This is a genomic window from Leifsonia sp. 563 (genome assembly GCF_040545055.1).
In the GTDB taxonomy this organism is placed as follows: domain Bacteria; phylum Actinomycetota; class Actinomycetes; order Actinomycetales; family Microbacteriaceae; genus Leifsonia.
This window is the reverse complement of sequence record NZ_JBEPLE010000002.1, coordinates 400,478-455,775: the sequence shown is the minus strand read 5'-3', so window position 1 is coordinate 455,775 and position 55,298 is coordinate 400,478. Positions and strand designations below refer to the sequence as shown.

Genomic DNA, 55,298 nt, shown 5'->3' with positions numbered 1-55,298 from the left:
GGGCGTTCCGATGATCGGCATCCTCGACTCCGGCGGCGCCCGCATCCAGGAGGGCGTCGTCGCCCTCGGCAAGTACGGCGAGATCTTCCGCCGCAACACCGCGGCCTCCGGCGTCATCCCGCAGATCTCCATCGTGATGGGCCCGGCAGCCGGCGGCGCCGTGTACTCCCCCGCCCTCACCGACTTCGTCATCATGGTCGACAAGTCCAGCCACATGTTCGTCACCGGCCCGGACGTCATCAAGACGGTCACCGGCGAGGACGTCGGCTTCGAGGAGCTCGGCGGCGCGCTGACCCACAACAAGGTCTCCGGCGTCGCCCACTACCTCGCCAGTGACGAGGAGGACGCGCTCGACTACGCGCGGACCCTGCTCAGCTACCTGCCGCAGAACAACCTCGCCGAGCTGCCGACCTTCCAGGCCGAGCCGGAGCTCGAGATCACCGACGCCGACCGCCGGCTGAACACGATCATCCCGGACTCCCCCAACCAGCCCTACGACGTGAAGACGATCATCGAGGGCGTGGTCGACGACGGCGAGTTCCTCGAGATCCAGCCGTTGTTCGCCCCCAACATCGTCATCGGGTTCGCCCGCGTCGAGGGCCGGTCGGTGGGCATCGTCGCGAACCAGCCGAGCGCGATGGCAGGGACGCTGAACATCGACGCCGGCGAGAAGGCCTCCCGGTTCGTCCGCTTCTGCGATGCCTTCAGCATCCCGATCCTCACCCTGGTGGATGTGCCCGGCTACCTTCCCGGCACCGACCAGGAGTGGACGGGCGTGATCCGGCGCGGGGCGAAGCTGCTGTACGCCTACGCCGAGGCGACCGTGCCGCTGGTGACCATCATCACCCGCAAGGCGTACGGCGGCGCGTACATCGTCATGGGCTCCAAGCAGCTCGGCGCCGACATGAACCTCGCGTGGCCCACCGCCGAGATCGCGGTGATGGGCGGCCAGGGTGCCGTGAACATCCTCTACCGCGGCGAGATCAAGCGCGCGGAAGAGGCCGGCGAGGATGTGGCGGCCGTCCGCACGAAGCTCGCCAACGAGTACACCTACAACGTCGCTAGCCCGTTCCTCGCGGCCGAGCGCGGCGAACTCGACGGCGTGATCGAGCCCGCGGCGACGCGCGTGTCGGTCATCAAGGCGTTGCGCGCGCTCCGCACCAAGCGGGCCACGCTGCCCCCGAAGAAGCACGGGAACATCCCGCTGTGACCGGCCAGGAGGCCCAGAGCGGTGCGCCGCTCGATCCGTCGCAGCTGCGGTTCCTCACCCGAAGCGTGACCGCGGAGGAGATCGCTGCGGTCACCGCCGTCCTGACCGCCGCTGCCGCCGAGCAGGCGGCCGCCGGTCGGGAGGCCAGGGCCGAGCAGGGTCCGGATGCCTGGGCACGCACGCAGCGGAACCTACGCGGCGAGCTCCGGCCCGGAGCGGGTGCCTGGCGGTCGTTCTCGGGCTGAGATGTACCCCGATCCGGGCGTCCCCCGAGTAAGGGACACGCGGATTCTTCGGCATGTCCCGCGAACGGGGGTCGTGAGATGTCCCCCAGGTGTCCTCCAAAATGACGACTATGTATTTTCTGGGAGCGCAGCCACTATAGATATTGCTAGGTGTCTCTCCTCGTGAGTCACACCGCCAATCACTCGCCGACTAGGGTAAGCGGGCGAGTGCTTTGGGGGCGAGTCAGGGCGATATTCGGGTTGTCGCCCTGACTCGGGGTTTGAAAAGGGGCCGACAATTCGGGTGTCGGCCCCTTTCTCCTCGTTAACGGGCCGTTCTCCGTCACGGGCAGGAACGACCGAGCTCGGGCGAGGTTCAGCCGACCGGCCGGGGGATCTCCAACCAGAGGTCGACCTCGTCGTCCTCCGACTCCGCGCCGAGGGCATTCGCCGCGCCATCGTCCGACATGCGCAGGCCCACGACGGTCACCGCGGTCTTCGACGACCGGGGTACGGTCCGGATGATCAGCTTGTCCGTCGTCGTCCCGCGGATGGCGTCGGCCAGCCGCCGGAGCACGGTCTCGAGCCCGCGCTGGTCGATGTCGTCGATGCCGCCCTCGTCCAGCAAGCTGACGACGACACCACGGCGGCGCGCATCCATCACCTCGCGCCGGACGTCGTCGTTGAGCAGACGGCGGCCGCGGATCTCATCGCGGATCGCGCCCTCGAGATACCGGCACTCACGTCGCTCCGCCTCGGTGAGGTCTCCCCCGCGGCGGACGATCTCGGCGAGCATCGGAGCGGCGACCCGGTAGGTCTGACGGAGCCGCAGCTGGCGCTCCATGACGTGCGCCTCCTGTGCAGCCTGCCACTCCGTCGCCTCGCGCTCGGCACGGGCGAACTGGAGGGCATCGCGGCCGGCTTTCGCGAGCGAGCCGGAGATCACGACGGCGACACCGACCCACACGACCGAGCCGATGACGCCGAGCCCTGCGAGCGCGCCGAGACCGGCCCAGACGACCGTCTGCACGGCCAGGAAGGCGACGCCGGCCCACGCGACGATCTGCTGCCGCCGGACCGCGCAGATGGTCATCAGCGTGCCGACGGCGGCGACGTACCAGGTGGCGTATCCGTTGTCCTTGGACGGATCCAGCTGGCTCGTGACGAGGATCGGGATGACGACGCAGACGGCGAGGTCGAAGGCGGCGAGCCAGAGCGGCATCTTGGTCGGGCTGGTGGGCCACAGGCTCATCACCGTCGCGACGCCGTACAGGACCATCGCGACGACGATCGGGCCGGCCGTGCGCGGCATCCACAGCGACGACAGCGCGAGGAAGAGGTGATAGGCGGAGAACAGAGCGCCGAGGATGAGGAAGAGGACGCGATTGAGGGTGATCACTCCGCCGCCTCCGTCTCTCGCGCCTCGCCCGGTGCGAAAGGACCCTGCTGATCGAAGCGGGCCGCCCCGGGCGCCTGGGCGCCGACGGGCTGCGGTTCGGCGGACGGCCAGAGGATCGTGACGGTCGTGCCCTCGCCCGGTTCGGAGCGGATGTCCGCGCGACCGCCGACCTTGGCGAGACGGTCGCGGATGCTGATGCGCAGGCCGAGCCGCTCCGCCGGCACTTCCGCCTCGGTGAACCCGCGTCCGTCGTCGCCGACGATGATCTCGACCGTGGCCGCCGGCCCGCCGCCGCGGATCGACAGGCCGCGGTGCACCTCCGGGCCGCCCGCGTGCTGCATGCTGTTCACCATCGCCTGGACCGCGGCCGAGTAGACCGCCTCGGCGACGTTCACAGGCAGCATGTGCACCTCGACGTCGCGCACCTCGACCTCGAACGGCGATGAGAACGCGTTGGCGGAGGTCACGAGGCGCTCCGCGAGCTGGTTGAGGCCGACCAGGGACTGGTCCTCGGGCGTGGATGCCTCGGCTGCGTGCAAGTGCCCGATCGCGTCGGCGGCCATCGCCGCCGCGAGCTCCTTCTGCTCCGGTGTCCTCGCGGACGCGGCCGAGAGCAGGGTCGTGAGCACGCTGTCGTGGACGATGGCGTCGACCTGCACGCGCTCGACCTCAGTCGCGTGCTGGCGGACCGCGGTGGCGTACCGGGCGAGCGCCTGGCTCTGGGCCGCATCCACGGCGCTCGACGCCTGGCGCATCATCGCGATGATCGCGAGGATGACGCCGCCGAGGATGATGGCGTAGATCGCGTCGAGCGCACCCAGCTCGAATCCGACGCCGCCGCCGGCCGGAAGCGCCCGGACGACGCCGTAGGCGATGGGCGCGATGAACGTGTAGGCGATCGCGAGCCAGAGCGGGTAGGCGACAGCCGCGAAGGCCGTGAAGACGGAGCACAGGAACCACACCCACGGCTTGTCGGAGCTGAACGCACTCGGGTCGCGGACGAGCAGCGGCCAGGTGACGATCGCCGCGAGGTACAGAACCGACAGGACGCCCATCGCGATCTTCACCCCGCGCTGCACGACAGCGAGGATCACGGTGAGGGCGAGGCCGCCGAAGATCCCGATCATCCAGACGGCGCCCCACGGCTCGCGGAGCGCGCTGAGCTGGCCGAGTGCCGTCGGGAGGGTCTGCAGACCGAAGACGAGCCCGAAGGCGGACACCGTGCGGTCGGCGATGCGCTCGATCCGCGCCCGGCTGAGGGGGTTGCGGGGCTTGGCCGGTTCGAGCGGCGCCCCGGGGCGAACCCCGCTAGGAGCGCTCATTGCCTGTCTCGGGGTCGAGCCCGGGAAGGATGCCGTCCTCCACGGCGCGTCGGAGGAGGTCCACCTTCGTCGGCGCCGGCCGCCCGACTTCCACGTATTTGACGCGGATGCGGTCGAGGTACTCGCGGGCGGTGGAGTTCGCGATGCCCAGCTGGGCGGCGACCGCCTTCAGAGGGAGGCCGGAGGCGTACAGGTGCAGGACGTCGCGTTCGCGTCGCCCGAGCTGCGCTTTGGCGAAGTCGCTGTCCGCGTCGATCGCCGTCGCCCATTCGAGGTTGTTGAGGACATCGCCGCGCGCGACCGTGGCTATGGCGCTGATGACCGTCGTTGTGGGTGACGACTTCGGGATGACGCCTGCGGCTCCGGCGGCGAGCGCCTCGCGGACGCTGGCGACGCGATCGGCGATGCTGTGCACCAGCACTGCGGCCCCGGTCGCCTGGGCCCGCTTGACGTTGTCGGTCACCTTGGAGCCGTCGCCGAGCGACAGGTCGAGGACGACGACGTCGCACTCCTGGGAGCCGAGCTGGGCGACGAAGTCGTCCACCGTCGGCGCGGTCAGGACCACGTCGTAGCCGGCGTCCTGGCAGGCCGCCTTCAGCCCGAGACGCACGGACTCGTGATCGTCGACGATTGCCACCCGCACCATGTTGACCATCGTAGGGGGTGAATGCATGCGGAGGGTCGTCCGGACGTCAGCGCGTTGGGGTGGGCGCGTGTCGGTCGTCGATTCGCGCCCCGCGTGTCAGCCCATCAGCGGGTGAGGGTGGCGACGGCTTCGACGTGGTGGGTGTTCGGGAAGAGGTCGAAAGCGCGCATCCCGCGCAGGTCGTAGCCGTGGCCGGCGAAGAAGGCGAGGTCGCGGGCGAGCGCGACGGGGTCGCAGGCAACGTAGACCACCTGAGCGGGCGAGAGGGAGGCGATCGCGTCGACGACCTCGCGGCCGGCACCGGAGCGGGGCGGGTCGAGGACGACCGTCGCGGCCCGCAGCCGGGCGCGCTCCGCCGCCGACGCCTCTCCGGCGAGCCGGGTGACGTAGCGCTCGACGCGGTCGGTGATCGCCGAGGCGCCGACCCAGTCGGCGAGGTTCTCGGCTGCGTCGTCGGTCGCGGCCTCGTCGCTCTCGACGGAGGTGATGCGGAGCGTCGAGCCGAAGCGGTCACCGAGGGCGGCGGCGAGGAGGCCGACGCCGCCGTACAGGTCGAGGTTCGCTGCACGGGGGTCGAAGAGCGCCTCGTCGACCGCGGACTGGACGGCCTGGGTGAGGGTCTGGGCGGCGGCGCGGTGCACCTGCCAGAAGCCGCGCGCATCCAGCCGGAACTCGCGGTCGCCGACACGCTCGCGGATGGGGACCGGACGGCGCCGCGGTCGGACGTTCCGCCGTCCGGAGCGCACGGGCCTGTCGTTGACGAGCACGTGGGAGGCGCCGAGCCCGGTGGCGACGACGTCGACCGACTCGGCTCCGGGGAACTGCTGCCCGAACGGGGTGGCCTCCTGGACGGCGTCGGTCGCGAGGGGCAGGTCGGTGACCGGGATGACGGTGTGCGAGCGCTGCACGTACGGACCGAGGCGGCCGGCGCCGTCGACCTGCAGACGGACACGGGTGCGCCATCCCGTGCCGTCGCCCGTTTCGCCCTCCACCGGCTCGACGCGGACCGGGGAGCCGTCGACCCCGGCTGCCGCGATCGCGTCGGCGGGCAGCTTGGCGGTGCGCTGCAGGGCGTCTTCGATCACGCGCCGCTTCAGCTCGCGCTGGTGGTCGAGCCGGATGTGCCCGAACTCGGCGCCACCCGCACGCTCGGTGGGCCGGCGCTCGATGGCGGCGGCTCCCCACACGTGCGGTTGCCGTTCGGGCGCGGCCTCGACGACCTCGACGACCTCTCCGCGCCAGAAGCGCTCGTGGCTGGTGTCCGCGATGCGGACGCGAACACGCTCGCCCGGCATCGTGTCGGGCACGAAGACGACCCGGCCTTCGTGGCGCGCGACGAACACCCCGCCGTGGGCCACGTTGGTAATGTCGAGCTCGACCTCGTCCTTCTGGGGCATCCTTCGAGCATCCCACAGGTGACCATGCGCCTCTACCTCGCCTCCACCTCGCCCGCCCGCCTCGCGTTGCTGCGTGCCGCCGGCGTCGAGCCGGTGGTCGTTCCTTCGCACGTCGACGAACCGGCCGCTGTCGCCGCGGCGGAGGCCGAGCACGGTCCGCTGAGCGCCGACGCGATGGTCCAGCTCCTCGCGCGGCTGAAGGCGGAAGCGGTGCGTGGCACCCTGGACGGCGAGCCGATCGACGGGCTGATCCTGGGCGGCGACTCGGCCTTCGCGATCGACGGCGCCATCCATGGCAAGCCCCACCTCCCCGAGGTCGCCCGCGAGCGCTGGATTCAGCAGCGCGGACGCACGGGCACCCTCCATTCCGGCCACTGGCTGATCGACCACCGCGACGGCCGGGAGAACGCCGCGGCCGGCGCGACCGCCGTCGCCTCCGTCACGTTCGCGGACGTCACGGATGACGAGATCGACGCCTACGTGGCGAGCGGCGAGCCGCTCGAGGTGGCGGGCTCCTTCACGATCGACAGTCTCGGCGGACCCTTCATCACCCGGGTGGACGGCGATCCGAGCACGGTGGTGGGCCTCTCCCTTTCGACGCTGCGAGAGCTCGTGCGCGAGCTCGGCGTGCCGTGGACATCGCTCTGGAACCGCGGTCGCTGACGCAAGCCGTTGTAGGCTGCCGGAGTCTTCGGTCGCCCATTTTTGTGGGGATCGCCCAAATCCACTCCGATTTCGAGCAATAGGCTAGGGAACTGTGCCACGTATCACCAAGGTTTTGATCGCCAACCGCGGCGAGATCGCCGTCCGCGTCATCCGTGCGGCGAAGGACAGCGGGATCGCCTCCGTCGCCGTGTACGCGGACCAGGACCGGGACGCCCTCCACGTCCGCCTCGCCGACGAGGCCTACGCGCTGGACGGGACCACGAGCGCCGAGACGTACCTCGTCATCGACAAGCTCCTGTCGGTCGCGCGCCGCTCGGGTGCCGACGCCGTGCATCCGGGTTACGGCTTCCTCGCCGAGAACGCGGACTTCGCCCGCGCCGTCATCGACTCCGGGCTGACCTGGATCGGCCCGTCCCCGGAGGCCATCGAGCGCCTGGGCGACAAGGTCTCGGCGCGTCACGTCGCCGAGAAGGTGGGGGCGCCGCTCGCCCCTGGAACGCTCAACCCGGTCAAGGACGCGGCCGAGGTGCTCGACTTCGTCGACGTCTACGGGCTTCCCGTCGCCATCAAGGCGGCGTTCGGGGGCGGCGGCCGCGGCCTGAAGGTCGCCCGCGCCCGCGAGGAAGTGGCGGAGCTGTTCGAGTCGGCCACGCGCGAGGCGATCGCCGCCTTCGGCCGGGGCGAGTGCTTCGTCGAGAAGTACCTCGACCAGCCGCGCCACGTCGAGACCCAGTGCCTCGCGGACGCCTACGGCAACGTCGTCGTCGTCTCCACCCGCGACTGCTCGCTGCAGCGCCGGCACCAGAAGCTCGTCGAGGAGGCGCCCGCGCCGTTCCTCACCCCCGAGCAGACCGAGAAGCTCTACTCGTCGTCCAAGGCCATCCTCAAGGAGGTCGGTTATCAGGGCGCCGGGACGTGCGAGTTCCTCATCGGCAAGGACGGCACCGTCTCGTTCCTCGAGGTGAACACGCGCCTCCAGGTCGAGCACTGCGTCTCGGAGGAGGTCACCGGCATCGACCTCGTCCGCGAGCAGTTCCGTCTCGCCGAGGGCGGCGAGCTCGACTACGACGACCCGGCTCCCCGCGGCCACTCGTTCGAGTTCCGCATCAACGGTGAGGACGCGGGACGCGGCTTCATCCCCTCCCCCGGGCCCGTCCACGTGTTCAAGGCCCCGAGCGGCCCCGGCGTCCGCGTCGACAGCGGCATCCAGGCGGGCGACGTGATCAGCGGCTCGTTCGACTCCATGCTGGCCAAGCTCATCGTGACCGGCGCCAGCCGCGAGGAGGCCCTCGAGCGCTCCCGCCGCGCGCTGGACGAGTTCGAGGTCGCGGGCCTTCCGACCGTCCTCCCCTTCCACCGTGCCATCGTGCGCGACCCCGCCTTCGCACCGCAGGACGGCGAGCCGTTCTCCGTCTACACGCGCTGGATCGAGACCGAGTGGGTCAATGAGATCGAGCCGTGGTCGGGCGAGCTCGGCGACCATCCGGCCGCGGAGCGCCGCAGCAACGTCGTCGTCGAGGTCGAGGGCAAGCGCATCGAGGTCTCCCTCCCCGCGCGCCTCCTCAGCGGTGGTGCCGGCGAGCCGTCCGGTGCCCCCGCTCCGCGTCGCCGCGGCGCCGCGCACGCGGTGGACACCGCGACCGGCGACTCCGTCACCGCTCCGATGCAGGCCACCGTGGTGAAGGTCGCCGTGGCCGATGGCGACCCGGTCGTCAAGGGCGACCTGGTGCTGGTGCTCGAGGCCATGAAGATGGAGCAGCCGCTGACCGCCCACAAGGACGGCACCGTCTCCGGCATGAACGCGAGCGTCGGCGAGACCGTCTCGTCGGGCCACCTGCTGCTCAACATCGTCTGACGCCACCGCATCGTCCGACACCACCGCATCGTCCGACACCACCGCATCGTCCGACACCACCGCATCGTCTGAGACCGGCGACCGCGTCGCGAGCCGCGCCATAACGCGCGCCCGACGCGCCACCAACCACCTTCCGAAAGGGAGGAGCACCGCCGACATTCGGGCGGAAGCTCCTCCCTTTCGCGCTTCATCCCGCCGCCGCACGACGCAACTCCTCCCTTTCCAGCGACCGGAGCAACTCCTCGATGGTCGCCACCGTCGCGTCCGGGCTCCGAAGTACCTGACGCGCCGTCAGCCGCAACCTCGGCAGACCCTGCAGTGTCATGGCGACATCGCGGTGGCGATCGCGCTCGAACGCTTCGCGATCGGCGTGGAACTCGAATCCGTCGATCTCCAGATAGAGCACCCCATCCACCCGGGCATCGACGCGCCCGACTCCAGGGACGGCGAGCTGCTGCTCGACGATGTGTCCGCGGGCGGTGAGACGCTGCCGGAGGAGGGACTCGACACCGGAGTCCGAACCGGGCCGCGCACGTTCGGCGAGACGTCTGGACCGATGCGGTTCATCCGCGAACACCCGTCGCAGCCCGTGGCGTGTCACCTGGCCGGTCGATATCGCCGTGTCGAGCACCGCAATGGCGGTCTCGTCCTCTGCGCACCGCACGGCGCTGCGCAGACAATCGGCCAGCGAAACACGCCACACCTCGCTGTGCCGCTCTGCGCGACCCCAATGACGGACCGTCCGGTCATCGGCGGCTCCTGCCCGTCCGGCGTGCGGAGGAACCAGCAGATGTGTCCGTTCGTCCTGGCCGCCCCACAATCCGTATGTGCGGGCGGCGGTGACACAGCAGAGGCGCCCGCCGGCCCGCAGGGCTGAAATGGCGGCGTCACCGATCCCGGGAAGGGCATAGCGACCGTTCCGCGGCCGCAGGAGGCGACCTTCGCGCACGGCGGCGGACAGGACGTGCCCCCGCGCCCCGGCCTCCTTCAATTGGCCGAGCGACGCTGCGCCACCGAGGCGAGTGAGTTCCGTCATCCAATCCATGTCCCCATCCTGCGGAACGGCGGCTGCCGCCAGGACGGACAGGGGCGATCTGTGGAGAGATCCGTTCGGGTGTCGATTGTGCACACCGTGTGTCCCGCGGGACGGAAAGGGAGGAGATCGCAGCCGACACGCCGCCGGAACGCCACGAACGGAGGAGCTCGGGACGGGAACCCGCAGGAACACCTCCGTTCCGCGGGCGGCCCAGCGGCAGGCGTCAGCCGGTCGCCTCCGTTGGGTCGCCCTTCAGGTCGATGCTGATCTCGTCCGCGTCGAGGTTGCTCAGCGCGCCGGCGAGGACGTCGGCGCTGAACGCGCCGTCGTCGCGCGCGTCGAGGAGGGCATCTCGCTGGGCCCGCAGCTGAGCGAGCCGCGCCCTCTTGTGCTCGGCGAACGCCTCGGGCGTGCGCTCGGTCGTCGTCGGCACCGGAACGGTCTTCGCCGCGTCGTAGAGGAGTTCCATCAGCTTGCGCCGTTCCTGCCGCTCGGCCTCCGGGTCGGCCGCCGCGGGCTTGACGGCCTTCAGCACAAGTCCGAGGGTGCCGCCCTGGAGAAGTAGCGACCCCGTCGCTACGAGGAAGGCGATGAGCACGAGCACCGAGCGGCCCGGCGTGTTGTCGGGCAGCGACTGGGCGGCCGCGACGGTGACGGCGCCGCGCATCCCCGCCCACACCACGATCGTGCCCTCACGCCACCCGAGCGGGGCTCCCGTGAAGTACTCGATGTCGGCCAGCAGTCGTCGGAGGCGCGTGCCGAAACGGGTCAGGTTCTCGACGGTCGGGATGCCGCGACGCGCGAGCAGGCGACGCCGTCGCTCGGCCTGCTTGGGCGAGAGGGGGCGTCGGCCAGCGGAGTCGCCGAAGGCAGGGTCCGGGAACGCGGGGTCCGGGAATGTCGGATCGGGCACAACGGTCGCCGCGACGGCGGAGGACGCAGCGGCGGCCGGGTCGGGCGAGGTGTCCGCCGGCACGTCGGCACCCGATCCCGCGCCGGACTCGTCTCCGACCTCCCCCGCGGCCGCCGACGAGCCGGCCGCGAGCGCCCGCTGCTCCCCCGGTTTCGCGATGCGCTCGGCGATCTCCCGCCGCACCGCCTCCGGATCGGTCAGGTGCTCCTGCAGCTGCTCCAGGCGCGGCCGAATCCGTTGCCTTCGCTTACTGCGCCGGGCCAGCAGAGCGAGCAGGGGCGCGACGAACGCGGCGCGCACCAGGATCGTGAGAAGGAGAGCGCCCGCAGCGATTCCGATGGCGGGCGCAACGCCGGAATGGTCCTCCTGCACGTCCTGCACGATGCCGAACAGCTCCAGGCCCATCGTCAGGAAGATGAGCCCCTCGAGGATGAGCTCGACCGTGCGCCAGTTCTGCGCGTCCGACAACCGGTGCTCCGGCGAGAGAACGCGCGGCGCGCGGCTGCCGGTCACGAGGCCGGCGACGACGGCCGCGACGAGACCGGAGGCGCCCAGCGCCTCGGCCGGGATCGAGGCGAGGAACGGCACGGTGAACGAGATGACGGTGTTGACCGTGGCGTCCTTCACACGAGCGCGGACGAGCAGGTTCAGCCAGCCGACCACCACGCCGAAGACGACGGCCACGAGCACCGAGTACACGAACGAGAGCGTGACCGCACCGACCGTGAACGACGCGCCGGCGGCGGCCACGGCTGCTCGCAGGAGCACGAGCGCGGTCGCGTCGTTCAGCAGGCTCTCACCCTCGAGGATGGCCACGACGCGCGGAGAGACGCCCGCCCGTTTGACGATCCCGGTGGCGACGGCGTCGGTCGGGCTGACGATGGCACCGAGGGCGATCCCCCAGCCGAGACCCAGGCCCGGGATGACCCAGGCGAAGAACAGCCCGAGCAGCACGGAGCTCACGATCACGAGCAGGACGGAGAGCCCGCCGATCGCCCCGAACTCACGCCGGAAGTTCATGGCCGGCATGGACACGGACGCCGAGTAGAGCAGCGGTGGGAGCACGCCCGCGAGGATCCACTCCGGTTCCAGGTGGACCGCCGGGACGAACGGAAGCAGGCTCACCAGGATGCCGATGACCACCAGGATCAGGGGCGACGCGACGCCGAACCGCGGCCCGAACGTCGTCGCCGCGGCGATGGTGAGCACCGCGAGCACTCCGATGACGAGCCCGACCTCCATCCCCCTGGCCTCCCGTCAGAGCACGATGTGCATCGCGCGCGCTGCGTCGGTGATCGAGCCGGAGAGGGACGGGTACACCGTGAACGCCCGGGCCACCTGATCCACCGTCAGACGCTGCTCGACGGCGAGCGCGAGCGGGAAGATCAGCTCGGATGCCCGTGGGGCCACGATGACGCCTCCGATCACCGTGCCGGACCCGGTGCGCGCGAACAGCTTCACGAAACCGTCGCGGATTCCGAGCATCTTGGCGCGCGGATTGGATTTGAGGGGCAGCTTGTAGATGTCGCCCTGGGCGATGCCCTCCTCGATCTGCTTCTGGCTCCAGCCGACCGTGGCGATCTCGGGCTGGGTGAAGATGTTGGAGCTGACGTTACGCAGCTCGATCGGGTTGACCGCGTCGCCCATCGCGTGGAAGACGGCGGTGCGGCCCTGCATCGACGCGACAGAGGCGAGCGGTAGGGAGTCGGAGCAGTCGCCGGCGGCGTAGATGTTCGGGATGGACGTGCGCGCGACCCGGTTGACCCGGATGTTCCCCGAGTTGGTCACCTGCACCCCGGCCTCCTCGAGCCCGATGCCTGCGGTGTTCGGGACGGAGCCGACCGCCATGAGACAGTGCGAGCCCTCGATCGTGCGTCCGTCGGTGAGCGTGGCGACGACGCCGTCCTCGGTGCGGACCACGGATTCGGCGCGCGACTTCGAGAGGACCTGCATGCCGTTCCGCTTGAAGACGTTCTCGATGACGCGCGCGGCGTCGACGTCCTCGCCCGGGAGCACCTGGTCACGCGACGAGATCAGCGTCACCTTCGAGCCGAGCGCCGTGTACGCCGAAGCGAACTCCGCGCCGGTGACGCCCGAGCCGACCACGATGAGGTGCGATGGCACCGTCTGCAGGTCGTACAGCTGGGTCCAGGTGAGGATGCGCTCCCCGTCGGGCACGGCGGAGGGCAGCACGCGGGGACGGGCGCCGACGGCGACCACGATCGTGTCCGCCTCCACCCGGTCGAAGTCGGTCCCCGCCTCCTTCGAGGTGGAGACGATGATCGCGCTCGACCCGTCGAGCCGACCCTCTCCGGTCACGATGCGGACGCCGGCGCGCACGAGCTCGGCCCGCATGTCCTCCGACTGCTGGCGCGCAAGGCCCATCAGCCGCTTGTTGACCGCGGCGAGGTTCACGGCGATCTCGGGGCGCACGGGCTTGCCCGTCTCTCCGCGCGAGAAGAACTGGACACCGAGGTCGGCCGCCTCGGCGAGCGCATTGGTCGCCTCCGCGGTGGCGATGAGGCTCTTCGACGGCACGACGTCGGTGATGACGGCGGACCCGCCGACGCCGGAGCGCTCGACGAGCGTGACATCGGCGCCGAGTTGCGCGCCCGCGAGCGCCGCCTCATAACCGCCGGGGCCGCCGCCGAGGACCGCGATGCGCTGTTTCCGCTCGAATTCGTACGCCATGCGCTCCATTCTTCCGTATGGGGTGCACCGATGCGCATTCGGCTCCGAGCCTGTGGAAAGCCGGCCGCTCAGTAGAGTTGGCTCATGCTGGAATCCATCACGAACCCGCTCGACGACCCCTCTGCCGACCCGTTCGAGGTCGCTCGGGAGGCCGCGGGCCAGCTCGCCGAGAAGACGGGCGTCGAGCGCCATGACATCGCGCTTACGCTGGGCAGCGGCTGGGGCCGTGCCGCCGACCTGATCGGCGAGACCGTCGCCACCGTCCCCGCCACCGAGATCGTCGGCTTCAGCAAGCCGGCTCTCGAGGGCCACGTCGGAACGCTGCGCTCCATCCGACTGCCGAACGGCAAGCACGCGCTGGTGATCGGCGCGCGCACCCACTATTACGAAGGGCACGGCGTGCGCCGGGTCGTCCACAGTGTCCGCACCGCCGCGGCCGCCGGAGCGACCACGATGGTGCTCACCAACGGTGCCGGCGGCATCAAGGAGCACTGGAAGCCGGGAACGCCCGTCCTCATCTCCGACCACATCAACCTCACGGCGGACTCCCCGCTCGAGGGCGCCACCTTCATCGACCTCACCGACCTCTACTCTCCGCGTCTCCGTGCGCTCGCCCGGACCATCGACCCCAGCCTCGACGAGGGCGTGTACACGCAGTTCCGCGGTCCGCACTACGAGACGCCGGCCGAGGTCCAGATGGCCAAGACCATCGGCGGCCACATCGTCGGGATGTCGACAGCGCTCGAGGCGATCGCCGCCCGCCAGGCCGGCATGGAGATCCTCGGGATGTCGCTCATCACCAACCTGGCGGCGGGCATCCAGAAGACGCCGCTCAGCCACCAGGAGGTCATCGACGCCGGTCGTGCCGCGGAGCCGGTGATCAGCGCCCTTCTCGCCCAGATCGTGGAGGCCCTGTGACCGACAACGCGACGTCCACGAAGAAGGACACCCCGGAGCTGCTCAGCGAGGCCCGCGCCTGGCTTGCGCAGGACCCCGACCCGGAGACCCGTGACGAGCTGGATGCGCTCATCGTCGCCGCCGAGGCCGGCTCGGCCGAGGCGATCGCCGACCTGCACTCGCGGTTCGACGAGCGGCTCGCGTTCGGAACCGCCGGTCTGCGCGGCGCCATCGCCGCGGGCCCCAACCGCATGAACCGCGTGCTCGTGGCGCAGGCGGCCGCAGGCTTCGCGCGCTGGCTGCTGGAGCACGCCGAGGGCGGAACGCCGTCGGTCGTGATCGGGTACGACGGACGCAAGAACTCTGACGTCTTCGCCCGCGACACCGCGGAACTCATGGCCGGTGCGGGCATCCGCGCCGTGCTGCTCCCCCGCCTCCTGCCGACACCGGTGCTCGCGTTCGCGGTCCGGCACCTGGATGTGAGCGCCGGCGTCATGGTGACCGCCAGCCACAACCCGCCGAACGACAACGGGTACAAGGTCTATCTCGGCGGAGACGACCACGGCTCGCAGATCGTCTCGCCGGTCGACGCCGAGATCGCCGCGCACATCCTCGAGGTCGCTCAGGGCAGTGTGGCCGACCTGCCGCGCTCCGACCGCTACGAGATCGCCCCCGACGACGTGGAGCAGGCCTACATCGACGCGACCGTCGCGGTGGCCGTCACGGACACCCCGCGTGACGCGGTGTCGTTCGTGTACACCGCGATGCACGGCGTCGGCTGGCGCACCGCACGCGAGGTGTTCGCGCGTGCCGGATTCGCCTCCCCCACCCCGGTCACGGCGCAGATCGAACCGGATCCCGCCTTCCCGACCGTCGCCTTCCCGAACCCCGAGGAGCCGGGCGCGATGGACCTGTCGTTCCAGACCGCCCGTGAGGCCGGGGCCGACCTGGTGATCGCGAACGACCCGGATGCCGACCGGCTCGCCGTCGCGGTGCCCGACCCGTCGAGTCCGGACGGCTACCGACGGCTCTCCGGCAACGAGGTCGGCGCCCTGCTCGGCTGGCGCGCCGCCGAGATCGCTGTGGAGCGAGCGGATGAGCGCGGCGCCTTCGGGACGCTGGCCTGCTCGGTCGTCTCGTCGCCGGCCCTCGCCGCGGTCGCGCGCGCGTACCGGCTCGATTTCGCCGACACCCTCACCGGGTTCAAGTGGGTGTCCCGCGCCCCCGGCCTCGTCTACGGCTACGAGGAGGCGCTGGGCTACCTGGTGAACCCGGACACCGTCCGCGACAAGGACGGCATCTCGGCCGCCGTCGCCCTGCTCGATCTGGCGAACGGGCTCGCCGTGGACGGCGTCACCATCGCCGGACGCCTGGAGGCCTTCGCCGAGCGGTTCGGTTTCTTCGCGAGCGACCAGATCTCGCTACGGGTGACGGACCTTTCGCGCATCGGCGAGATCATGGCGGCGCTGCGGTCCACCCCTCCGAGTCATCTGGGCGAGGTGCGCGTGACGCAGATCGACGACCTGCGCGACGGATTCGGCGGATTGCCTCCGAGCGATGCGCTGCGCATCCTGCTGGAAGACGGCTCCCGAGTTATGGTCCGCCCGAGCGGCACGGAGCCCAAGCTGAAGATCTACATCGACGCATCGAGCGACGAGGGCACGGTCGAGCAGCGGCGGCAGACGGCGACCGACCGGGTCGCCGCACTGGCCGAGGCAATGCGCCTGCTCGTCGCCTGATCCCGACGGTCCGGCGCGGCCCCGCCTTCGCGTGGCCGCGCCAGACCAGCGGATCTGGTTCAGACCCGCTCGGCCCGCCTCAGACGGTCACCGCGCGCGGAGTCCGCGCCAGATAACCGACGACGAACACGCCGAGCGCTCCCAGAGTGACCAGGGCTCCCGCCAGCGGCACGGCCACGGCCCCTCCCGCCGACAGGGCGAGCGCTCCGATCGGCGGCGCGATCGCGATCCCCACGTACATCGCCGTCGAGTACCACGACAGCGCGAGAGCCGAGCTCTCCGGATCGACGTGGACGAGGCGGTGCTGCACCGGGATGGCGATCGCGAACGCCGCGACGCCCCACAGCGCGAACACGACGACGGACGCGACGAAGGACGTCTCCGCGAAGGCCAGGACCACCAGCATCACGGCTTGTCCGGCGAGGGCGACGATCGCGACGATCCTGCTGCCGAAGCGGTCGGTGAGCGGACCCGCGACCGAGTTGCCCGCGACTCCGGCGACACCGTAGGCGAGCAGCAGGATGGCGAGCAGCGCCCCGGAGCCGCCGGTCGAGGCATGGGTCACCGCCGCCGAGAAGATGTAGACGATGTTGAATCCGGCGACCATCAGCAGCGTGGTTCCGAGCGGCGCCACGATACGGAGGTCGGCCAGCGGGGCCAGCCGCCGACGCAGGCTGACCGCCGGAGGCACGGGCACGCCGCGAACGACGAGCGGGATCGCGACGACCAGCACCACGGCGATGCCGACGATGCACCAGAGCGCGAAGCGCCAGCCCGCGACGCCGCCGAGGGCGGTGCCGAGGGGCGACCCGACCGCCGTGGCCAGCGTGAAGCCGGCTCCCACGATCGCGAGGGCCTGTCCTCGCTTGCCCGGCCGGGCGAGCGATGCCGCCGCCGCGGTGGCTGTTGGGACGAGGGCGGCACCGCCGAGGCCGGAGAAGGTGCGTCCGGCGATGAACAGCGGGAGGTTCGGAGCAAGCGCCGAGGCGGCCGTCCCGATGGCGAAGACCGCGAGTCCGGCGGCCATGAGGGTCGCGCGCGGCACGCGCGGAAGGAGGATGGAGACGGCCGGTGCGGCGACCGCAACGACCAGCGAGTAGGTGGTGATCGACCAGCTGACCTGGGTCGCCGTCGCGCCGATGCTCTCGCCGACGCGCGGCAGGAGGCCCGCGATCACGAACGCGTTCGTGCCGACGACGAACAGGGCGAGGGCGAGCACCAGCAGGGCCGGAAGCGTCCTGCGGTATGATTGTTCGATGAACGTCATACCGTTACGGTACGACTATTGTTCGATGATTGTCAAACAATTGTGGTGAGATGACCGACTACCCCACGCCCGACATGGCCGATGTGCAGCTCGTGGATGTGCTGCGCGCCCTCGCCGACCCCATCCGGCTGCAGATCGTCCGGGTCCTCGCGGACGGCCGCCCGCATCCCAAGTCCATGACCGAGTGGGGCGTCGACATCCAGAAGTCGACCATGGCACATCACTTCAAGACGCTGCGCGAGGCCGGTGTCACGCGCACGATCGTCTCCGGCCGCACGCACGAGATCCAGCTGCGTCGCGAGGAGCTGGACGACCGCTTCCCCGGGCTCGTCGAGGCCCTTCTGCAGGGCTGAGTCAGCCGAGCGCCTCGTCGAGCTTGCGCTCCAGCTCATCCAGGTCGAAGTAGTTCTCCACCACGATCACGTCGGCGTTCGTGCGACCGATGCGGTCGACGAGCTCCGGCGAGGTGAGCACGACCTGCGCGTCGGACGCCGCCTCGGCGATGTTCGCCGCGTCGGACGCGGTGACGTCCGCGTCGATCCCCAGCCGGTCTAGCACCCGCTCGGCGTTGACCTTGAGGATGCCGGACGTACCGACGCCGACGCCGCAGATCGCGACGATCTTCACCGCGACGCCTCCTCGCTCAGCGTGAGGATGCGCTGCACGTCGGCTACGTCGGTCGCCGCGGCCAGGGCCGGGATCGCCTCCGGGTCGTTGAAGACGTTCGCCAATTCGGCCACGCTCGTCACATGCGCCTCGGGCGTCGAGACGGCAAGGCCGAGGACCACCGAGACCGGGTCGTTGTGCGGGTGACCGAAGACCACCGGCTCGTCGAGGGTGACGACGGAGAGGCCGTCCGCGTTCACGTCGGGACCGGGTCGGGCGTGCGCCAGAGCGAGGCCCGGCGCGATGACGATGTAGGCGCCGAACTCCTCGATCACCTGGATCATGCGCTGAGCGTAGCCCTGCTCCGTCGCTCCGGAGCGCGCCAGCGCCTGCCCTGCCAGCTCGACCGCTTCACGCCAGTCGGCGGCGTGCGCGCCGACGGTGATGGCGGAATCAGGCAGCGGTGGCAGTGACATATCTTCAGCGTAACGCCCGAGGGGTTACGAACCCTCGAAACCTGCTGTGATGATCTCCGCGAGCTCTTCGCGCTCCTCCAGCGGCAGGAAGGATGCCGCCGCGGCGTTGAGCTGGAAGATCTCCAGGTCGGTGCGGTCGTAGGCGAACGCGTCGGCGAGGATGCTCAGCTCGCGGGTCAGGGTCGTGCCGCTCATCAGCCGGTTGTCGGTGTTGACGGTGACGCGGAAGCCCAGCTGGTAGAGCAGGTCGAACGGGTGGTCGAGGATGTCGTCGCCCCATGCGGCGATGGCGCCGGTCTGCAGGTTCGACGTCGGGCTCGTCTCGAGGGCGATCTCACGATCCTTGACCCACTGCGAGAGCGTGCCGAGGGTGACATAGGTGTTCTCGTCGTCCTGGCGCTCCACCGTGATGTCCTCGGCGAGACGCACGCCGTGGCCGAGGCGCAGAGCCCGGCCGTCGAGGAGGGCGCTGCGGATGCTCTCGAGGCCGTCGGCCTCGCCCGCGTGGACGGTCGCCGGGAAGAACTCCGACGCCAGGTAGTCGAAGGCGGCGCGATGGTTGGAGGCGGGGAACCCCGCCTCGGCACCGGCGATGTCGAAGCCGACCACGCCGCGGTCGCGGTGGCGGACGGCGAGCTCGGCGATCTCGAGGCCGCGGTCGTTGTGGCGCATGGCGGTGACGAGCTGGCCGATGCGGATGCGCCCCCCGGCGCCACGGACGTCGGCGATGCCCTGCTCGATGCCCTCCTGGACCGCCTCGACGGTCTCGTCGAGGCTGAGGCCGCCGGACAGGTGCTGCTCGGGCGCCCAGCGGAGTTCGCCGTACACGACGCCGTCCGCCCCGAGGTCCTGGACCGACTCGCGGGCGACCCGCACGAGGCCCTCGCGGGACTGCATCACGGCCGTGGTCAGGTCGAACGTCTTCAGGTACTCGACGAGCGAGCCGGAGTTCGACTTCTCGGCGAACCAGCGGCCCAGCTCGGTCGCATCCTGCGCCGGCAGCTCCAGCCCGATCTCCTGGCCCAGTTCGAGCACCGTCGCGGGCCGGAGGCCGCCGTCGAGGTGGTCGTGGAGGGAGACCTTCGGCAGCGGGCGGATCTCCGTGCCGTCGGCCAGCGTGTACTCGTTCCAGGCGTCGCTCATGAGTCCAACCCTAGGCGATGCGGTCGGCGATCAGCGGGCCGCGCTCGTACGCGGTGCCGGGGGCGGCGATCCGGTAGGCGCCCTCCAGAGCCTCGAGTGCGCGCTCGAACCGGGCGGGCTCGTCCGCCGACAGGGTGAACAGCGGCTGACCGGCCCGCACCTCGTCGCCGGGCTTCGCGTGCAGGTCGATCCCGGCCGCGTGCTGCACCGGGTCCTGCTTGCGCGCGCGTCCGGCGCCGAGCCGCCAGGCGGCGATGCCGAAGGGCAGCGCCTGCTGCTCGACGAGGATGCCGTCCTGCTCGGCGACGACGGTGTGCGTCTCCTTCGCGACAGGGAGGGCGGCATCCGGGTCGCCGCCCTGGGCACGGATGACCTCGCGCCACTTGTCCATCGCCCGGCCGTCCTTCAGGGCCGCCTCGACATCCTCGTCCGGGCGTCCGGCGAGGGTCAGCATCTCGCGGGCGAGCGCGACGGTCAGCTCGACGATGTCGGCCGGGCCGCCGCCGGCGAGCACCTCCACCGACTCGCGGACCTCGTTCGCGTTGCCGATCGCGAGGCCGAGCGGGACGTTCATGTCGGTCAGCAGAGCGGAGGTGGCGACGCCGGCATCCCGACCGAGCTCGACCATCGTGCGGGCGAGTTCGCGCGAGCGCTCGATGTCCTTGAGGAAGGCGCCGGAGCCGAACTTCACGTCGAGCACCAGCGCGCCGGTGCCCTCGGCGATCTTCTTCGACATGATCGAGGAGGCGATCAGCGGGATGGCCTCGACCGTCCCGGTGATGTCGCGCAGTGCGTAGAGCTTTCCGTCCGCCGGAGCGAGGCCCGACCCGGCCGCGCAGATGACGCCGCCCTCGTTCCGCAGCTGCGCGAACATCTCCTCGTTGCTGAGGTTCGCACGCCAGCCCGGGATGCTCTCGAGCTTGTCGAGGGTGCCGCCGGTGTGACCGAGACCACGCCCGGACAGCTGCGGCACGGCGACGCCGAACGTCGCGACGAGCGGCATGAGCGGCAGCGTGATCTTGTCACCGACGCCGCCGGTGGAGTGCTTGTCGGCGGTCGGCTTGCCGAGGCCCGAGAAGTCCATCCGCTCGCCCGAGGCGATCATCGCGAGGGTGAGGTCCTTGATCTCGCGGCGCGTCATCCCGTTGAGGAAGATCGCCATGGTCATCGCCGACATCTGCTCGTCGCCGACATAGCCGCGGGTGTACGCGTCGACGAGCCAGTCGATCTCGGCGGTGCTCAGCTCGCCGCGGTCGCGCTTGGTCCTGATCAGGTCGACGGCGTCGAACGCCTCGACCTCTCCTGCACGGTCGGTCACGAAGGTGTTCCTCTGTTCAGTCGTTGTCGTGCTCGGCCGCGTAAGCGGCGAGCTGGCGCGGCCCGAAAGCGTCGGGCAGCACCTGGTCGATGGTGCGGATGCCGGAGACCGTCTCGAGCAGCATCCCCTCCGCCGAGTGCTCGTAGAGCAACTGGCGGCAGCGGCCGCACGGCATCAGGATGTCGCCGTCGCCGTTCACGCACGTGAACGCGACGAGGTGGCCGCCGCCGGTCATCGCGAGCGACGAGACGAGCCCGCATTCGGCGCACAGCGTCACGCCGTAGCTGGCGTTCTCGACGTTGCAGCCGCTGACGATCCGGCCGTCGTCGACGAGCGCCGCCGCACCGACCGGGAACTTGGAGTACGGGACGTATGCGTGCGACATGGCCTCTATCGCGACGGACCGCAGCGCATCCCAGTCGATCGAATCGGGGTTCTGGTCCACGGCGCTCATGACTTGATGTACGGCTTTCCGTCGGCAGCAGGAGCACGCGAGATGCCGACGAGGCCCGCCACGGCGAGGATCGTCACGACGTACGGCAGCATCAGCATGAACTCGCTCGGGACCGGCGAGCCGATGGTGCTGAGCACGTTCTGCAGGTTCGTGGCGAAGCCGAAGAGCAGGGCGGCCAGCGTGGCCTTGATGGGATCCCAACGGCCGAAGATCACGGCCGCGAGGGCGATGAAGCCCTGACCGGCGGTCATCTCCTTCGAGAACGCACCGACGGAGCCGAGCGTGTAGTACGCGCCGCCGAGGCCCGCGATGGCGCCCGCGAGCGAGACGTTCCAGAACCGGGTGCTGTTGACCTTGATGCCGACGGTGTCCGCCGCCTCGGGGTGCTCGCCGACGGACCGGAGCCGGAGGCCCCAACGCGTCTTGAACAGGCCGAACCAGACCAGGAACACGGCGATGTACATGAGGTACTCGATGATCGACTGGTCGAACAGCACCTTGCCGACGATCGGGATCTCGCTGAGCACCGGGATCGGCCAGTTCGGCAGGCGCGGCGGGTGGTTGAGGAGCTGGGGGTTGCCCGCGAGCACCTTCGAGTAGAGGAAGCTCGTGAGACCGACGACGAGCACGTTGAGCACGACGCCGACGATCACCTGGTCGACGAGGTACTTGATCCCGAACGCGCCGAGCAGGAAGGACACCAGCACACCGGCGACCATCGCGGCGATGAGGCCGACGACCCAGCTGCCGGTGAGCGTCGCCGTCATGGCCGAGACGAACGCGCCGGCGAGCAGCTGGCCCTCGATGGCCACGTTCACCACGCCGCCGCGCTCGGAGACGACGCCGCCGAGCGCGCCGAAGACGAGCGGGACCGCGAGGCTGATGGTGCCGAGCAGGAGGCCCGTCACCGGAACCGGATACGGGCTGCCCGAGTCCGCCCAGGTCAGGAAGCCGAACATGAACAGCAGCGAGAAGACGATGACGACCCAGATCGGCGTCCGGCGTGCCCGGTAGGAGAGGTACGCGCTCCACAGGGTGAGCGCGATCAGGAGGATGGTCACGACCGTGGTGGTGACGAAGCTGTCGACCGTCAGTGTGGGCAGACGGACGGCATCCGACTTCTCCGAGAAGCGGAACGTGCTCTCACCGTGCCGGGAGAACCCGAAGAACAGGATGAGGCTGACCAGCACGAAGATGCCGAAAGCGATCGGCGCCTTCCAGGAGCGGATCTCCGCCTTCTCCAGGACGATCGGCGAGGAGTCGGGAACGACGGGGGCGGTGGTGCTCACTTGGCCGCCACCTCCTTCGTGACGATGGGGCGCTGTCTCCGGGGAGTGCTCCCCGGAGCAGGCAGGCGGAAGATCGCGCGCACGAGCGGCGGCGCGGCGACGAACAGGACGATGAGGGACTGCAGGATCAGGACGATGTCGATCGGGATGTCGTTCGCCGCCTGGATGGTGTACCCACCGGCCTTGAGGGCTCCGAAGAGGAGGCCGGCGATGAACACACCCCACGGACGTGACCGACCGAGCAGCGCGACCGTGATCGCGTCGAAGCCGATGCCCGCATCCACACCGGAGCTGATGCCCTGCGGGAAGACACCGAGCGCCTGGCTGGCCCCGGTGATGCCGATCAGGCCACCGGCGATGAGCATGGCGTAGACGTACACGTTCTTGACGTTGATGCCCGCGACGCGTGCGGCGTTCGGGTTCTCACCCACCGCACGGAAGCGGAAGCCGAGGCTCGAACGGTTGATCAGCCACCACACGAAGACCGTCGCGCCGATCACGAGCACGAAGGCCCAGGTGAGGTTGTACTGCGCACCGAGCAGCGGCGGGAAGATCGCGTTGGCGTGCACCGCCGGCGCCTTCGGGTTGTTCGACCCCGGCGCCTGCAGCAGTCCCTGCGTTCGGAGCATGTACGAGATCAGATAGAACGCGATGTAGTTGAGCATGATCGTGACGATCACCTCGTGCGCACCCGTCCGGGCTTTCAGCAGGCCGACGATCCCGGCCCAGATCGCTCCGCCGACGATGCCGGCGACGACGGCAAGCACCAGGTGGATGACCGGCGGCAGGTCGAACGAGAACCCGACCCAGGCGGATGCGGCGGCGGCGATGAGGATCTGCCCCTGACCACCGATGTTGAACAGGCCGACGCGGAAGGCCAGCGCGACGCCGAGACCGCTGACGATCAGCGGAGTGGCGAAGGTGAGCGTCTCGGTCAGCGGCCGGATCCCCGCGCTGAACGACGGCCGGCGGAAGTTGTAGATCGCGCCCTGGAACATCGAGACGTACGCGTCGGAGACCGACGTCCAGATGGCGGCGAAGGTGTCGCCGGGCCGGGCGAAGAAGTACCCCGCCGCCCGCTGCACCTCGGGGTCGGTGACCGCGATGAGGATGGCGCCGACGATCAGGGCGAGGACGACCGCGAGGATCGAGATGACAACGGGCCCGCTCATGATCTCGCGGACCGCCTGGTTCCAGCGCGAGGGCTCCTCACCCGCTGGTGCGGGAGCCGGCGTGCCGGGCTCCACGGGCTGGGCCGGCGCCACGGGCTGGCCGGGCGTGGGGGTCCCCGTCATGCTGCTGCTCCTGCCTGCTCCGGCGACTCGCCGGCCATCATGAGGCCGAGCACGTCGCGAGACGTGTTGCCCGGCACGATTCCTACGATCCCGCCGCGGTACATCACGGCGATGCGGTCGGCGAGGGCGGCGACCTCGTCGAGCTCCGTCGACACCACGATCACCGGGATGCCGGCATCCCGGGTCTCGACGATGCGCTTGTGCACGAACTCGATCGAGCCGACGTCCAGACCGCGGGTCGGCTGCGCCGCCACGAACAGCCGCAGCTCACGGCTGAGCTCGCGGGCGAGCACCACCTTCTGGGCGTTGCCGCCGGAGAGCCGGCCGACCTTCTCGTCGATGGACTGCGTGCGCACGTCGAACTCGCGCACCTTCTCCTCGGCGAACTGCTTGAGATAGGAGAACTGGATGTTGCCGGCCTTCACAAACGGGTCGCTCGTCGAGCGGTCGAGCATGAGGTTCTCCTGGATGGAGAACTCCCCCACCAGGCCGTCCTCGTTGCGGTCCTCCGGCACGAACCCGACACCCTCGTCGAGCACCTTGCGGACGCTGTGGCCCTGGATCGGCTTGCCGTCGAGCAGGATCTCGCCCTGCACACGCGGCTGGAGGCCGATGATCGCCTCCGTCAGCTCCGTCTGGCCGTTGCCCTGAACGCCGGCGATCGCCAGGATCTCACCGGCGGCCACCTCGAAGCTCACGTTGTTCACGACGATCTGCCCGATCGGGTCGATCACCGAGAGGTCCTTGACCACGAGCGCCGGGGCGCCCGGTGTCGCCGCCTTCTTGTCCACCGTGAGCGACACCGCGCGGCCGACCATCATCGACGCGAGCTCGACGTTGGTGGCGGTGGGCTGCGCCTCGCCGATCACCTTGCCGAGCCGGATGACGGTGATGCGGTCGGCGACCTCGCGCACCTCGCGCAGCTTGTGCGTGATGAAGACGATCGCGGTGCCCTGCTCCTTGAGCTGGCGCATGATCGCCATGAGCTCGTCGGTCTCCTGCGGCGTCAGCACCGCCGTCGGCTCGTCGAAGACGAGCACCTTGGCATCCTGCGACAGCGCCTTGATGATCTCCACGCGCTGCTGGACGCCCACCGGGAGATCTTCGACCAGCGCATCCGGGTCGACGTCGAAGCCGAAGCGGGCGGAGATCTCGCGGACCTTGGCCCGAGCGGCGTTGAGGTCGAGACGGCCGCCGAACTTGGTCTGCTCGTGGCCGAGCATGACGTTCTCGGCGACGGTGAAGACGGGGATGAGCATGAAGTGCTGGTGCACCATGCCGATGCCGGCCTTCATGGCGTCGCCCGGGCCGGAGAAGTGCTGGACGACGTCGTCGAGCAGGATCTCGCCCTCGTCGGGCTGATAGAACCCGTAGAGCACGTTCATGAGGGTGGACTTGCCTGCACCGTTCTCGCCGAGCAGGCAGTGGATCTCACCGGGTTCGACGGTCAGATCGATGTGGTTGTTCGCGACCAGGGGACCGAACCGTTTGGTGATCCCGCGGAGTTCGAGCTTCATTCGGGTGGGTTTCCTTCTCTACTCGCCCGGGGGAGCGAAGAGCCTTTGTGAGGAGGGGACACGCGGAACGGCTGGTGGCCTCGTCGCGCATCCTCAACCCTACCTTCCTGCGCAGATGTCAGTGTGTGCTCAGATGAGCGAGGAAGGCGGGGAGGGAACGGAACGGGGAGGCCAGCCGTGGCTGACCTCCCCGTCGAGCGTTCTCGTCGCTGTTACTGCTTGGGCGACGAGGGCGAGGTGACCTTGATCGAGCCGTCGATGATGCCGGCCTTGATCTTGTCGAGCTCACCCTGCAGGCCCGAGTCCACCTTCGACTCGAAGTCGTGGAACGGGGCGATGCCGACGCCGTCGTTCTTCAGCGTGCCCACGTACGGGGTGCTGTCGAACTTGTCCTTGGCGGCCTGGGTGACGACGTCGTTGGTCGCCGGCTTCATGCCCTTCATGACCGAGGTGAGGAGCAGGTCCTTCACGGTCGGGTCGGACTCGTAGACGTCGGCGTCGACACCGATCATCGCGATCGGCTTGCCGGAGTCCTTGATCGCCTGAGCGGCCGACTGGTAGATCGGTCCGCCGACCGGCATGATCACGTCGGCGTTCTGGTCGATGATGCCCTGAGCGGTGTTCTTCGCGGTCTCGTTGGCGTCGAAGCCACCGGTGAAGAGGCCGTTCTGCTTGTCGACATCCCAGCCGACGACCTTGACCGACTTGCCCTTCTGGTCGTTGAAGTACTTCACACCGTCGGCGAAGCCGTCCATGAAGATGGTGACCGTCGGGATCTGCATTCCGCCGAAGGTGCCGACGATGCCGGTCTTCGAGTAGCTGGCGGCGGCGTAGCCGGCCAGGAACGCGGCCTGGGCCGTGTCGAAGATGATCGGCTTGACGTTCTTCGCCTGGATCTCGTTGTCGTCGATGATCGCGAAGTTCACGTCCGGGTTGGCCTTCGCGGCCTTCTCGGTCGCGTCCTTGAGGAGGAAGCCGACCGTCACGACGAGGTTGCAGTTGGCGTCGACCATGCTCTGGATGTTCGGAGCGAAGTCGTTCTCGCTCTTCGACTCCGCCTGCTTGTACTTCACGTCGAGCGACTTCGCGGCCTGCTGCAGACCCTCGTAGCCGAGCTGGTTGAACGAGTGGTCATCGAATCCACCGGAGTCGGAGACCATACAGGGCAGGAAGTCGCTCTTCGCGGCGCCACCGGACGAGCTGTCCGACGGGGCAGCCGAGCAGGCAGCGAGCAGCGACATGACGCCGACCGCCGCGAGGCCGAGGAGTCCGGCCTTTCGGGCTGTGATTGACAAGGTTGTTCCTCCAAGATGCGTAGCCGCGCGGGTAATCGCAGGCTTCTGCGGTTCACGTTACCGAATGTGACGAACCACTCCGTTCGAAAATCCGGGTTCTTCATGCAAGCGTTACAAACGCTCACCCGGTTGGCACGTGCTCATTCGAGCAGCCCGTCCCCCATTCGGGGAGGGGTGCTCAGAGCCAGCCCCGTCGCTTGAAGATGGTGTACAGCAGACCGCTCAGGCCGAGCATCGCGAGGACCGCGAGCGGGTATCCCAACGGCCAGGACAGCTCCGGCATGTGCGTGAAGTTCATGCCGTAGATGCCGGCGATGAGCGACGGTGCGAACAGGATGGCCGCCCACGAGGAGATCTTCTTGACCTCCTCGCCCTGCCGGTTGCTGGAGTGCGCCAACCGCGTCATCTCCTCGTTCTGCCGCTCGGAGACGAGGGTCGAGTTCACCGTCAGGATGTCGCGCAGCAGGTAGCGGAACCCGTCGACGCGCTCGTTGACCTGCGTGAGGTGGTCGGCGACGTCGCGGAGCCGGCGTTCGAGTTCCTGCGTCACGCCGTACTTCACCGAGCCGCGCTCGAGCGCCAGCATGACCGCCGAGAGGGGATGCGTCGCCCGCTGGAAGTCGATGACCTCCCGGGACAGCTCGTAGATGCGCCGGGAGACCAGGGCGTCCCCGCCGAACACCTGCGTCTCGATCTCGTCGATGTCGTTGGCGAGACCCGCGACGACCGGGCTGTACGCATCCACGACCGCGTCGATGATCGCGTAGAGGATGGCCTGCGGCCCGAGCGCGAGCAGCTCCGGCTCGCTCTCCATCCTCTGCCGGACGTGCGAGAGGTCCGGCGACTCGCTGTGGCGGACCGTGATGACGAAGTTGCGCCCGACGAAGAGGTGCAGCTCGCCGAAGTCGACCTCCTCCGGCACGTCCAGGTAGTTCGCCGCCTTGAGCACGACGAAGAGGACTGTGTCGTAGCGCTCCAGCTTGGGGCGCTGGTGGGCGACGATGGCGTCCTCGATCGCCAGCGGGTGGAGGTTGAACTCCTCCGACAGCGACAGCAGCTCCTGCTCGCTCGGCCGGTAGAGGCCGATCCAGGCGACCCCGCCCGGGGTGCGGTCGAGCGCCGCGTAGGTCTCGGCGAGAGACGTCGGGGAGGCGACGCGGACGCCGTCGGCGTAGATCGCGCTGTCCACCATGCTGCGCCGACCCGCGGGCGTTTCGAGCGGCGAGGTCGCGGCGGCCGGAGAGGGAGGCTCGACCCGGCGGGTGCGCGTCACGAAGGGCATCGGGATGCCGCGTCGGTTCTGGTTGGCCATAAGTCACCTCCGTGGTCCGGACGACGTCGAGTCGACACGAGTTCAGGACGGCCCGAGGGGCCACCTAACTGTACGCTCGCGAACCCTCCGGACGCTGGACACGGGTCGCATCCACCGCCGCGACGGCGTCGAGGATCACGCGCTCGTAGTGGCGCGTCAGCTCGCCGCACACGACATCCCAGCTGCGTCCGAGCACGGCGCGGCGTCCGGCCTCCCCCATGCGGCGACGCAGGGCGCCGTCGCGGACGAGCATCGAGACGGCTGCGCGCAGGGCGCGGTCGTCCGACGGGCGGAACAGCAGTCCGTCCACGCCATGCTCGACGAGGTCGATCGGGCCGCCCGCGCGCGGCGCGACCACCGGGAGCCCCGACGCATGGGCCTCCTGCACCGTCTGGCCGAACGTCTCCTCGGATCCGGTGTGTGCGAAGACGTCGAAGGCGGCGTAGGCGGCTGCGAGGTCCTCGCCGCCGAGCCGGCCGAGCCAGGTCACCGGGATGCCGCGAAGCTCGCGGGCGACGGCGTCGCGTGACGGGCCGTCCCCGACGATCGCGAGCGACACTCCCCCGATCCCGCGGAGTGCGCGCAGCCGCTCCACCTGCTTCTCCGGGGCGATGCGGCCGACGTACCCGACGACGGTCTCGCCGTCCGGCGACAGGCGCTCCCGCAGAGCGGCCGCCGCCGACGTTCTCCTCTTATTGGGGTGGTACCGCACCAGATCGACGCCGCGTCCCCAGCGGGCGACCCGCGTGACGCCGGCCGTGCGGAGGTCGTACTCGCTCGCCGCCGACGGCGCCAGCGTCAGGTCGGCGCCCTCGTGGACCCAGCGGACGTACTTCCAGGCGATGGCCGAGGTGACGCCCAGCCCGTTGCGGCGCGCGAAGCCGGCCACGTCCGTCTGGTAGATCGCGACGGACGGCACACCCATCCGGTTGGCCGCCGCGATCGCCTGCGCCCCCAGGAAGAACGGCGAGGCGGCGTGCAGCACATCGGGGCCGAAGCCGGCAAGGATGCGCTGCACCTGCGGGCTCGGCAGCCCGACCGGGAACTGGCGGTACGCGACCGACGGCACCTGGTGGATGCGGAACCCGTTGTACTCCGCCGGCGCCCCCGCGTCCGGGCAGATCACGATCGCCTCGTGCCCCTCGGCCGCCAGATGGTCGAGCACCCGCAGCACACTCGTCGTGACCCCGTTGACTGTGGGGAGGAAGCTCTCGCTGACCACCGCGACCCGCATGACGCCACGCTAGGCGGCGCCGGTGTCGTCACCGTGAACAGCCGGTGTCCGGCGACGCTCGCTATCCTTTCGGCATGACTCAGAAGCGCAGGATCACACAGGGCCCGCCCATCGAGCGCTTCTACAGCGTGATCCCGGCCGGCGGCATCGGCTCACGGCTGTGGCCCCTGTCGCGGGCGGATGCCCCGAAGTTCCTGCACGACCTGACCGGCTCCGGCCAGACGCTTCTCCGCGACACCTGGGATCGCGTCGCTCCCCTGTCGGGCGAGCAGCGCATCATGGTCGTCACGGGCCGGGCCCACCGCGCCGCCGTCGAGTCGCAGCTGCCGTCGCTCACCGACCCGAACGTCGTGCTGGAGTCCGAACCGCGCGATTCCACCGCGGCCATCGGCCTCGCCGCCGCCATCCTGGAGCGCCGCGAGCCCGGCGTGATCATCGGCTCGTTCGCCGCGGACCACGTGATCAACAACCTCCCGCTGTTCCAGTCGGCGGTGCGCGAGGCGGCCGCCTCTGCGCGCGCGGGCTACATCACGACCATCGGCATCCAGCCGACGGAGCCCGCCGTCGGGTTCGGCTACATCCACTACGGCGAGCGGCTCGAGATCGCCGGCGCCCCCAGCGCGCTGGCCGTCGACTCCTTCAAGGAGAAGCCGGACCTGCAGACCGCCGAGCGGTACCTGGCGAACGGCTCGTACCTGTGGAACGCGAGCATGTTCATCTCGCGCGCCGACAAGCTCCTGGAGGAGATCGGCCGCAACAAGCCGAAGCTGCTCGCCGGACTGCTGGAGCTGGCGGAGGCGTGGGACGACCCAGCGACCCGCGGTCCCGCCGTCGACCGGATCTGGCCGGAGCTCGAGAAGATCGCCATCGACTACACGGTCGCGGAGCCGGCGGCCGCTGCCGGTCGCCTCGCCGTCATCCCCGGCTACTTCGACTGGGACGACGTCGGTGACTTCGCGTCGCTCGCGAAGCTCAACTCGGGCGGCCGCAAGTCGGACCTCGCCATCCTCGGCGAGAACGCCCGGGTGCTGTCCGACTCGTCGAGCGGGATCGTGGTGAGTCAGAGCAAGCGGGTGATCAGCCTCATCGGCGTCAAGGACATCGTCGTCGTCGACACCCCGGATGCGCTGCTCGTCACCACGAGCGAGAACGCGCAGCGGGTGAAGGCCGTGGTGGATGCGCTGAAGATCACCGGATCCACCGACGTCCTCTAGTCGGTCGGTCGGTCGGTCGGTCAGTCGACGACCGACGGTCCGTTCTGCACCTCGTGCACCAGCCGCGAGACCTCCTCCTGCGGAAGCTGGATGCCCGCCTCGTCGAGCCGCTGCTTCAGCAGCCGCTCGCTGTCCTCTGAGCCCCGCAGCTGCATGTCCGCGCGGACCTGCTCGACGATGCCGGCGACCTTGCTCTCGTCCGTCGCGTCGGTGCTTCCCTGCATGATCGGTTCGTCCTGTGTCATGGCGTGGACGGTACGCTCGGCCGATCCCGGCGTACAGGGCGGGTTATCTCGACATCGAGATAACTGAGGTCACCCTAAGAGGCGGCTGGACCCCACCCGGCATAGACTGGCGCTGCGCTCACCGCGCCGCATCAGCGATCAGCAACCAGGGAGGGTTGTCCGTGTCAGACCAAGCGACAGGGACCCTGCAGCCGGCCAAGACCCGGCCCGGCGGAACTCTGTACCGTGGCCGTGAGGGGATGTGGTCGTGGGTCCTCCACCGCATCACCGGCGTCGCCATCTTCTTCTTCCTTCTCGTCCACATCCTGGACACGTCGCTCATCCGCGTGAGCCCCGAGGCGTACAACGCGGTGATCGGCACCTACAAGAACCCGATCATGGGACTCGGCGAGATCGCCCTCGTAGCGGCCATCGTGTTCCACGCCTTCAACGGCATCCGCATCATCCTGATCGACTTCTGGAGCAAGGGCGTCAAGTACCAGAAGGTCATGTTCTGGATCGTCATCGCGCTCTGGGTGATCCTGATGGCCGGCTTCGTGCCCGTCCAGCTCGTCCACATCTTCTCGGAGGTGAACTGACGTGACGACCATCGAGGCGCCGCGCACCCCCGCAGCCCGATCCTCCCGCGGCAAGAACTGGGAGAAGTGGGGCTGGATCTACATGCGGTTCTCGGGCGTCCTGCTCGTGATCCTCATCTTCGGCCACCTGCTGATCAACCTCGTCCTCGGCGACGGCGTCAAGCAGATCGACTTCGCCTTCGTCGCCGGCAAGTACGCCACGCCGTTCTGGCAGGTCTGGGACCTCCTGATGCTGTGGCTCGCCCTGATCCACGGCGGCAACGGGATGCGGACGCTCATCAACGACTACGCCTACAACCGGGTGGTCAACCGCATCCTCAAGTGGGCCGTCCTCGCCGCGGTCGTCGTGCTGATCGTGCTCGGAACGCTCGTGATCTTCACGTTCGACCCGTGCCCGGCCGGCGCCGCGGCCTCCGACCTGCCGTCCTTCTGCCCGGCACGCTGATCCTTCGACAACGGAAGACCTGTGACAACAGAAGCTACTGAATCCACCGTCATCGACGGCGTCCACTACCACGAGTTCGACATCGTCATCGTCGGAGCCGGCGGCGCCGGCATGCGCGCGGCGATCGAAGCAGGTCCCCACGCCCGCACCGCCGTCATCTCGAAGCTCTACCCGACGCGCTCCCACACGGGTGCGGCGCAGGGCGGCATGGCCGCCGCCCTCGCGAACGTCGAGGAGGACAGCTGGGAGTGGCACACCTTCGACACCGTCAAGGGCGGCGACTACCTCGTCGACCAGGACGCGGCGGAGATCCTCGCCAAGGAGGCCATCGACGCGGTCATCGACCTCGAGAACATGGGCCTGCCGTTCAACCGCACGCCCGAGGGCAAGATCGACCAGCGCCGCTTCGGCGGCCACACCCGCGATCACGGCAAGGCTCCGGTCCGCCGGGCGTGCTACGCCGCAGACCGCACCGGCCACATGATCCTGCAGACGCTGTTCCAGAACTGCGTCAAGCTCGGCATCAACTTCTTCAACGAGTTCTACGTGCTCGACGTGATCATGAACGAGGTCGACGGGGTCCCCCAGCCGGCCGGCGTCGTTGCGTACGAGCTGTCGACCGGAGAGCTGCACGTCTTCCACTCGAAGGCGATCATCTTCGCCACCGGCGGCTTCGGCAAGATCTTCAAGACCACCTCCAACGCCCACACCCTCACCGGTGACGGCGTCGGCATCATCTGGCGCAAGGGCCTGCCCCTGGAGGACATGGAGTTCTTCCAGTTCCACCCGACCGGCCTCGCCGGCCTCGGCATCCTCCTCACCGAGGGCGCCCGAGGCGAGGGCGCCATCCTCCGCAACGCCTCCGGCGAGCGGTTCATGGAGCGCTACGCCCCCACGATCAAAGACCTCGCGCCGCGCGACATCGTCGCCCGCTGCATGGTGCAGGAGGTCGCGGAGGGACGCGGCGCCGGCCCGCACAAGGACTACGTGCTGCTCGACTGCACGCACCTGGGCGCCGAGGTGCTGGAGACGAAGCTCCCGGACATCACCGAGTTCGCGCGCACCTACCTCGGCGTCGACCCGGTGGTCGAGCCCGTCCCGGTGATGCCGACGGCGCACTACGCCATGGGCGGCATCCCGACGAACACGGCCGCCGAGGTGCTGCGCGACAACACCACCGTCGTCCCCGGCCTCTACGCCGCGGGCGAGTGCGCCTGCGTGTCTGTGCACGGCTCGAACCGTCTCGGCACCAACTCGCTGCTCGACATCAACGTCTTCGGCAAGCGCGCCGGCAACAACGCGGTGGAGTACATCAAGACCGCCGATGCCGTTCCGCTGCCGGAGGACCCGGCCGGAGCCGTCCGTCGCATGATCGACGAACTGCGCACCTCGACGGGGACCGAGCGCATCGCCGCCATCCGCAAGGAGCTGCAGGACGAGATGGACCGGAACGCCCAGGTGTTCCGCACCGACGAGTCGCTCTCCCAGGTCACGCAGACCATTCACGAGCTCCGCGACCGGTACCGCAACGTGCAGGTGCAGGACAAGGGCAAGCGCTACAACACCGACCTGCTGGAGGCCGTCGAGCTCGGCTTCCTGCTCGACCTCGCCGAGGTCGTCGTCTACTCCGCGCGCAACCGCAAGGAGTCGCGCGGAGGCCACATGCGCGACGACTTCCCGAAGCGCGACGACGAGAACTACATGAAGCACACGATGGCCTACCTCACCGGCGACCCGCACTCGTCGGACGCGGCAGACCACATCACGCTCGACTGGAAGCCCGTCGTCGTGACCCGCTACCAGCCGATGGAGAGGAAGTACTGATGTCGAACGCCGTGCTCGAGACTCCCCCCGCCCCCGAGGCCCCGGTCGAGTCGTTCACCGTCACGCTCATCATCCGCCGCTTCGACCCGGATGTGGACACGGAGCCGCGCTGGCAGGACTTCGACGTCGAGCTGTACCCGACCGACCGCATCCTCGACGCCCTCCACAAGATCAAGTGGGAGCAGGACGGCTCGCTGACCTTCCGCCGCTCGTGCGCGCACGGCATCTGCGGATCGGACGCCATGCGCATCAACGGCCGCAACCGCCTCGCCTGCAAGACGCTGATCAAGGACCTCGACATCTCGAAGCCGATTTACGTCGAGGCGATCAAGGGCCTGCCGCTCGAGAAGGACCTCATCGTCGACATGGAGCCCTTCTTCGAGTCGTACCGCGAGGTGCAGCCGTTCCTCGTCGCGAACTCGAAGCCGGAGAAGGGCAAGGAGCGCATCCAGTCGGTCGCCGACCGGGCCCGCTTCGACGACACCACCAAGTGCATCCTCTGCGCCGCGTGCACATCGTCCTGCCCGGTGTTCTGGACGGACGGCCAGTACTTCGGCCCGGCCGCGATCGTCAACGCGCACCGTTTCATCTTCGACTCGCGCGACGACAACTCCCAGGTGCGCCTCGACATCCTCAACGACAAGGAGGGTGTGTGGCGCTGCCGCACGACCTTCAACTGCACCGACGCCTGCCCGCGCGGCATCCAGGTCACGCAGGCGATCGCCGAGGTGAAGCAGGCGATCATGCGCGGCCGTCCGTAGACCGCCACTCATCCCGACTCCGAGCCCCGAGCGCACCCGCGTCCGGGGCTCGCGTCATATCCGGGGTGCTTTGCCGTCTATAAGTAATGACGACTGCCGAGGCCGGCCCTTGCCGCACCCTACCCGAATGGAAGACCATGCCCGCTGCACACGACTTCATCCTGCTGGGTGACCACGACGCTGGACGACGTCTGGTCGCGTCCGCCCTGGAGGCGCAGGGATTCTTGGTCTCAGCAACGCCGAGAGGCGGACTGCTCGCGAAGCGCGGGAGCATCGGGATGACCTTGCTCTTGGGCGCGCTGGCCGGCAGCAAGTTTCAAGTGACGTTCCTCGTCGAGTTAATGGTGGACGCAGAGAGTCACCTGGTGGCACGCCTGAACCGCGACATGACGGCGGGGGCACTCAAGGGCGGCGCTGTCGGAGCGGCCAAGGTCAACAGGGCGTTCCAGGAAACGGCGAACGCCATCCACTCGGCACTACAGCGCGCCGGCGTCCTCGCCGTCAGCGTCGCCCGTTAGGAGACACCATGAGCACTGTCGATCAGCACCGACAGCACGTCCAGCAGCCGCCGCGGCCGGTTCACCCGCCATACCCGCCGTATACCTATGGCGCCGCACCGGCGGGGACGAACGTCCTGGCGGTCGTCTCGCTCGTCACGGCATTCGTGTTTCCGATCGCGGCTGTGATCTGCGGGCACATCGCTTTCGGCCAGATCAAACGCACCGGCGAGAACGGCGGCGGACTCGCGCTGGCCGGCGTGATCGTCGGCTACTGCTTCCTCGCGCTGGGCCTCCTCTTTGGTCTCCTGTACGCGGTGGTCATCGCTATCGGCATCGCTGCAAGCGTGGCCGACCCCTCCTTGGCCACCTGAGCAGCCGGTAACCGCCCTCTCCCGGCCTTAGACCCTCTCGCTAGTCTGGCGTCGTGGTCACTACTCCCCGCGTCCCTGGGTCGCACCCGACCTGGGATCTGCGGCAGGCTGCGCTTGTCTATCGGGAACGTATGGCGTCACGGCAATCCGCAGCTGTGCGACGCCTCGTCGCTCTGATCAACCGCCCGTCCCGGGGCTCATCGGGACGGAGACCACGGCAGGCGTGATCAGGATTGAGCAGCTGGATGCGGCTTCCGCGTTGGGCTGGACCGGTGTCATCGCCGCAAATGGCCTGCTGGACTGCCATCGGCTGGCTGTACTACACATGGCAGGCGGTCCGCGCGGTTCGCGCTGAGCCGCGACACGACGAGCTAGGCGGCATCCAGGTCACGCAGGCGATCGCCGAGGTGAAGCAGGCGATCATGCGCGGCAAGGCCTGATCGAGCCGCAAACACGTCCACGACGGCCCGCTCCGCATCGGAGCGGGCCGTCGTGCATCTCCGAGCGGTACGCCCGCTCGCTATCCTGACGGCGTGGCCAAGAAGTCCCGAGGCGAGCCCTCCCCGCCGGACCCGGACCTCCAGCGCGCCGCGGGCAACGTGGAGCCGCACGTGGACGAGTCTCTGCGGGAGCGCCTGGTGGAGCGTGCCGACCCCCTGGTGCGCCGGTTCGAGCGTCCGGTGGCGCGCGTCTCGGTCTGGGCGAAGTGGGTCAAGGCTCTGCGGCCGTATCGCGTCTACATCAACTACTCGTATTCGGACGGCAACCTGCGCGCGGCCGGGATGGGGTACCAGTCCCTCTTCGCGGTGTTCGCCGCGGTGTGGGTGGGATTCTCCGTCGCGAGCTACTGGCTCTCCGGCAACGAGGCGGTGTTCGACGCTCTCGTGGCCCTGATCAACCGGGCGGTGCCCGGCCTGATCGAGACGAGCGCCACGGTCGGGGTGATCCCCCAGGAGCAGCTGCGCAACGCCTCCTCCTTCGGCTGGACGGGCGTCATCGCCGCCATCGGCCTGATCTGGACCGCGATCGGCTGGCTCTACTACACGCGGCAGGCGGTCCGGGCGGTGTTCCGCCTCAGCCGCGACACCACCAGCTATGTGCTCCAGAAGGTGCGCGACCTCGGACTCGCGCTCATCTTCGGCGTGCTGTTCGTGCTGTCGGCGCTGCTCACGATCGTCAGCACGCAGGCGCTGACGCTCCTCCTGGATCTGACGGGCTTGTCGGACTCGTTCTGGACCAACGCTGCGACGCGTCTCTCGGGTCTCGTCGTGTCGGTCGCCCTCAACATCGTCACGCTGGGGGCGATGTTCCGCATCATGTCCCGGGTGGCGATCCCCTGGCGCAACCTGTTCTTCGGCGCGCTGCTGGGCGCGCTCGTGCTTGCCGGGCTGAGCGCCCTCGGTGGTCTGCTTCTCGGGGCCGCCTACAAGAACCCGCTCCTGGCGACCTTCGCCGTCTTCATCGGTCTCCTGCTGTGGTTCAACCTCATCTCGCGCGTCATCCTGCTGTCGGCGTCGTGGATCGCCATCGGGATGGCCGACAGCGGCCTCTCGCCGCGCGCCGTCTCGCCGGAGGAGGCGGCCGCGGAGCGCGCCGCGGCCGAGCACGAGGCGCGTGTTCTCGTCGCGCGGTCGGAGCTGGCGCAGGCACAGGACGATCTGGCGACGGCGAGGTGGTTCTCCCGGCTGCCCGCGCAGCGCCGCGTCGCGCGGGCGGAGCAGCGGCTGAACGACCTCCTCGACGGAGAACCGGTCGCCTGAACCGGTGTCGGCCGCCCCCGGTAGGCTGGAACCATGCCCTCGAGTCGCTTGCGCATCGCCACGATCAACGCCAACGGCATCCGCGCCGCCTTCCGCAAGGGCATGGGCGCCTGGCTCGACGGGCGCGACGTCGACATCCTCGCCATCCAGGAGGTCCGGGCCTCGTCCGAAGACCTTCAGGGGCTCCTCGGCGACGAGTGGGACATCGTCCACGACCCGGCCACGGCCAAGGGCCGTGCGGGAGTCGCGATCGCGAGCAGGCACCGCGCATCCATCCACCGCGTGGAGCTCGGCCCGAGCGAGTTCGACAGCGCGGGCCGCTGGCTGGAGGCCGACTACGAGGTCGGCGGCACGGTGATCACGGTCGTCAGCGCGTACGTCCACTCGGGCGAGGCCGGCACGGAGAAGCAGACCGAGAAATACCGCTTCCTCGACGCGATGGAGGCGCGGCTTCCCGAGTTGCAGAAGCACAACGAGCTCGCCGTGGTGATGGGCGACCTCAACGTCGGCCACCGCACGCTCGACATCCGCAACTGGAAGGGCAACGTCAAGCGCGCCGGCTTCCTGCCGGAGGAGCGGGAGTACTTCGACCGCATCCTCGGCGCCGAAGGCGATCCGGCCTACAACGCCGGCGCCGGGCTCGGCTGGGTCGACGTCGTCCGCAAGCACGCGGGCGAGGTCGAGGGGCCGTACACGTGGTGGTCGTGGCGCGGCAAGGCGTTCGACAACGACACCGGATGGCGCATCGACTACCAGCTGGCGACCCCCGCACTCGCGGAGCGGGTCACGGGCTGGTCGGTCGACCGTGCGGCCGCCTACGACGAGCGATGGTCGGACCACACGCCTGTGGTCGTCGACTACGCGCTCTGACGGCCCTAAGCCTCCGCATCCCTCCAGATTTCGAAAGCAGAACCATGACAACCCTCCCCCGCCTCTACTCCGGCATGCAGCCGTCGGCCGACTCGCTGCACCTCGGCAACTACATCGGCGCACTCCTGCAGTGGAAAGAGCTGCAGAGCACGCACGACGCGTTCTTCTCCGTCGTCGACCTGCACGCCATCACGGTGGCGCAGGATCCGGCGGAACTGCGTGAGAAGACGCGCCGCACGGCGGCGCAGTACATCGCTGCCGGGATCGACCCGTCCGCCTCCACCCTCTATGTGCAGTCCCACGTGCCCGCGCACGCGCAGCTGGCCTGGGTGTTGAACACGATCACCGGCTTCGGCGAGGCGTCGCGGATGACGCAGTTCAAGGACAAGTCGCAGAAGCAGGGCGCCGACGCGACCTCGGTCGGGCTCTTCGCGTACCCGGTGCTGATGGCTGCGGACATCCTGCTCTACGACACCGAGATCGTGCCCGTGGGCGACGACCAGCGCCAGCATGTCGAGCTGACGCGCGACCTGGCCGAGCGCTTCAACAGCCGCTTCGGCCAGACGTTCGTCGTGCCGCAGGCGATGATCCTGAAGGACAGCGCCCGCATCTACGACCTCCAGAACCCGGAGTCGAAGATGTCGAAGTCCGCCGAGTCGGGCGCCGGCATCATCTGGATGCTCGACGAACCGGATGTGACGCGCAAGAAGATCATGCGCGCGGTCACCGACACCGACGGCGTCGTGTCGTTCGACCGCGAGGGCAAGCCGGGCATCTCCAACCTGCTCTCGATCTTCTCGGCGCTCAGCGGCCGCTCGATCGAGTCCATCGGGCTGGAGTACGAGGGCAAGGGCTACGGCGATTTCAAGAAGGGCCTCGTGGAGGTGGTGGTCGAGGAGTTCGCTCCCATCCGCCAGCGCGCGCTCGACCTTCTCGCCGACCCCGCCGAGCTCGACCGCATCCTCGCGGTCAACGCCCAGCGCGCGAGCGACGTCGCCGAGGGCACCCTCGAGAAGGCGTACGACCGCATCGGCTTCCTCCGGCGAGCCCGCTGATGCCGGCGCCGGTCGTCCTGACGGGCGCGCGGGTGACGCTCTCGACGCCCGGGCACGCGGATGTCGACCGGATCGCCGAGGTCTGCGCCGACCCGGCCATCGCCCGCTGGACGACCGTGCCGTCGCCGTACACGCGTGAGAACGCCGTGGGATTCGTGACGAGTGTCGTCCCCGACGGCTGGGCGAGCGGCCGGGTCTGCACGTGGGCGGTCCGTGTCGATGACGTGCTGCTCGGCATGATCAGCATCGGCGACATCCGCGAGCACCAGGGCGAGATCGGCTACTGGATGGCGCCGGAGGCCCGCGGGAAGGGCATCATGTCCGAGGCCACAGCGCTGGTCGTCGACTACGGCTTCGCCCCGGCTCCGGGTGGACTCGCCCTGCGCAAGCTGGTGTGGCGTGCTCTCGCCGGGAACGCCGCCAGCGCGGCCGTCGCCCGCCGTGCCGGCTTCCGCTGGGACGGCATCGTGCCGGGCGGCGCCGAGCAGCGCGGCGATCGGTTCGATGAGTGGCGTGGAACCCTCCTGCCGCAGGACGCCGGACGGCCTGCGGGCGACTGGCCCGATGTCTCGTTCGTCCAGGTTCCGGCGTGAGCGACATCCGCGTCGTCCTGTTCGACCTCGACGACACCCTGTTCGCGCACCGGGCGGCCGTCGAGGCGGGCATCCTGCGGTATGCCGAGACGCTCGGGCCGCCCTACGGCACGGCCGAGGCAGACGAGGTCGTGACGCTCTGGCACGACCTCGAGGAGGAGCACTACCACTCGTACCTCGCGGGTGACCTGGACTTCGAGGGGCAGCGGCAGGCGCGCGCCCGCGACTTCGCGGCCCGCCACGGCGTCGAGCTGTACGACGCCCAGGCGAGCGCCTGGTTCGCCGACTACTTCGAGCACTACGTGGCCGCCTGGTCGCTGCACGACGACGCCCTCCCTGCCCTGGATGCACTGGAAGCCGCCCTCCCCGGTGTCCGCTTTGGCCTCATCACGAACGGCGACCTGGCCTTCCAGGGCCGGAAAGTGGAAGCAGTCGGGCTCGACGCTCGCATGGAGCACCTGATCGCCTCCGGCGAGGTCGGCGTGGCCAAGCCCGACGCGGCGATCTTCCACGCGGCGTGTGACGCCTTCAGCGTGCGACCGGATCAGGCCGCCTACGTGGGTGACCGGCTCCGCACGGACGCGATCGGGAGCGCACGGGCCGGCCTCACCGGGGTGTGGCTCAACCGGCGGAATGCCGTCCCCTCCCCCGAGGACGAACTCGACGCGGCCACCGCCGGAGTCCGGACCATCACATCCCTCGCCGAGCTCGCGTCCCTCCTGGCCTGATCGAGGAGCTACGTGCGATGAATGGCGGAGCGATCATCCGCGACTTCAGGTTTTCGACCCACACTGGTGACAGGGATTCTTGAACACGTTCTCCGGCCTTGCCCCAAGGACACACGCTCGCAGGGGTGCTCTAGAGTTTTCCGAGCAGCGCCGTTGCCGCTGCAACGAGCCCTGCACTGATGAGGTTCGCCGTGGTACCGTTCGCCAGGTCGGCGACCCACCTCACGGTTCGTCTCACCCACGGATCCTGTAGGTTCTGCTCCTCTACTGCTCTCGACAGCGTCTCAGCAGCCTCTTCCAGGTGCTGCGCGAGTTCGCCTTCATGACGCAATGACTCACGATGCAAGCTGAGAGCGAGTTTGCTCACGTCCCGTTCAATGACGGTCCACTCGTATGTGATCTTCCCGTTGTTCACAAGGTCGCCGTCGCCGAGGTGGGTCGGGCCGTTGAAGGTGATTGACCTCGGCTCCTCGGGTTCGCGCGGAGACCAGCGTTCATAGGAATCGGGGGTCAGCGCCGCGGTCCGCGGCAGAGAGTTCCAGATGACACCGTCCGTGATGACTGTGAAGTTCGGCACGGTCAGCCATCCATGCGCTACCGCATACTCGATTACACGAAGGATTTCAGCATGCGTCCAGCCGAACGAGAGCCAGAGCGCAGGCGGAAGCGTCATTGGACGGTCCGGACCACCGCAATAGCCGCGCAGACTCCCGATCAGATAATCGGCCATCTCATCGAGCACATCTTCCGAAAGTACCGTTTGTGAGTAATGGAGATACCGTCTTCTAGCCACCACGATGAGCGGCGTGGCAAGGGCGACGAGAATTACCACGAAGCCCCACGTAGACCATAGGTCGTTCATCGTCCCCAATCCTTTCAGCTCCGAACAGAATAGGACCGGCCTCCGACGTGGCGCCGCTGGCCCGCAATGGACGTGCGTGCGCCAGGGGGCTGACGCGACACGCCGTCGGCGAGAGCGCCCGGACGGCGTGTCGTGGCAACAAGCTCGGCGCCTGAACGGCGAAGCGCCGCCCGGCGGATGCCGGACGGCGCTTCGTGGAGTGGACGGCTCAGGCGTTGCGCACGTCGTCGTCGACCCAGTCGAAGGTCTTCGTGACGGCCTTCTTCCAGAGACGGATCTGACGGTCGCGCTCCTCCGCATCCATGTTCGGGGTCCAGCGGCTGTCCTCCTGCCAGTTCTTGCGCAGGTCGTCGAGGTCCGACCAGAACCCGACCGCGAGTCCGGCGGCGTACGCGGCACCGAGGGCGGTCGTCTCCGCGACGACCGGACGGATCACCGGGACGCCGAGGATGTCGGCCTGGAACTGCATGAGCAGGTTGTTGGCGATCATGCCGCCGTCGACCTTGAGCTCCGTGAGGTCGACGCCCGAGTCCGCGTTGACGGCGTCCAGCACCTCGCGGGTCTGGAAGGCCGTGGCCTCCAGCACCGCGCGGGCGATGTGGCCCTTGTTCACGTAACGGGTGAGTCCGACGAGCGCACCGCGCGCATCCGCCCGCCAGTACGGGGCGAACAGGCCCGAGAACGCCGGCACGAAGTACGCACCGCCGTTGTCGTCGACCGTCTTGGCGAGCTCCTCGATCTCCGGCGCGCTCGAGATGATCCCGAGGTTGTCGCGCAGCCACTGCACCAGCGAGCCGGTGACAGCGATCGAACCTTCCAGCGCGTAGTGCGGCGCCGCGTCCCCGAGCTTGTAGCCGAGGGTCGTCAGCAGACCGTTCTTCGAGTGGACGATCTCCTCACCGGTGTTGAAGATGAGGAAGTTGCCGGTGCCGTACGTGTTCTTGGACTCGCCGGTGTCGAACGCGGCCTGGCCGAACGTCGCGGCCTGCTGGTCGCCGAGGATGCCCGCGACGGGCACCTCGCGGAGGAGGCTGGACGCCTCGACCTGACCGTAGACCTCGGACGAGCTCTTGATCGCGGGGAGCATCGACTTCGGCACCCCGAACACCTCGAGGATGTCGTCGCGCCAGCTCAGCGTCTCGAGGTCCATGAACAGCGTGCGGGAGGCGTTGGTCACGTCGGTGGCGTGCACACCGCCGTCCGGGCCGCCGGTGAGGTTCCAGAGCACCCAGGTGTCGGTCGTGCCGAACAGCAGGTCGCCCGCCTCGGCGCGCTCGCGGGCGCCCTCGACGTTCTCCAGGATCCACACGATCTTGGTGCCGGAGAAGTAGGTCGCCAGCGGGAGGCCGACGATCTGCTTGAAGCGCTCCGTGCCGCCGTCGGCCGCCAGGCGGTCGACGATCGGCTGCGTGCGGGTGTCCTGCCAGACGATGGCGTTGTAGACCGGCTCGCCGGTGTTCTTGTCCCACACCACCGCGGTCTCGCGCTGGTTGGTGATGCCGACCGCCGCGATGTCGTGGCGGGTCAGGTCGGCCTTGGAGAGCGCCTGGCCGATGACCTCGCGGGTGTTGTTCCAGATCTCGACCGGGTTGTGCTCGACCCATCCGGCCTTCGGGAAGATCTGCTCGTGCTCCAGCTGTCCGGTCGAGACGATCGACCCGGACTTGTCGAAGATGATCGCCCGGGTGCTGGTCGTGCCCTGATCGATGGCGACGACGTAGTCGGCCATAGGTAACTCCTTTGTTCTTTGGGGGTGGAACGGAGAGGGGCCGGCGGGATCGCTCCCGGCCGGCCCCCGATGTCACTTGATGAGCGGGAGGAGCACCAGCGCGAGCCAACCGGCGATCAGACCGCCGATGATCGGGCCGACGATGGGCACCCACGAGTAGGCCCAGTCGCTCGAGCCCTTGCCCTTGATCGGGAGGATCGCGTGCGCGATGCGAGGACCGAGGTCACGAGCAGGGTTGATGGCGTACCCGGTCGGACCACCGAGGCTCGCACCGATGCCGATCACGAGGAGGGCGACGGGGAGAGCGCCGAGGGCGGCGAGGCCGGCCGCCTGGCCGGGCTGGTGGCCGAACGCGATCACCACGAAGACCAGCACGAACGTGCCGATGATCTCGGTGACCAGGTTCCAGCCGTAGCCGCGGATGGCCGGGCCGGTCGAGAAGACGCCGAGCTTGTTCGCCGGGTCCGGCTCCTCGTCGAAGTGCCGCTTGTACGCCAGGAACGTCAGCACGGCGCCGATGATCGCGCCGATCAGCTGAGCCAGGATGTACAGCAGCACCGTGATGAAGTTGACCGGCACCAGGGTGTGCGCCGCCGCGGAGCCGAATGTCTTGGCGCCGTTGGCGACGAGTCCGAGGGTCACAGCCGGGTTGAGGTGCGCTCCCGAGTTGTAAGCCACGACCACACCCGAGAACACTGCGATGCCCCAACCGAAGTTGACCATCAGGAACCCGCCGTTGAAGCCCTTGTTCTTGATGAGGGCGACGTTCGCCACGACACCGGTACCGAGCAGGACCAGCATTGCTGTGCCCACCAGCTCGGACAGGAAATCTACACCGATATTGTCCACGTTGACCTTCCAGTTGTTCAGTTGACCCGCACCCTGTTGTGCGTTCTGGTGCGGCTCTTGTCAGGGTGGGCATTTGAACGCTATTGCGGTCACGCCCACCGTGACAAGAACCGTGTCATGCACGTTCGTGCATTATCGAAGCGCCGCGGCTTCGCTCCCGTCCCCCGACTTCAACTGCACCCGGTGGGCGTCGGCGAGGTCCGCTACGAACGAATCTTCCTCCTCCGCGCGTCGATTTGGCGACCATCCGAGCGCGTTTGCCGTGATTTCGGCGATCTCGTGCACCAGCTCGAGGTTCACCGCACCGGTGAACGCCAGGCTCGTCCGTCGCAGGAACACGTCGTCGAGGTGCACGACGTGCTCGCTCCGGACGACGTGGTCGATCTCCGCCCGGGAGTACGACGGGGCTGCGGCGAGCGGGGCGTCGTCCCCGTCCCAGCCGGCGATCGCATCGAGGACATAGGTGGCCTTGGTGCCGTAGCGGTGCAGCAGCGTCGCGGCGCGCTCGTCGCCGACATCCGCGCCGTAGCGGGCGATCCAGTCGCGCTCCGCCTGCGGAGTGGTCGGGAAGCCAGCGCCGCCGCCGATCGGCAGTCCGAGGGTCTGGACGGTGCGGGTCGCGCCGAGCGCCTTCAGCGTCTCGTTGGCGAGGTGCTCGCTGAGCGCGCGGAACGTCGTCCACTTGCCGCCGACCAGGCTGAGCACCGTCGTGTCGCCGAGGCCTGCGACGGTGCCCGGCACGATCCGGTAGTCGCGCGACACGAAGCCGGGGGCCGTGTCGTCGTGGTGCGGCAGCGGGCGGACGCCGGAGAACGTGTAGACGATCTGCTCGCGGGTGACCGGGATGCGTGGGAAAACGTGCGAGACCAGTTCGATGAAGTAGTCGATCTCGTCCTCGGTGATGACCGCGCGCTCGGACATGTCGGCGTCGATGTCGGTCGTCCCGACCATGACCCGGCCCTTGAGCGGGTAGATGAGGACGATGCGGCCGTCGTTGTTCTCGAAGAACATCTCGCGGCCCTGGCAGGCCTCCAGCAGCTCGGGGTTGTCGAGCACGATGTGCGACCCCTTGGTGCCGCCCATGTAGCGCGTCTCCTGTCCGAGCGCCTCGTTCGTCAGATCGGTCCACGGGCCGGAGGCGTTGACGACGACGTCCGCCGTGATGGTGAACTCCTCACCGGTCTCGCGGTCGCGCACCAGCACACCGCCGTCGCGCGCGCCGATCGCTTCGACGTAGTTGACGGCGCGGGCGTGCGGACCGGCCGCGAGGCCGTCGGCCAGGACGTCGAGGGCGAGACGCTCCGGGTCGTGCACGGATGCGTCGAAGTACGTGGCCGTGTACTTGAGGTCCGGGTTGAGCGCCGGCAGGGTCTCCAGCGACTTCTTGCGGCCGTGGAACGTGTGCCGCGGCACCGAGCCGCCGTCGCGCGAGAAGGAGTCGTAGATCGTCAGGCCGGTCTTGATGAGGAACGCGCCGCGCTCCTTCGGCTTGCCCTGCTTGTGGGTGAGGAAGCGGAGCGGGGCCGCGAGGATGCCGGAGAAGGTGGAGAAGATCGGGATGGTGGTCTCGAGCGGCTTCACGTAGTGCGGCGCGATCTTCAGCAGGCCGTTGCGCTCCGTCACCGACTCCTTGACGAGGCGGAACTCCCCGTTCTCGAGGTAGCGGATGCCGCCGTGAATCATGTGGCTGGAGGCCGCCGATGCGCCGGAGACGAAGTCGTTGCGCTCGACGAGGATCACGTCGACGCCCTGCAGGGCGAGGTCGCGGAAGGTGCCGAGTCCGTTGATGCCGCCGCCGACGACGAGCACCTGTGCTCGGGGGCGTTCGCGGAGGCGCTGGACCTCGGTGCGTGTGGTCGACTTCGTCGTCACGGTCTTCTCCTGTATCGCTTCTCTTCTGGGGTGGTGCTGCAGCTATAGTTTTCGTGGCGGCACAACTTCGATCAAGCTGGATGCACATACGTGCACATGCCCCGATCCGCTTGAAGAGAACGTGCCGGAGGAGAAAGAGGCCCCGAATGCCCCAGCCCGACACCGAGCACCTGCCCGACAAGGTCCGCGACGCCCTCAAGGCGGGCCACCTGTACTACATGCAGGACCTCACGATGGAAGCGATCGCGCACGAGATGCACACCTCGCGCTCCAGCGTTTCCCGGCTGCTCAGCTACGCCCGCTCGTCCGGACTCGTCACCATCCAGATCGCCGAGCCGCACGAAGGTGCGAGCCGCATCCAGCAGGCGATCCACGACCGGTTCGGCATCGCGGCCCACATCGTCCCCATGCCGAGCGCCATCAGCGACGTCGACCGCCTGGAGCGCGTCGCCATCTCCGCTGCACGAATTCTCGACAGATTCATCGACTCCAACCAGACCGTGGGGGTCGCGTGGGGCTCGACCATGAGCGCCCTGAGCAGGCACCTCATCCCGAAGGAGCTGCACAACGTCGAGTTCGTGCAGCTCAACGGCGCCGGCAACACCTACACGACCGGTGTGCTGTATGCGTCCGAGATCCTGCGCCGGTTCGGCGACACGTATTCGGGCACCATCCAGGAGTTCCCTGTGCCCGCCCTGTTCGACGACCCGCAGACCAAGACCGCCATGTGGCGCGAGCGCAGCACCCGGCGCATCCTCGACATCCAGGAGCGCATGGATGTCGCCCTCTTCGGTCTCGGATCCCCGTTCTCGGAGGTCCGCTCGCACGTCTATGCCGGCGGCTACCTCGACCAGGCCGACTACGCGTCGCTCGACGAGTCCGGTGTGGTCGGCGACGTCGCGACCGTCTTCTTCCGCGAGGACGGCAGCCACCACGGCATCCCGCTGAACGAACGGGCCAGCGGCCCGGACATCGACCTGATCAAGCGCGTGCCGCGCCGGGTCTGCATCGTCTCCGGCCCGTCCAAGGTGCACAGCCTCCGTGGCGCCCTCGCCGCCGGGCTCATCACCGACCTGATCGTCGACGAGGGGACGGCACGGGCGCTCGTGCAGCTGACGCAGCCCGCGCAGGTGGAGCCGGCGGGCGAGCCGACCGCCGTCGCCGCCGCGTAACGCGGCGTCGCACCGACCAGGGAATAGACGGCGCGACGGCGCGTTGATCTAGACTCGACAACGAAATACGTGCTCCGGGGTCGGTGAAAGTCCGAACCGGCGGTGACAGTCCGCGAGCGGGACGCCCAGGCGTCCTGCTGAGCCGGTGGAATTCCGGCACCGACGGTAATGCGTGCAGGCGAAAGCCCGCTCGCTCAGTCCGGATGGGAGGAAGCACGGTGGGCAGCCCGCATGGGCTGGCGCCCACGCGACCCCGGCGACACGTCTCGACATGAGACAGGATGGCAACGGGATGACGTGGGAAGCCCCCATGCGCACGGCTCTCGAGCTCGCCGCGAACGGTCCCGCCCGGGGCGTCAACCCCCGGGTCGGCTGCGTGATCCTCGACGCGGAGGGCCACGTGCTCGCGGAAGGCTGGCACCGCGGCGTCGGCACCGCGCACGCCGAGGTGGATGCGCTGAGCCAGCTGGCCGAGGGCGGCGCCCGCGGGGCGACGGCCGTCGTCACGCTCGAGCCGTGCAACCACTGGGGTCACACCGGCCCGTGCTCCGAGGCACTCATCGAGGCGGGCGTCGCCCGCGTCGTCTACGGCACCGACGACCCGGGTCACCACTCCAGCGGCGGCGCCCAGCGCCTCCGCGAGGCCGGCGTCGAGGTCATCGGCGGCGTGCTGCGCGACGAGATCGACGCCTTCCTGGGCGACTGGCTCACCGCCGCCCGCCTCGGCCGGCCGTACATCGTCGTCAAGTGGGCGAGCAGCCTCGACGGCCGGGCCGCCGCGGCCGATGGCACCAGCAAGTGGATCACCGGCGCAGCGGCCCGGCAGCGCGTGCACGAGCAGCGGGAGGCGTCCGACGCCATCGTCGTCGGCACCGGGACGGTGCTCGCCGACGACCCGAGCCTCACGGCGCGGGGCGACGCGGGAGAGCTGATGGGCACCCAGCCGACGCCGGTCGTGGTGGGCACCCGCGCGATCCCGAAGGACGCGGCGGTGTTCCGCCACCCCAACCCCGTCGTCTTCGAGGGAACGCACGACCTGGACGAGGTGGTCGCCGATCTGCACCAGCGCGGCTTCCGGCGCGTCTACGTCGAGGGCGGTCCGACGCTGGCGAGCGCGTTCGTCGCCGCCGGCCTCGTCGACGAGTACGCGATCTATCTCGCGCCCACGCTCCTCGGCGGCCCGCGGGTCGCCCTCGGCGACCTCGGCGTCGAGACCATCGCCGACCAGCGCCGCCTGCGCGTGATCGACGTCGAGCGCCTCGGCGGCGATCTGCTCATCCGAGCCGTCCCCGTCCCCGACGGCGCACCCCGCACTGCCGCACACATCGACGATCGCGTCGATGTGGCCGGGGCCGACATCTTCCCCACACCCCCGATCCCCACCGGCCAGGAGGGCTGACGATCATGTTCACCGGAATCATCGAAGAGCTGGGCGAGATCACCGCCGTCGAGCACACCGAGGACGCCGCCCGCGTCACCGTGCGCGGCCCGCTGGCCGTCAGCGACGCCCGGCACGGCGACTCCATCTCGGTCAGCGGCGTCTGCCTGACCGTCATCGACAAGGACGCAGAGACGTTCACGGCGGATGTGATGGCCGAGACCCTCGCGATCAGCACGCTGGACGGCGTCCAGCCCGGCCGGCGCGTCAACCTGGAGCGCGCGGCGCAGGTCGGCGACCGCCTGGGCGGTCACATCGTCCAGGGTCACATCGACGGCACGGCGACCGTGCTGGCGATCACCGACGGCAGCGCCTGGCGCGTCGTGCGGCTGAGCCTCGACCCCGAGCACGCGCCGCTGGTCGCGCGCAAGGGATCGATCGCGATCGATGGCGTCTCCCTCACGGTCAGCGCTGTGGGCGGCGGACGCGAGGACGGCTGGTTCGAGGTCTCGCTGATCCCCGAGACGCTGGCCGCGACGACCCTCGGCGACCGTGTCGTGGGCGACAGGGTCAACATCGAGACGGACATCCTGGCCCGTCATGTGGAGCGCATGCTCGCGCTCGAACCGGCACTGAGCGAACGGAGCGCATCATGAGCCTGGCCACCATCCCCGAGGCCCTCGCGGAACTGCGCGCGGGCCGGCCCGTCATCGTCGTGGACAACGAGAGCCGTGAGAACGAGGGCGATGTCGTCCTCGCCGCCGAGCTGGCGAGCCAGGAGTGGATCGCCTGGACGGTGAAGAACTCCTCGGGGTTCATCTGCGCGCCGATGACGAACGAGATCGCGGACCGCCTCGAGCTGCCCGTGATGGTCGCCCACAACGAGGACGCCCGCGGCACCAACTACACGGTCAGCGTGGATGCGGCGGACCGTCTTTCCACGGGCATCAGCGCCGCCGACCGCGCGCACACCCTCCGCGTGCTCGCCGACCTGGACTCGACGCCGTCGAGCCTGCACCGGCCGGGCCACATCCTGCCGCTCCGTGCGGTGGAGGGCGGCGTCCGTGAACGAGACGGGCACACCGAGGCAGCGGTCGACCTGCTCAAGCTCGCCGGGATGACGCCGGTCGGCGCCATCGCCGAGATCGTCGCCGACGACGGCGAGATGATGCGCCTCCCCGGCCTCATCGAACTGGGTCGGCGCGAGGGCGTGCTCGTCGTCACGATCGAGTCGCTGATCGCCTACCTGCAGGAGTTCCACTGCGACCAGCCCCTGGAGACGGTGACGCCCATCCCCGAGACCTCCCGCGTGATCTTCGAGGTCGAGACGACCGTGCCGACGACGCACGGGCCGTTCCGGATGCGCGCCTACCGCGACCGCATGACGGGCGCCGACCACGTCGCCATCGTGGCGGGCAACCCGCAGCGCGAGGGCACGCTCATCCGCGTCCACTCGGAGTGCCTGACCGGTGAGGCGTTCGGCTCGCTGAAGTGCGAGTGCGGTCCGCAGCTCGACGCGGCGCTCGACACCATCCAGCGGGAGGGCGGCGTCGTCGTCTACCTGCGCGGACACGAAGGCCGCGGCATCGGCCTCATCAATAAGCTGCGCGCGTACAAGCTGCAGGAGGAGGGGCTCGACACGCTCGACGCCAACCTCGCCCTCGGCCTTCCGATCGACGCCCGGGACTACGGGGCGGCCACGGCCATCCTGCAGGACCTCGGCATCGAGTCGGTGCGCCTGCTGACCAACAACCCGGAGAAGGTGCGCCAGCTGGAGGAGCACGGCATCGAGGTCGAGGAGCGCGTTCCGCTCGTCGTCGGCGTCGGCGCCTTCAACGAGGGGTACCTGGAGACCAAGCGCGACCGCATGGGTCACGCGATCGGGGACATCGATCCGGTGTCCACGACCACCGAGACGGCCGCGGGACTCGCGGCGGAGAGGACTGCACGATGAGCGGAGCGGGAGCCCCGAACGCCGAGGAGCGGATCGACGGGAGCGGCCTGAACGTCGTCGTCGTCGCCGGCAGCTGGCACGAGACGATCAGCGAAGGCCTCATCGCCGGCGCGAAGCGGACCCTGGATGCGTCGGGCGCGACCCACACGCTCGTCCGGGTTCCCGGCAGCTTCGAGCTGCCCGTCGTCTCCAAGGCCGCGCTGGAGGCGGGGGCGGATGCGGTGGTCGCGCTCGGCGTGATCATCCGCGGCGGCACCCCGCACTTCGAGTACGTGTCGGCCGCCGCGACCGACGGCCTCACCCGGGTCGCCATCGACACCGGGAAGCCGGTCGGGTTCGGCGTGCTGACTCTCGATGACGAGGCCCAGGGCATCGACCGCGCCGGCTTCGAGGACTCCAAGGAGGACAAGGGCGCCGAGGCCGCTCACGCAGCTCTCGCGACGGCCATCGCCCTCCGCTCGCTGCGCGGCTGATCACGCACGAGACGACGAAGCGCCTGGGCGCTCCGGTCTATGCCCGCCAGGGCATGTGCTGGAGCGCCCACGTGTTTCCGTCGGGGTCGGCGAACCAGGCGTAGAACACTCCGCCCATGTCCTGGACCGGCGACACATCGACGCCGCGCTCGACGAGCGCCGCACGGGCCGCCTCGATGTCGGCGACGACCAGATGCAGTCCGCGCACGGAGCCGGGCTCCGACGGCGCCTGCCCGATCCCGCTCGTCATCGTGACCGAGCAGTAGGAACCCGGCGGCGTCAGCTGGACGACGCGGACGCCCTCCGCCGGGCGCACATCCACATCCAGTGTGAAGCCGACGTGGTCGCGGTAGAACTCGAGGGAGCGGTCGATATCCGAGACCGGCAGCATCACCAGTTCGAGCATCATCGCCCCGGCGGGCACGGGCGGGGTCGGATTGGCGGTGGGATTGGCGGTCGGGTCAGCGGTGGTCATGATGCCTCCTGGTGGGTGTTCTGCGACGCGGGTCCGCGGCGCACCGGGTAGCGCAGGTGCAGCACACGCTCCCCCGGGATCACGATGTCCGGATCGTCGAGCACGAGCGGTCCGCCCGTGAACGAGCCGAAGTAGCGCTTGCCGCGGCCGAAGACGGCGGGCACCAGATCCATCGCGACGTAGTCGATGAGACCGAGCGCGAGGGCCTGGCCGCCGATGTCGCCGGCGGTGACGCCGACCTCGTCGTCGCCGGCGAGCTCCTGCGCGAGCGCCACGGCACCCTCCACCGAGTCGACGAAGTGGTACGACGCCTCGGGATGCCAGTCGTCCGGCTTCGGACGATGGGAGACGACCACCACGTGCTGGCTCGCCGGCGGGTGCCCCTCCCATCCGTTCGTGAGGTCGAAGAGCCGGCGGCCGATGACGAGCGCGCCCTGCCGCGACCACATCCCGCTCACGTAGTCGACCGAGGCGGCGGAGACCCGGAACGGGCCGCTGTGCACTTCGGGATGGTCCTCCACCTCGAGCGGATGGTCGCCGTTGAAGTACCAGTCGTGCAGCGGTCCGACGTCGTCGTGGTCGTCGGCGATGAAGCCGTCGAGCGACGCCACCGCGTGGAGATAGGTGGTGCTCATGTCGCGTCCCTTCTGCCGTTCCGCCGCTCACGCACCGCGCCGGAGCAGCAGTTCGTCGAGCTTCTCGTATCCCTCGCGGACGCCGTACTCCATTCCGTTCTCGATCATGCTCTCGAGCGCTTCGCGCGAGCTCATGACCGACCGGGCGGACAGGCGGGAGCGGCCGTCCGGCAGCTCCTCGAAGCGCATGCGCTCGAGCGCCACCTCGTCCGGCATCCCGACGTACTCGAACGTCTGGATGATCAGCTCGTTCTCGACGACGCTGTGGAACACGCCGCGGAACGCGTAGACGGATCCGTCCGTGTCGCGCTGCTCGTAGGCGTACGCGCCGCCGGTGCGGAAGTCCCACTCGGTGATGGTGGTGCTGAGGCTGCGCGGGCCGATCCACTCGGCGAAGGACTCGCGATCGGCGTGGGCGCGGAAGACGGCCTCGGCGGGAGCGTCGAACTCCCGGGTGAGGTCGGCGTACGACGTGCCCGGTACGGCTTCGATGACGACGGGGTTGCTCATGATCTCTTCTCCCTGTTCGGGGTGCTGCTGGTCTGCTGGTGGGTGAGGACGGCGTCGAGGCGGCGGTAACGCGACTCCGCCTCGAGGCGATAGCGGTCGATCCAGGAGGTGAGGCGCTCGAGCGCTGCGGCGTCGAGGTGGACGGGGCGACGCTGGGCCTCGCGCGTTCGCGAGACCAGGCCGGCCGCCTCGAGCACGGCGATGTGCCGCGACACCGCCTGCAGGGTGATGTCGAACGGCTCCGCGAGCTCGTTCACCGTCGCCGGACCCCGGCTGAGGCGGGCGACGATCGCCCGGCGCACCGGATCCGCCAGAGCGGCGAACGCCCGGTCGAGACCGTCCTCATCTTGCATGATCAACCGTTTCGTTTATCAATGTTTCTGTTGAATAAGAGAGTAGAAGAATGCGCGCCCCGCGTCAAGAGCGGAGCGCGCAGCGAGCGGATGCGACTACGGCTTCCAGACCATGAGCACGACCACCGCGAGAAGCAGCAGACTCGCGACCCCCGACCCCGCGGCGATCTGCGGGTACCGGGACGCGGTGCCGTCGCGCAGCGCCTCGGCGGCGCGGCGCATGGCCGGCACGACGACGAACAGCGTCAGACCCAGGGCGACGACGTAGAGGATGATCGACCACAGGATCCACGGCGTCGTCACGCTGAGGTCGTACTTCTTGTCCGCCAGGCCCATGACGCCGAAGCCGAACAGCACGACCAGCAGGGAGAGCAGCGACAGCAGGTTGGTCGACTTCGCGAGCGTCTCGACCTGGCGGGCGTCGCCCGCGCGGACAGCGCGCATCGCCGTCATGGGGAGGATGGCCATCGGGCCGACGATGAACACGGCGGTCACGACGTGCAGCACAGCGAACAGTGTTTCCATGCCCTCAGCGTACCGAGCACACCGATTCGGCGGGCTCGCGTGAGGCCGCATAGGGTAGAAGGTGCGCCACAAGCGCTTTCCGACCTCCCGCCCACGCGCGCCTTCCGCCCGACCGACGCCGCGCACGCCATGCGGCCTCTCTCGCCTTCACCGGAAGCTCTCCAAACGCATGTCTACGACGGCCCCCGTCACCACCCCGGCGCCCGCGAACACCCGCGGACGCGTCATCCTCGCCAGCCTCATCGGCACGTCGATCGAGTTCTACGACTTCTACGTCTACGCGACCGCCGCCGTCCTGGTGTTCCCCTCCCTCTTCTTCACCAACCAGAACCCGACGACCGCCCTGCTGTCGTCGTTCGCCGTGTTCGGCGTCGCCTTCATCGCGCGACCGGTCGGCTCCATTCTGTTCGGCCACTTCGGCGACAGGATCGGCCGCAAGGGCACCCTCGTCGGCTCGCTGCTCACCATGGGCATCGCCACGGTGCTCATCGGGTGCCTGCCGACCGCGCAGGTGCCGGGCTGGGAGTTCTGGGCGCCGTTCCTCCTCGTCGTGATGCGGTTCTGCCAGGGCCTCGGCCTGGGCGGTGAGTGGAGCGGCGCCGCGCTGCTCGCCACCGAGAACGCCCCGGCCGGCAAGCGCGCCATCTACGGGACGTTCCCGCAGCTCGGCGCTCCCATCGGCTTCATCGTCGCGAACGTGCTGTTCCTCATCCTCAGCCTGACGATCTCCCCCGACGCCTTCGCCGCCTGGGGCTGGCGCATCCCGTTCCTCCTGAGCGCCGTGCTCGTCGTCGTCGGCCTCTACGTCCGCCTGAAGCTCGTCGAGACCCCGGCGTTCCAGAAGGTCGTCGACACCGGCGAGGTCGCCAAGCTGCCGCTCGCCCGCGTCTTCCGCACCAGCTGGTGGCAGATCGTGCTCGGCACCTTCATCATGCTGGCCACGTACGTACTCTTCTACCTGATGACGGCGTTCACGCTGACCTACGGCACCACGGCGGCGTCCGCCCAGCAGGCGCAGGCCGCGGCGGAGAAGGCCGGAAAGCCCTTCGACGCGTCGACCTTCGTGCCCGGCCTCGGCTACAGCCGCAACGACTTCCTCGTCATGCTCATCATCGGTGTCGTGTTCTTCGGCATCTTCACGCTGGTCGCCGGTCCGCTCGCCGAGCGCTTCGGCCGCCGCAAGACGCTGATCTGGGTCACCCTGGGGATCATCGTGTTCGGTCTGCTGTTCGTCCCGCTGTTCGCGGGCGGCACGGTCGGCACGATGGCGCTCCTCATCATCGGCTTCACGCTGATGGGACTCACCTTCGGGCCGATGGGCGCGGAGCTGCCGGAGCTGTTCCCGACGAACGTCCGCTACACCGGTTCGGCGATCTCCTACAACCTGTCCAGCGTGCTCGGCGCGGCCGTCGCACCGACCATCGCGGTGTGGCTGTGGACGCTCGCGGACGGCAGCACATTCTGGGTCGGCGTCTACCTGTCGCTCGCCGGTGTGCTGACGCTGATCGCCCTCCTGCTCTCGAAGGAGACGCGCGACACCGACTTCACTGACAACGTGAGCTGACGCGCTCGGTCTCTCGCCGTTTCAGTCGAGGAAGAGGGCGCGCAGGCGGCGGGTGGTCAGGATCAGGCCGAGCAGGATCATGACCAGGAAGTACAGGACGTGCCAGAGCATCCCCCAGTCGACCATGCCCGTGGTGAGACCACGGACCAGCTCGACGCCGTGCCACAGCGGGAGCGCCTTGATGATCACCTGGATCGGCTCGGGGTACACGGTGATCGGGTAGAAGGTCGCCGACAGCAGGAACATGGGCAGCAGGATGAAGTTGATCCAGTCCATCTGCTGGAACGTCTTCATGTAGCTGGTGATGCCCATCCCGAAGCTGGCGAACCCGAACGCGATGAGCAGCACCGCGGGCAGCGCGAGCAGCGCCCACCACGACAGGTTGAGTCCGAGCGCCTGCATCACCAGCATGAAGCCCAGCGCGTACAGCGCACCGCGCAGAAGGGCCAGCAGGATCTCGCCCAGCGCGACATCGAGCGGCCCGAGCGAGGTGGCCAGCATCCCCTCGTACAGCTTCGCGAAGTGCATCTTGAAGAAGACGTTCCAGGTGGAGTCGTACACGGCGCCGTTCATCGCGGCGGTCGCGAGCAGCGCCGGAGCGATGAAGGCCGCGTACGGGACCGTCTGACCGGACGACGTCTGCACGTCGCCGACGAGCGCTCCGAAGCCGATCCCGAGCGAGAGCAGGTAGAAGATCGGCTCGAAGAAGCCCGACACGATCACCAGCCAGTTGGTGCTGCGCGTCGCCGACCAGCCGCGCTGCATCACGGAGCGGGCGTTGCCGGCGTACAGCGCACGCATC

56 protein-coding genes and 1 riboswitch (1 of these 57 cut by a window edge) are annotated in these 55,298 nt (G+C 69.2%); of the genes, 26 read left to right on the top strand and 30 right to left on the bottom strand.

Features of this window, described 5'->3' with window-relative positions; translation table 11 throughout:
• Positions 1 to 1,210: the 3' portion of an acyl-CoA carboxylase subunit beta gene (locus ABIC47_RS09145; RefSeq protein ID WP_018190027.1), read on the top strand. The gene continues 413 nt to the left of window position 1, outside the view; only the last 1,210 of its 1,623 coding nucleotides appear in the window; its start codon lies beyond the left edge, outside the window; it ends in the stop codon at positions 1,208 to 1,210.
• Positions 1,207 to 1,455, top strand: a complete 249-nt coding sequence (locus ABIC47_RS09140; RefSeq protein WP_354479594.1) for an acyl-CoA carboxylase epsilon subunit — start codon at positions 1,207 to 1,209, stop codon at positions 1,453 to 1,455. The genes ABIC47_RS09145 and ABIC47_RS09140 overlap by 4 nt, the downstream gene beginning before the upstream one ends.
• Positions 1,456 to 1,810: 355 nt before the next feature.
• Here the strand turns inward: ABIC47_RS09140 and ABIC47_RS09135 are convergent, their stop codons facing one another.
• From ABIC47_RS09135 to ABIC47_RS09120, 4 genes are all read right to left on the bottom strand, one after another.
• On the bottom strand, positions 1,811 to 2,833 hold the full coding sequence (locus tag ABIC47_RS09135) for a DUF8320 family protein (RefSeq protein ID WP_018190025.1): 1,023 nt from the start codon (positions 2,831 to 2,833) through the stop codon (positions 1,811 to 1,813).
• Positions 2,830 to 4,155, bottom strand: coding sequence for a sensor histidine kinase (locus ABIC47_RS09130; protein WP_018190024.1), 1,326 nt, complete (start codon positions 4,153 to 4,155; stop codon positions 2,830 to 2,832). The genes ABIC47_RS09135 and ABIC47_RS09130 overlap by 4 nt, the downstream gene beginning before the upstream one ends.
• Complete coding sequence (locus tag ABIC47_RS09125) at positions 4,142 to 4,801, bottom strand: response regulator transcription factor (protein ID WP_018190023.1); 660 nt, start codon at positions 4,799 to 4,801, stop codon at positions 4,142 to 4,144. Before ABIC47_RS09125 ends, ABIC47_RS09130 begins: the two co-directional genes overlap by 14 nt.
• Before the next feature lie 104 nt (positions 4,802 to 4,905).
• Positions 4,906 to 6,198 carry a class I SAM-dependent RNA methyltransferase gene (locus ABIC47_RS09120; RefSeq protein WP_354479590.1) on the bottom strand — a complete coding sequence of 431 codons (1,293 nt, stop codon included), beginning with the start codon at positions 6,196 to 6,198 and terminating at the stop codon, positions 4,906 to 4,908.
• Positions 6,199 to 6,222: 24 nt separating this feature from the next.
• Between ABIC47_RS09120 and ABIC47_RS09115 the strand changes: the two genes are divergently transcribed.
• Both ABIC47_RS09115 and ABIC47_RS09110 read left to right on the top strand, forming a co-directional pair.
• Entirely contained in the window at positions 6,223 to 6,861 is a 639-nt protein-coding gene (locus ABIC47_RS09115; RefSeq protein WP_354480134.1) for a Maf family protein, read from the top strand.
• 94 nt (positions 6,862 to 6,955) lie between these two features.
• Positions 6,956 to 8,719, top strand: coding sequence for an acetyl/propionyl/methylcrotonyl-CoA carboxylase subunit alpha (locus tag ABIC47_RS09110; RefSeq protein ID WP_354479588.1), 1,764 nt, complete (start codon positions 6,956 to 6,958; stop codon positions 8,717 to 8,719).
• Between the two features lie 187 nt (positions 8,720 to 8,906).
• Here ABIC47_RS09110 and ABIC47_RS09105 read toward each other — a convergent pair whose 3' ends face one another.
• The 3 genes from ABIC47_RS09105 to ABIC47_RS09095 all read right to left on the bottom strand — a co-directional run bounded on the left by ABIC47_RS09105 (position 8,907) and on the right by ABIC47_RS09095 (position 13,359).
• Positions 8,907 to 9,764 carry a hypothetical protein gene (locus ABIC47_RS09105; RefSeq protein ID WP_354479585.1) on the bottom strand — a complete coding sequence of 286 codons (858 nt, stop codon included), beginning with the start codon at positions 9,762 to 9,764 and terminating at the stop codon, positions 8,907 to 8,909.
• Between the two features lie 214 nt (positions 9,765 to 9,978).
• Positions 9,979 to 11,910, bottom strand: a complete 1,932-nt coding sequence (locus ABIC47_RS09100) for a cation:proton antiporter domain-containing protein (RefSeq protein ID WP_354479582.1) — start codon at positions 11,908 to 11,910, stop codon at positions 9,979 to 9,981.
• A 15-nt stretch (positions 11,911 to 11,925) separates the two neighbouring features.
• Entirely contained in the window at positions 11,926 to 13,359 is a 1,434-nt protein-coding gene (locus tag ABIC47_RS09095; RefSeq protein ID WP_354479579.1) for an NAD(P)H-quinone dehydrogenase, read from the bottom strand.
• An 84-nt stretch (positions 13,360 to 13,443) separates the two neighbouring features.
• On the opposite strand from ABIC47_RS09095, the gene ABIC47_RS09090 reads away from it, so the two are divergent.
• Both ABIC47_RS09090 and ABIC47_RS09085 read left to right on the top strand, forming a co-directional pair.
• Positions 13,444 to 14,277, top strand: a complete 834-nt coding sequence (locus tag ABIC47_RS09090; protein WP_018190016.1) for a purine-nucleoside phosphorylase — start codon at positions 13,444 to 13,446, stop codon at positions 14,275 to 14,277.
• Positions 14,274 to 15,995 carry a phospho-sugar mutase gene (locus ABIC47_RS09085; RefSeq protein ID WP_354479576.1) on the top strand — a complete coding sequence of 574 codons (1,722 nt, stop codon included), beginning with the start codon at positions 14,274 to 14,276 and terminating at the stop codon, positions 15,993 to 15,995. The genes ABIC47_RS09090 and ABIC47_RS09085 overlap by 4 nt, the downstream gene beginning before the upstream one ends.
• A 79-nt stretch (positions 15,996 to 16,074) precedes the next feature.
• Here the strand turns inward: ABIC47_RS09085 and ABIC47_RS09080 are convergent, their stop codons facing one another.
• Complete coding sequence (locus tag ABIC47_RS09080; protein WP_354479573.1) at positions 16,075 to 17,262, bottom strand: MFS transporter; 1,188 nt, start codon at positions 17,260 to 17,262, stop codon at positions 16,075 to 16,077.
• A gap of 50 nt (positions 17,263 to 17,312) precedes the next feature.
• Between ABIC47_RS09080 and ABIC47_RS09075 the strand changes: the two genes are divergently transcribed.
• Positions 17,313 to 17,615, top strand: a complete 303-nt coding sequence (locus tag ABIC47_RS09075; protein ID WP_018190013.1) for an ArsR/SmtB family transcription factor — start codon at positions 17,313 to 17,315, stop codon at positions 17,613 to 17,615.
• A 1-nt stretch (position 17,616) separates the two neighbouring features.
• Here the strand turns inward: ABIC47_RS09075 and ABIC47_RS09070 are convergent, their stop codons facing one another.
• From ABIC47_RS09070 to ABIC47_RS09020, 11 genes are all read right to left on the bottom strand, one after another.
• Positions 17,617 to 17,889, bottom strand: coding sequence for a PTS sugar transporter subunit IIB (locus ABIC47_RS09070; protein ID WP_018190012.1), 273 nt, complete (start codon positions 17,887 to 17,889; stop codon positions 17,617 to 17,619).
• Positions 17,886 to 18,344, bottom strand: a complete 459-nt coding sequence (locus tag ABIC47_RS09065) for a PTS sugar transporter subunit IIA (protein ID WP_018190011.1) — start codon at positions 18,342 to 18,344, stop codon at positions 17,886 to 17,888. The genes ABIC47_RS09070 and ABIC47_RS09065 overlap by 4 nt, the downstream gene beginning before the upstream one ends.
• A gap of 24 nt (positions 18,345 to 18,368) precedes the next feature.
• Positions 18,369 to 19,487 (bottom strand): adenosine deaminase, encoded by a 1,119-nt coding sequence (locus ABIC47_RS09060; RefSeq protein ID WP_089874771.1) that lies wholly within the window; start codon positions 19,485 to 19,487, stop codon positions 18,369 to 18,371.
• Positions 19,488 to 19,497: 10 nt separating this feature from the next.
• Positions 19,498 to 20,805, bottom strand: a complete 1,308-nt coding sequence (locus tag ABIC47_RS09055; RefSeq protein ID WP_020075449.1) for a thymidine phosphorylase — start codon at positions 20,803 to 20,805, stop codon at positions 19,498 to 19,500.
• A gap of 16 nt (positions 20,806 to 20,821) precedes the next feature.
• Positions 20,822 to 21,259, bottom strand: coding sequence for a cytidine deaminase (locus ABIC47_RS09050; RefSeq protein WP_354479567.1), 438 nt, complete (start codon positions 21,257 to 21,259; stop codon positions 20,822 to 20,824).
• The gene (locus ABIC47_RS09045) at positions 21,256 to 22,548 is read right to left on the bottom strand and encodes an ABC transporter permease (RefSeq protein ID WP_018190007.1); all 1,293 of its coding nucleotides are present in this window, start codon (positions 22,546 to 22,548) and stop codon (positions 21,256 to 21,258) included. Before ABIC47_RS09045 ends, ABIC47_RS09050 begins: the two co-directional genes overlap by 4 nt.
• On the bottom strand, positions 22,545 to 23,843 hold the full coding sequence (locus ABIC47_RS09040; RefSeq protein ID WP_018190006.1) for an ABC transporter permease: 1,299 nt from the start codon (positions 23,841 to 23,843) through the stop codon (positions 22,545 to 22,547). Before ABIC47_RS09040 ends, ABIC47_RS09045 begins: the two co-directional genes overlap by 4 nt.
• Entirely contained in the window at positions 23,840 to 25,360 is a 1,521-nt protein-coding gene (locus tag ABIC47_RS09035) for an ABC transporter ATP-binding protein (RefSeq protein WP_354479564.1), read from the bottom strand. Before ABIC47_RS09035 ends, ABIC47_RS09040 begins: the two co-directional genes overlap by 4 nt.
• A 212-nt stretch (positions 25,361 to 25,572) precedes the next feature.
• Positions 25,573 to 26,655, bottom strand: a complete 1,083-nt coding sequence (locus tag ABIC47_RS09030; RefSeq protein ID WP_018190004.1) for a BMP family lipoprotein — start codon at positions 26,653 to 26,655, stop codon at positions 25,573 to 25,575.
• Between the two features lie 178 nt (positions 26,656 to 26,833).
• Positions 26,834 to 27,967 carry a magnesium and cobalt transport protein CorA gene (locus ABIC47_RS09025; protein WP_354479561.1) on the bottom strand — a complete coding sequence of 378 codons (1,134 nt, stop codon included), beginning with the start codon at positions 27,965 to 27,967 and terminating at the stop codon, positions 26,834 to 26,836.
• Positions 27,968 to 28,031: 64 nt separating this feature from the next.
• Entirely contained in the window at positions 28,032 to 29,201 is a 1,170-nt protein-coding gene (locus ABIC47_RS09020; protein ID WP_020075453.1) for a glycosyltransferase family 4 protein, read from the bottom strand.
• A 74-nt stretch (positions 29,202 to 29,275) separates the two neighbouring features.
• On the opposite strand from ABIC47_RS09020, the gene ABIC47_RS09015 reads away from it, so the two are divergent.
• Entirely contained in the window at positions 29,276 to 30,415 is a 1,140-nt protein-coding gene (locus tag ABIC47_RS09015; RefSeq protein WP_018190001.1) for a mannose-1-phosphate guanylyltransferase, read from the top strand.
• A 20-nt stretch (positions 30,416 to 30,435) separates the two neighbouring features.
• On the opposite strand, the gene ABIC47_RS09010 is transcribed toward ABIC47_RS09015, so the two are convergent.
• Positions 30,436 to 30,660 (bottom strand): hypothetical protein, encoded by a 225-nt coding sequence (locus ABIC47_RS09010; protein ID WP_018190000.1) that lies wholly within the window; start codon positions 30,658 to 30,660, stop codon positions 30,436 to 30,438.
• 161 nt (positions 30,661 to 30,821) lie between these two features.
• On the opposite strand from ABIC47_RS09010, the gene sdhC reads away from it, so the two are divergent.
• The 12 genes from sdhC to ABIC47_RS08950 all read left to right on the top strand — a co-directional run bounded on the left by sdhC (position 30,822) and on the right by ABIC47_RS08950 (position 40,145).
• The gene (sdhC, locus tag ABIC47_RS09005; RefSeq protein ID WP_081626591.1) at positions 30,822 to 31,238 is read left to right on the top strand and encodes a succinate dehydrogenase, cytochrome b556 subunit; all 417 of its coding nucleotides are present in this window, start codon (positions 30,822 to 30,824) and stop codon (positions 31,236 to 31,238) included.
• Position 31,239: 1 nt separating this feature from the next.
• Positions 31,240 to 31,683, top strand: coding sequence for a succinate dehydrogenase hydrophobic membrane anchor subunit (locus ABIC47_RS09000; protein WP_018189998.1), 444 nt, complete (start codon positions 31,240 to 31,242; stop codon positions 31,681 to 31,683).
• A 21-nt stretch (positions 31,684 to 31,704) separates the two neighbouring features.
• On the top strand, positions 31,705 to 33,507 hold the full coding sequence (gene sdhA, locus ABIC47_RS08995) for a succinate dehydrogenase flavoprotein subunit (RefSeq protein WP_354479556.1): 1,803 nt from the start codon (positions 31,705 to 31,707) through the stop codon (positions 33,505 to 33,507).
• Positions 33,507 to 34,268, top strand: coding sequence for a succinate dehydrogenase iron-sulfur subunit (locus ABIC47_RS08990; RefSeq protein WP_089874759.1), 762 nt, complete (start codon positions 33,507 to 33,509; stop codon positions 34,266 to 34,268). The genes sdhA and ABIC47_RS08990 overlap by 1 nt, the downstream gene beginning before the upstream one ends.
• Before the next feature lie 137 nt (positions 34,269 to 34,405).
• The gene (locus tag ABIC47_RS08985) at positions 34,406 to 34,786 is read left to right on the top strand and encodes a hypothetical protein (RefSeq protein WP_089874757.1); all 381 of its coding nucleotides are present in this window, start codon (positions 34,406 to 34,408) and stop codon (positions 34,784 to 34,786) included.
• 8 nt (positions 34,787 to 34,794) lie between these two features.
• The gene (locus ABIC47_RS08980; RefSeq protein WP_354479552.1) at positions 34,795 to 35,139 is read left to right on the top strand and encodes a DUF4190 domain-containing protein; all 345 of its coding nucleotides are present in this window, start codon (positions 34,795 to 34,797) and stop codon (positions 35,137 to 35,139) included.
• 287 nt (positions 35,140 to 35,426) lie between these two features.
• Positions 35,427 to 35,579 (top strand): hypothetical protein, encoded by a 153-nt coding sequence (locus tag ABIC47_RS08975; RefSeq protein WP_157694638.1) that lies wholly within the window; start codon positions 35,427 to 35,429, stop codon positions 35,577 to 35,579.
• 93 nt (positions 35,580 to 35,672) lie between these two features.
• Entirely contained in the window at positions 35,673 to 36,899 is a 1,227-nt protein-coding gene (locus ABIC47_RS08970) for a YihY/virulence factor BrkB family protein (protein WP_354479550.1), read from the top strand.
• Positions 36,900 to 36,932: 33 nt separating this feature from the next.
• On the top strand, positions 36,933 to 37,769 hold the full coding sequence (locus ABIC47_RS08965) for an exodeoxyribonuclease III (RefSeq protein ID WP_018189994.1): 837 nt from the start codon (positions 36,933 to 36,935) through the stop codon (positions 37,767 to 37,769).
• Between the two features lie 44 nt (positions 37,770 to 37,813).
• Entirely contained in the window at positions 37,814 to 38,824 is a 1,011-nt protein-coding gene (gene trpS / locus ABIC47_RS08960) for a tryptophan--tRNA ligase (RefSeq protein WP_354479546.1), read from the top strand.
• Positions 38,824 to 39,417, top strand: a complete 594-nt coding sequence (locus ABIC47_RS08955) for a GNAT family N-acetyltransferase (RefSeq protein ID WP_354479543.1) — start codon at positions 38,824 to 38,826, stop codon at positions 39,415 to 39,417. The genes trpS and ABIC47_RS08955 overlap by 1 nt, the downstream gene beginning before the upstream one ends.
• Positions 39,414 to 40,145, top strand: a complete 732-nt coding sequence (locus tag ABIC47_RS08950; RefSeq protein ID WP_354479540.1) for an HAD family hydrolase — start codon at positions 39,414 to 39,416, stop codon at positions 40,143 to 40,145. Before ABIC47_RS08955 ends, ABIC47_RS08950 begins: the two co-directional genes overlap by 4 nt.
• 130 nt (positions 40,146 to 40,275) lie before the next feature.
• On the opposite strand, the gene ABIC47_RS08945 is transcribed toward ABIC47_RS08950, so the two are convergent.
• The 4 genes from ABIC47_RS08945 to ABIC47_RS08930 form a co-directional block, all read right to left on the bottom strand.
• Positions 40,276 to 41,007, bottom strand: a complete 732-nt coding sequence (locus ABIC47_RS08945; RefSeq protein WP_157694637.1) for a hypothetical protein — start codon at positions 41,005 to 41,007, stop codon at positions 40,276 to 40,278.
• Between the two features lie 208 nt (positions 41,008 to 41,215).
• Positions 41,216 to 42,736 (bottom strand): glycerol kinase GlpK, encoded by a 1,521-nt coding sequence (glpK, locus tag ABIC47_RS08940; RefSeq protein ID WP_018189990.1) that lies wholly within the window; start codon positions 42,734 to 42,736, stop codon positions 41,216 to 41,218.
• A 72-nt stretch (positions 42,737 to 42,808) separates the two neighbouring features.
• The gene (locus ABIC47_RS08935; protein ID WP_018189989.1) at positions 42,809 to 43,537 is read right to left on the bottom strand and encodes an MIP/aquaporin family protein; all 729 of its coding nucleotides are present in this window, start codon (positions 43,535 to 43,537) and stop codon (positions 42,809 to 42,811) included.
• A gap of 180 nt (positions 43,538 to 43,717) precedes the next feature.
• On the bottom strand, positions 43,718 to 45,457 hold the full coding sequence (locus tag ABIC47_RS08930) for a glycerol-3-phosphate dehydrogenase/oxidase (RefSeq protein WP_354479535.1): 1,740 nt from the start codon (positions 45,455 to 45,457) through the stop codon (positions 43,718 to 43,720).
• Between the two features lie 146 nt (positions 45,458 to 45,603).
• Between ABIC47_RS08930 and ABIC47_RS08925 the strand changes: the two genes are divergently transcribed.
• From ABIC47_RS08925 to ribH, 5 genes are all read left to right on the top strand, one after another.
• Positions 45,604 to 46,629, top strand: coding sequence for a sugar-binding transcriptional regulator (locus ABIC47_RS08925; RefSeq protein WP_089874743.1), 1,026 nt, complete (start codon positions 45,604 to 45,606; stop codon positions 46,627 to 46,629).
• Positions 46,630 to 46,695: 66 nt separating this feature from the next.
• Positions 46,696 to 46,849, top strand: a riboswitch (FMN riboswitch).
• A gap of 90 nt (positions 46,850 to 46,939) precedes the next feature.
• Positions 46,940 to 48,028 carry a bifunctional diaminohydroxyphosphoribosylaminopyrimidine deaminase/5-amino-6-(5-phosphoribosylamino)uracil reductase RibD gene (gene ribD, locus ABIC47_RS08920; RefSeq protein ID WP_354479532.1) on the top strand — a complete coding sequence of 363 codons (1,089 nt, stop codon included), beginning with the start codon at positions 46,940 to 46,942 and terminating at the stop codon, positions 48,026 to 48,028.
• 5 nt (positions 48,029 to 48,033) lie between these two features.
• The gene (locus ABIC47_RS08915) at positions 48,034 to 48,663 is read left to right on the top strand and encodes a riboflavin synthase (protein ID WP_018189985.1); all 630 of its coding nucleotides are present in this window, start codon (positions 48,034 to 48,036) and stop codon (positions 48,661 to 48,663) included.
• Complete coding sequence (locus ABIC47_RS08910; RefSeq protein WP_018189984.1) at positions 48,660 to 49,961, top strand: bifunctional 3,4-dihydroxy-2-butanone-4-phosphate synthase/GTP cyclohydrolase II; 1,302 nt, start codon at positions 48,660 to 48,662, stop codon at positions 49,959 to 49,961. Before ABIC47_RS08915 ends, ABIC47_RS08910 begins: the two co-directional genes overlap by 4 nt.
• Complete coding sequence (gene ribH / locus ABIC47_RS08905; protein WP_089874737.1) at positions 49,958 to 50,434, top strand: 6,7-dimethyl-8-ribityllumazine synthase; 477 nt, start codon at positions 49,958 to 49,960, stop codon at positions 50,432 to 50,434. The genes ABIC47_RS08910 and ribH overlap by 4 nt, the downstream gene beginning before the upstream one ends.
• Positions 50,435 to 50,471: 37 nt before the next feature.
• On the opposite strand, the gene ABIC47_RS08900 is transcribed toward ribH, so the two are convergent.
• The 5 genes from ABIC47_RS08900 to ABIC47_RS08880 all read right to left on the bottom strand — a co-directional run bounded on the left by ABIC47_RS08900 (position 50,472) and on the right by ABIC47_RS08880 (position 52,932).
• Positions 50,472 to 50,909: a VOC family protein gene (locus ABIC47_RS08900; RefSeq protein ID WP_020075468.1), complete on the bottom strand. Its 438-nt coding sequence runs from the start codon at positions 50,907 to 50,909 to the stop codon at positions 50,472 to 50,474.
• Complete coding sequence (locus ABIC47_RS08895) at positions 50,906 to 51,544, bottom strand: dihydrofolate reductase family protein (protein WP_354479527.1); 639 nt, start codon at positions 51,542 to 51,544, stop codon at positions 50,906 to 50,908. Before ABIC47_RS08895 ends, ABIC47_RS08900 begins: the two co-directional genes overlap by 4 nt.
• Before the next feature lie 27 nt (positions 51,545 to 51,571).
• Complete coding sequence (locus ABIC47_RS08890; RefSeq protein WP_354479524.1) at positions 51,572 to 52,054, bottom strand: SRPBCC family protein; 483 nt, start codon at positions 52,052 to 52,054, stop codon at positions 51,572 to 51,574.
• Entirely contained in the window at positions 52,051 to 52,407 is a 357-nt protein-coding gene (locus ABIC47_RS08885; RefSeq protein ID WP_309856985.1) for an ArsR/SmtB family transcription factor, read from the bottom strand. Before ABIC47_RS08885 ends, ABIC47_RS08890 begins: the two co-directional genes overlap by 4 nt.
• Positions 52,408 to 52,503: 96 nt before the next feature.
• Entirely contained in the window at positions 52,504 to 52,932 is a 429-nt protein-coding gene (locus ABIC47_RS08880; protein WP_089874731.1) for a DUF2269 family protein, read from the bottom strand.
• Positions 52,933 to 53,101: 169 nt separating this feature from the next.
• Here ABIC47_RS08880 and ABIC47_RS08875 point away from each other — a divergent pair, with 169 nt between their 5' ends.
• Complete coding sequence (locus ABIC47_RS08875) at positions 53,102 to 54,496, top strand: MFS transporter (RefSeq protein ID WP_354479521.1); 1,395 nt, start codon at positions 53,102 to 53,104, stop codon at positions 54,494 to 54,496.
• Between the two features lie 21 nt (positions 54,497 to 54,517).
• On the opposite strand, the gene ABIC47_RS08870 is transcribed toward ABIC47_RS08875, so the two are convergent.
• On the bottom strand, positions 54,518 to 55,297 hold the full coding sequence (locus tag ABIC47_RS08870; RefSeq protein WP_354480131.1) for an ABC transporter permease: 780 nt from the start codon (positions 55,295 to 55,297) through the stop codon (positions 54,518 to 54,520).
• Position 55,298 lies beyond the last annotated feature (1 nt).

Excerpts from the sequence above, each read along its gene's own strand:
- glpK (WP_018189990.1), bottom strand. The coding sequence starts at position 42,736 with ATGGCCGACTACGTCGTCGCCATCGATCAGGGCACGACCAGCACCCGG.
- ABIC47_RS08985 (WP_089874757.1), top strand. The coding sequence starts at position 34,406 with ATGCCCGCTGCACACGACTTCATCCTGCTGGGTGACCACGACGCTGGA.
- ABIC47_RS09060 (WP_089874771.1), bottom strand. The coding sequence starts at position 19,487 with ATGAGCGACGCCTGGAACGAGTACACGCTGGCCGACGGCACGGAGATC.
- ribH (WP_089874737.1), top strand. The coding sequence starts at position 49,958 with ATGAGCGGAGCGGGAGCCCCGAACGCCGAGGAGCGGATCGACGGGAGC.
- ABIC47_RS09130 (WP_018190024.1), bottom strand. The coding sequence starts at position 4,155 with ATGAGCGCTCCTAGCGGGGTTCGCCCCGGGGCGCCGCTCGAACCGGCC.
- ABIC47_RS08925 (WP_089874743.1), top strand. The coding sequence starts at position 45,604 with ATGCCCCAGCCCGACACCGAGCACCTGCCCGACAAGGTCCGCGACGCC.
- ribD (WP_354479532.1), top strand. The coding sequence starts at position 46,940 with ATGCGCACGGCTCTCGAGCTCGCCGCGAACGGTCCCGCCCGGGGCGTC.
- ABIC47_RS08945 (WP_157694637.1), bottom strand. The coding sequence starts at position 41,007 with ATGAACGACCTATGGTCTACGTGGGGCTTCGTGGTAATTCTCGTCGCC.
- ABIC47_RS09125 (WP_018190023.1), bottom strand. The coding sequence starts at position 4,801 with ATGGTGCGGGTGGCAATCGTCGACGATCACGAGTCCGTGCGTCTCGGG.
- ABIC47_RS09020 (WP_020075453.1), bottom strand. The coding sequence starts at position 29,201 with ATGCGGGTCGCGGTGGTCAGCGAGAGCTTCCTCCCCACAGTCAACGGG.
- ABIC47_RS08975 (WP_157694638.1), top strand. The coding sequence starts at position 35,427 with ATGGCCTGCTGGACTGCCATCGGCTGGCTGTACTACACATGGCAGGCG.
- ABIC47_RS08885 (WP_309856985.1), bottom strand. The coding sequence starts at position 52,407 with ATGCAAGATGAGGACGGTCTCGACCGGGCGTTCGCCGCTCTGGCGGAT.
- ABIC47_RS09105 (WP_354479585.1), bottom strand. The coding sequence starts at position 9,764 with ATGGATTGGATGACGGAACTCACTCGCCTCGGTGGCGCAGCGTCGCTC.
- ABIC47_RS08980 (WP_354479552.1), top strand. The coding sequence starts at position 34,795 with ATGAGCACTGTCGATCAGCACCGACAGCACGTCCAGCAGCCGCCGCGG.
- ABIC47_RS08890 (WP_354479524.1), bottom strand. The coding sequence starts at position 52,054 with ATGAGCAACCCCGTCGTCATCGAAGCCGTACCGGGCACGTCGTACGCC.
- ABIC47_RS08895 (WP_354479527.1), bottom strand. The coding sequence starts at position 51,544 with ATGAGCACCACCTATCTCCACGCGGTGGCGTCGCTCGACGGCTTCATC.
- ABIC47_RS09100 (WP_354479582.1), bottom strand. The coding sequence starts at position 11,910 with ATGGAGGTCGGGCTCGTCATCGGAGTGCTCGCGGTGCTCACCATCGCC.
- ABIC47_RS09090 (WP_018190016.1), top strand. The coding sequence starts at position 13,444 with ATGCTGGAATCCATCACGAACCCGCTCGACGACCCCTCTGCCGACCCG.
- ABIC47_RS08965 (WP_018189994.1), top strand. The coding sequence starts at position 36,933 with ATGCCCTCGAGTCGCTTGCGCATCGCCACGATCAACGCCAACGGCATC.
- ABIC47_RS08880 (WP_089874731.1), bottom strand. The coding sequence starts at position 52,932 with ATGGAAACACTGTTCGCTGTGCTGCACGTCGTGACCGCCGTGTTCATC.
- ABIC47_RS08910 (WP_018189984.1), top strand. The coding sequence starts at position 48,660 with ATGAGCCTGGCCACCATCCCCGAGGCCCTCGCGGAACTGCGCGCGGGC.
- ABIC47_RS09040 (WP_018190006.1), bottom strand. The coding sequence starts at position 23,843 with ATGACGGGGACCCCCACGCCCGGCCAGCCCGTGGCGCCGGCCCAGCCC.
- ABIC47_RS09080 (WP_354479573.1), bottom strand. The coding sequence starts at position 17,262 with ATGACGTTCATCGAACAATCATACCGCAGGACGCTTCCGGCCCTGCTG.
- ABIC47_RS08935 (WP_018189989.1), bottom strand. The coding sequence starts at position 43,537 with ATGCTGGTCCTGCTCGGTACCGGTGTCGTGGCGAACGTCGCCCTCATC.
- ABIC47_RS09120 (WP_354479590.1), bottom strand. The coding sequence starts at position 6,198 with ATGCCCCAGAAGGACGAGGTCGAGCTCGACATTACCAACGTGGCCCAC.
- ABIC47_RS09015 (WP_018190001.1), top strand. The coding sequence starts at position 29,276 with ATGACTCAGAAGCGCAGGATCACACAGGGCCCGCCCATCGAGCGCTTC.
- ABIC47_RS09010 (WP_018190000.1), bottom strand. The coding sequence starts at position 30,660 with ATGACACAGGACGAACCGATCATGCAGGGAAGCACCGACGCGACGGAC.
- ABIC47_RS09065 (WP_018190011.1), bottom strand. The coding sequence starts at position 18,344 with ATGTCACTGCCACCGCTGCCTGATTCCGCCATCACCGTCGGCGCGCAC.
- ABIC47_RS08900 (WP_020075468.1), bottom strand. The coding sequence starts at position 50,909 with ATGACCACCGCTGACCCGACCGCCAATCCCACCGCCAATCCGACCCCG.
- ABIC47_RS08955 (WP_354479543.1), top strand. The coding sequence starts at position 38,824 with ATGCCGGCGCCGGTCGTCCTGACGGGCGCGCGGGTGACGCTCTCGACG.
- ABIC47_RS09050 (WP_354479567.1), bottom strand. The coding sequence starts at position 21,259 with ATGAGCGCCGTGGACCAGAACCCCGATTCGATCGACTGGGATGCGCTG.
- ABIC47_RS09075 (WP_018190013.1), top strand. The coding sequence starts at position 17,313 with ATGACCGACTACCCCACGCCCGACATGGCCGATGTGCAGCTCGTGGAT.
- ABIC47_RS08875 (WP_354479521.1), top strand. The coding sequence starts at position 53,102 with ATGTCTACGACGGCCCCCGTCACCACCCCGGCGCCCGCGAACACCCGC.
- ABIC47_RS08870 (WP_354480131.1), bottom strand. The coding sequence starts at position 55,297 with ATGCGTGCGCTGTACGCCGGCAACGCCCGCTCCGTGATGCAGCGCGGC.
- ABIC47_RS09095 (WP_354479579.1), bottom strand. The coding sequence starts at position 13,359 with ATGGCGTACGAATTCGAGCGGAAACAGCGCATCGCGGTCCTCGGCGGC.
- ABIC47_RS09025 (WP_354479561.1), bottom strand. The coding sequence starts at position 27,967 with ATGGCCAACCAGAACCGACGCGGCATCCCGATGCCCTTCGTGACGCGC.
- ABIC47_RS09115 (WP_354480134.1), top strand. The coding sequence starts at position 6,223 with ATGCGCCTCTACCTCGCCTCCACCTCGCCCGCCCGCCTCGCGTTGCTG.
- ABIC47_RS08915 (WP_018189985.1), top strand. The coding sequence starts at position 48,034 with ATGTTCACCGGAATCATCGAAGAGCTGGGCGAGATCACCGCCGTCGAG.
- trpS (WP_354479546.1), top strand. The coding sequence starts at position 37,814 with ATGACAACCCTCCCCCGCCTCTACTCCGGCATGCAGCCGTCGGCCGAC.
- ABIC47_RS08990 (WP_089874759.1), top strand. The coding sequence starts at position 33,507 with ATGTCGAACGCCGTGCTCGAGACTCCCCCCGCCCCCGAGGCCCCGGTC.
- ABIC47_RS09035 (WP_354479564.1), bottom strand. The coding sequence starts at position 25,360 with ATGAAGCTCGAACTCCGCGGGATCACCAAACGGTTCGGTCCCCTGGTC.